A 57671-nucleotide genomic window follows, 5' to 3' on the forward strand; every position below is an offset into this window, starting at 1 on the left:
AGACAGGCGGATGAGCAGTATTTTCCGGATCATCGCGGCGGGCGTGTTCTGCGCAATGCTTGGCACCACGCCCGGCACAAGCAGCGCGCAGGCGCAGAGCGCCGGGCTCGGCGGGCAGGCGCGTCTGCTGGACGGTGGCGCCGAGGATCATGGCCGCAGCGGTGCCGAACTGACCCTCGATCTGAGCCAGGGCGTGCCGTGGCGGGCCTTCACCCTGACCGATCCGGCGCGGCTGGTGCTGGATTTCCGCGAGGTCGACTGGACCGACGCGGATGCGGCGGCGATGGACCGCGCCGAGGCGGTGACCGCGCTGCATATGGGGCCGTTCCGCTCGGGCTGGTCGCGGCTGGTGGCCGAGCTGTCGCAGCCGATGATCATCGACAAAGCGGGGATGAAGGTCTCGGAAGAGACCGGCGCCGCGACGCTGCGCCTGACGCTGACCAAGGCGAGCGCCGCCGAGATGGCCGCGCACTCCGGGGTGCCGCGCGATCCGCGCTGGGACCTGCCGCCAGCCAAGGCCAAGGCCGCGCCGCTGCGTGCGCCGGGCGCGCCGCTGCGCATCGTGCTCGATCCGGGGCACGGCGGCATTGATCCGGGCGCGCAGCGCGACGGCCACGCCGAGGCCAACCTCATGCTGACCTTCGCGCGCGATCTGCGCGACGTGCTGCGCCGCGCGGGCTATGAGGTGCTGATGACCCGCGATGCGGATGTCTTTGTTTCGCTCGAAGGGCGGGTGGCGCTGGCGCATGACGCACGCGCCGATCTCTTCATCTCGCTGCATGCCGACGCCATCGAGCAGGGCATCGCCCATGGCGCCACAGTCTACACGCTGGCCGAGGATGCCTCGGATGCCGCCTCCGCCGCGCTGGCCGAGCGCCACGACCGCGACGACATTCTCGCCGGGCTCGATCTTTCGGGCTCCGACGACCGGGTCGCCAATGTGCTGATGGATCTGGCGCGGCTCGACAATGCGCCGCGCGGCAAGGCGCTGGCACGGCAGCTGGTGTCGGGCATCCGCAACGCGGTGGGGCAGGTGCACAAACGCCCGCTGCGACAGGCGGGCTTCTCGGTGCTCAAGGCCGCCGATATCCCCTCGGTGCTGATCGAAGTGGGGTTCCTGTCGACCGCCGAAGACCTAAATCATCTGCAGGATCCGGCATGGCGCGCGGGCATGGCAGCAGGGATCCGCGACGGGATCGACGCATGGGCGATCGAAGACGAAGCCTTGGCGCGCCTGCGGCGGCAATAGGCTGGCGGTATTAGGACGGCATTAGGGTCGGGTGAACGGCGCGCTCCGGCATGAGACCGCCGTTCCAGGCTTCCCTCTGGCAGCCTTGTGTTTTGACCTGAGCCCGCGCGTTGTATAATGGGGCTGCAATCCAAAGGGGCATTGCTTGTGACCAGGTTCATTCTCTCGTTCTTCGGGGCCATCTTCAGCGTCATCACTCTGGGAGTGATGGCGGTCGCGCTGTCTATCGGCGCGGTCTTCTGGATCTATGGCCGCGACCTGCCAAGCCATGAAAGCCTTGCGCAATACACGCCGCCGACGATCTCGCGCATCTACTCGCAAGAAGGTCAGATCATTGACGAATTCGCGCAGGAGCGGCGGCTGTTCACCCCGGCCGACCAGATCCCCGATCTCGTCAAGCAGGCCTTCATCTCCGCCGAAGACAAGAATTTCTACGAGCACCACGGCTATGACGTGCGCGGCATCGCCGCCGCTGCCTTCGACGCGGTGCGCACCCGTGGCCGCGATGTGCGCGGCGCGTCGACCATCACCCAGCAGGTGATGAAGAACTTCCTGCTCTCCGGCGACCGCAAGATCGAGCGCAAGATCAAAGAGATCATCCTCGCCTCGCGCCTCGAAGAGACGCTGAGCAAGGACAAGATCCTCGAGCTCTATCTCAACGAGATTTTCCTCGGCCAGAACTCCTATGGCGTCACCGCCGCGGCGCAGACCTATTTCAATAAGAGCCTGTCCGAGCTTGCCCCGCATGAGGCGGCGATGCTGGCCTCGATGCCGAAAGCGCCGTCGGACTTCCACCCGGTGCGCAACAAGCAGCGTCTGCTCGACCGGCGCAACTACGTGCTGCGCGAGATGCGCGAGAACGGCTATATCGACACGGCCACCTATGAGACCGAGGTCAGCCAGCCGCTGAGTTCGGTGCAGAACGGCGATTTCGAGCCCTATCAGAAGTCGCTGCCGCCGCGCGATTATTTCACCGACGAGATCCGCCGCCAGCTGACCAGCGAGTTCGGCGAGGGCGAGTTCTTCTCGGGCGGCCTGTCGGTGCGCGCCACGCTCGACCCCGAGATGCAGGTGGAGGCGGCGCAGTCGCTGCGCATCGCGCTCGAGGATTACGACCGCAGCTTGGGCCGCTGGCGCGGCTCCGGCAAGACCATCCCCGAAGAGAGCCTCGGCTCGGAAGAGGATTGGCGCGCGGCGCTGGCGGCGGTGCCGATTGCACGCGACATCGACCTCGAAAGCCAGTGGCTGCCGGCGGTGGTTCTGGAGGTGGGCGACAGCCAGATGCGCCTTGGCATCGAGGACACGCCGGACACGGCGGAACGCCCCTCGGTGGTGCCGCGCGAAGACATCTCGTGGATCCGCGGCAGCTTTGCCGACAATTTCAAGCGCGGCGACGTGGTGCATGTGCGCGCCATGGTCACCGATCAGGATGGCACATTCATCCGCTGGACGCTGCGGCAGGTGCCGCGCGTGCAGGGTGCCTTCATGGCGATGGACGTGAACACCGGCCGGGTGATCGCCATGCAGGGTGGCTTCAGCTACCAGAACTCGGTGTTCAACCGCGCCACGCAGGCGCTGCGCCAGCCCGGCTCCAGCTTCAAGCCCTTCGTCTACGCCGCGGCGCTGGACTCGGGGTTCTCGCCTTCGACAGTGATCATCGACGCACCGATCGAGATCAACACGCCGCAGGGCGTCTGGCGGCCGAAGAACGCGTCGAACACCTACTATGGCCCGACGCCGCTGCGCACCGGCATCGAGCAGTCGCGGAACCTGATGACCATCCGTCTCGCACAAGAGATCGGCATGGACACCGTGGGGCGCTACGCCGAGAAGTTCGGGGTCTATGACCACATGGGCCGGGTGCTGGCCAATGCGCTCGGGGCGGATGAGACCACGCTCTACAAGATGATCTCGGCCTATGCGATGTTCGCCAACGGCGGCGAGCGGGTCGAGCCGACGCTGGTCGACCGGGTGCAGGACCGTTATGGCCGCACGGTCTACAACCATGAGTATCAAAAGGGCAACGAGCGCAGCTGCCTCGATTGCGCCGACCCGAACCTGCCGCCGGGCCGTGGCCCGGACATCCGCAACAACCGCGACCGGATCATGGATGCGGTCACCGCCTATCAGCTCACCTCTATGATGCAGGGTGTGGTGCAGCGCGGCACCGCCTCGCGCACGGTGAACCTGCCGGTGCCCACCGCGGGCAAGACCGGCACCACCAACGATGCCAAGGACGTGTGGATGCTCGGCTTTACCTCGAACATCGTGGCGGGCTGTTACATCGGCTATGACACGCCCCGCCCGCTGGGCCGGGGGGCCTCGGGCGGCGGCATGTGCGGGCCGGTGTTCAACCGCTTCATGCTCAAGGCGGTCGAGAAATACGGCGGCGGTCAGTTCAAAGTGCCGCCCGCCTGTAACTTCCTCAACATGGACCGTTTCACCGGCGCGCGTCTGGGGCCGGATGCCTCGGGGCCGAACGTGGTGGCCGAATGTTTCCGCTCGGGCGAAGAGCCGCTCTTTGGCATCCAGCTCGACGGCGGCTGGGCGATGTCGGGCAATTTCGACATGATCCAGCCCGACGGCTCGACCCGCCCGCGCGAGGTCACCACCTCCACCGGGCGCAAGGCGACGGTGGGTCCCAAGGCCTCCTTCGGCACGCTCAGCTCGGGTGGCCTCTACTGAGCGGCGCAACGGGTTAGCAGGATCGACAAGGCGGAGGGGAAACCCTCCGCCTTTTCTTTTGCGAAAGGTCTGTGGGCGGGGGAGCGGAGGGGCGCTGCCCCTCTTGGCCTACGGCCAATTCACCCAGAAGTTCTTGGGGCGTATTTTCAAAGAGAAGAAGAGGCTGGGCGCGGCTTTGGGGCGATAGGGTCTTCTTCTCTTTCCAAATACGCATCTCCGGCAGCGCCGCCCGCGTAGCGCCGGGAGAGGGCGGCGCGCGCAAGAAAAAGGGGCGGGAGGCCAATGCCTCCCGCCCCGATTGCGGACCCCGCTGGCGCGCCGCTCAGCGGCCGCGGATGCGCGGATCGAGCGCGTCGCGCAGGCCGTCGCCGAGGTAGTTCACCCCCAGCACGGTCAGCGAGATGGCGATGCCGGGCAGGATCACCCGCTCGGGGAAGTCTTCCATCCGCGCCACCGCATCGGCCAGCATCTTGCCCCAGGTCGGGAAGTCCGACGGAAAGCCCACGCCGAGGAACGACAGGGCGCTCTCGGTGATGATCGCCGTGGCGAGGCCCAGCGTCGCCGAGACCATGATCGGCGAGAGCACGTTCGGCAGCAGGTGGCGCTTGATGATCTGGAACGGCTTGGTGCCAATCGAGCGCGCCGCCAGCACGAACTCGCGCTCTTTCAGCGCCAGCACGTCGCCGCGCACGATGCGCGCCGTGGGCATCCACGAGGTGATGCCGACCACGGTGACGATGAGGATGAACATGCCGCCCTCGGGGCCGAAGTTGGCGCGCAGCGGCTGGCGGAACAGCGTCACGGCCACCAGCAGCAGCGGCAGGATCGGCAGCGACAGGAACAGATCCGTCAGGCGCATCAGCGGGCCGTCGAGCTTGCGGAAGTAGCCCGCCAGCACGCCGACGCCGGCGCCGATCACCAGCGACAGGATCATCGCCGCCCAGCCCACGGCCATCGAGGCGCGCCCGCCTGCGATCAGCTGCGAGAGGTTGTCACGGCCCAACTGGTCGCTGCCCAGCGGATGCGCCCAGCTGGTCTTGGCGGTGCTGTCCCAGAGCGCGGTGTAGACCGGGCGCATGTCCTTGGCGCGGATGTCCAGCGCCTGCGGATCGAGCGTCCACAGATAGGGGCCGATCAGCACACCCAAGGTGATGAAGATCAGGAAGAACCCCCCGATCATCGCGCCCTTGTGCTTGCGGAACTGGCTCCAGACGTCTTTCCACTTCGAACGCGGCGGCTTGTCCGGACCCTTGTCGCGCAGGGCCTCGATCGGGGCGGGGGATGCGGGGACGGGCTCAGTCATAGCGGATCCTCGGGTCGAGAAGGCCATAGAGGATGTCGGCGATCAGGTTGAACACCACGATCAGCACGGCAAAGATGAAGGTCAGCGTCATCACCATCGGCAGGTCGTTGGCGAAGAGCGCGGTGATCAGAAGCTGGCCGATGCCGTTCACCTTGAAAACGTTCTCGGTGATGATCGCGCCGCCGAAGATCGCCGGGACGCCAAGCGCGATCACGGTGATCACCGGGATCATCGAGTTGCGCAGCACGTGGATCATCACCACCACGGCCTCGGACAGGCCCTTGGCGCGGGCGGTGCGCACATAGTCCTGATTGAGGTTGTCGAGCATCGAGGCGCGCATGTAGCGCGACAGCTGCGCGGTGGTCTGCAGCGCCAGCACCATCACCGGCATGATCATCTGCATAAGCTGGAACTTGAAGCTTTCCCAGTCGTGCACAACGTGGGTGGTGTCGTAGATCGACGGGAACCAGCCAAGGTAGACCGAGAAGATCACGATCAGCAGCGGCCCGGTGAAGAACGGCGGGATCGAGAAGCCGACCATGGTGATGAACGTCCCGGCCTGATCAAAGACCGAATACTGCCGGTAGGCCGAGTAGATGCCGATGGGCAGGGCGATCAGCACGCCCACCACATAGCTCAGGCCGACGACCCAGAGCGTCTGCGGGATGCGCTGCAGCACGATGTCCATCACCGGCGAGCGGGTCTGCCAGGAGATCACCCGCAGCTCACCCTGATAGAGATGCGTGTCGGGCAGCCAGCCAAGCAGCCATGTGTCGCGGGTCAGCCAGTCGATGAAGATCTTGGGCTCGGTCCAGAACACCTGCACCAGCCATTTCCAGTATTGCACCAGCGCCGGCTCGCCGACGCCAAGCGCCTCGCGCATCTTCTGCTTCACCTCGGGCGGCACCGTCAGCGGCACCTGCGCCATGGGATCGCCCGGCGCAAGCTGCAGCAGCATGAAGATCACGAAGCTGATGAACAGCAGCGTCGGGACCGAAAGGACGAGGCGTCGGATCGCATAGGTCAGCATGTGCGGACCTCGCGGGCGAGGCGGCGGGCGCGTCCTTGCTGCGAATGCAGCGCGCGCGTCCGGCACCGGTCATGGATGCGGGCTGTGTGCGTCATGAATTCCGTGTCTTTGTTGTGGGGCCCGTGCGGCGGAACCGGCTGTCGCCGTGAGGCGGCAGCGGCCGCGTCGGTGAACCGGGGCAGGGTGCCGGGGTTCGGGTTCCGGAGAGGTGAGGTCACGGGCAGACCTTCCGAAAAAGGGCACGTCCCCGCGCCGGGCGGGGACGTGCGTGTCAGGGGATCAGCCTTCGGTGCGATACCAGTCGGCGGCGTTCCAGAGCTCGCTGTCCCAGGTGTTCAGGATGACACCGCCCAGCGTGTTGGAATGCGCCGACACGCGGCCACGGTCGACCAGCGGAACGATGGTCATCGTCTCTTTGGTGATGATGTCGTTCAGCTTCTTGGCCAGCTCGCCGCGCTTGTCCAACTCGCCGGTCTGCGCCAGCTCGTCGAGCAGAGCATCATACTCTTCGTTGCAGAAGCGGTTGATGTTCTCACCCTGCCACTGCGAGGACGGCTTCGGCTCGTTGCCGCAGCGGTACATCTGCAGGTAGGACTGCGGGTCGGTGCCGTCGAAGTTGTTCGCGTACATCTCGACGTCGGCATAGAACTTCTGGAAGGTGTCGGGCGAGCCCGGATCACCGCCGAAGAACACCGAAGCGTCGACGTTGCGCAGTTCGGTTTCGACACCGATCTGGCGCCACCAATCCTTGATCAGGGCCTGGAAGTCCTGACGCACGGCGTTGGTCGAGCTCTGGTAGAGAAGGCTCAGCTTCACGCCGTCTTTCTCACGCACGCCGTCACCATCGCTGTCGGTCCAGCCGGCTTCTTCGAGCAGCGCCTTGGCGCCTTCGAGGTCCTGGGTCAGACACTCGGTGTTGTCCGAGGCGTAAAGCTCGGGCGCGGGCACGAGGTTACAGGTGGCGCGGCCCGCCTGACCATAGCCGATCTCGGTCAGCAGCTCGCGGTCGATGGCCATCGACAGCGCCTTGCGGACGTTGAAGTCGGACAGGATCGGGTGCGGATGCGCCACGGTCGAACGCTCGCCCTCGGGCAGGTTCGGCGAGGGGTCGGTCATGTTCATCTCGAGACGTTCGACCAGGGTGCCGAAGGCCGAGACCGGGGTGCCAGCGCCGCCTTCAGCCATGGAGGCGAGGACGTCGGGGGCCAGCTGCAGGTTCCACGCGTAGTCGAACTCGCCGGTCTGCAGAACCGCGCGGGCCGCGGATTCCGCATCGCCGCCGCCCTTCAGCGTGACGGTGGCGAAAGCGGGCTTCGCGGGGTCACGGTAGTTGGGGTTTGCGGAGAGCGAGATCACGTCGTTCGGCTTGAACTCGTCGACCACGAAGGGGCCGGTGCCGATCGGGTTGAAGTTGGCCTCGGTGCAGGTCGAGGCTGCCGCGCCCACGCAGTTCTCGAACTGCGCCTTTTGCAGGATCGGGGACTGGCCGCCCATGAACGGACCGTAGGGGTTCGGCATGGCCTTGTCGAAGCTCACCACCACGGTCAGATCGTCAGGGGTGTCGATCGAGGTGATGTGGTCGAACTTCGCCAGCTGCGCGCAGCCGCCTTCGGGGTTCATGCAGTAGTCGGCGGTGAATTTCACGTCAGCCGAGGTCACCGGCGAGCCGTCGGACCACAGCAGGCCCTCTTTCAGCTTCCAGGTGATCGACTTCAGGTCTTCTGCCACGCCGCCGTTTTCGACGGTGGGAATCTCTTCAGCCAGGAACGGGACCAGCGCGCCGGTCTCGGTGTAGCGGCCCAGCGGCTCGAGCACGAGCGACGAGGCTTCGATGTCCTTCGTGCCGCTCGACAGGTAGGGCGTCATGATCGACGGCGCCTGCCAATAGATGATGTTCACATGCCCGTCGGAGCCGCGCTCCGCCATTGCGGCGGGGGCCAGAGCAAAGCTGGCGGCAGCCCCGAGCAGGAGGGTCTTGAGTTTCATAGGTCACTCCCTGTTATCGACCTAAGACCATGTTGGCCTTTCATCGACCGTTTGGTCTCTTCTTTGTATCAGCGGGAAAACCGTGAAACGCCGGACCTTTGGTCTCGGCGCTCGCACTCGTCTCATCCCGCTTGGGCCTCATCGAAACAGAACGCGCGCAAAATGCAAGCATTGCCTTGGGGTCAGGTGGGCCTTGGGTTTGACAGTTTGACAGAGGTGCCTTTAGCGTTTGCACCGACCCATACGGAGAGGCCCTGATGCTGGACACCCCCATTGCGCGGATCGAACGCCTGCGCGTTGAATTCGAGACTAAAGACGGCCCGGTGGCCGGTGTCGAAGACGTAAGCTTCGAGATCAATGCGGGCGAAACCGTTTGCGTCGTTGGGGAATCCGGCTCGGGTAAGTCGGTCAGTTCGCTGTCTCTGATGCGGCTGATCGAGTTCGGCGGCGGCGAGATTGCCAACGGGCGCCTAATTTTTGATCGCAAGGACGGCGGCGAGACCGATCTCGCCAAGGCCAGCCAAGACGTGATGCGCGACATTCGCGGCAATGAGATCGGCATGATCTTCCAAGAGCCGATGACCGCGCTGAACCCGGTGTTCACCGTGGGCCGTCAGCTGACCGAGGGGCTGCGCGTTCACCGCGGGCTGAGCAAGGATGAGGCCGAGGCGCGGGCGCTGGAACTGCTCAAGCAGGTGCGCATTCCCGAGCCCGAGCGGCGGCTGAAGCAATACCCGCACGAGCTGTCGGGCGGGATGCGGCAGCGCGTGGTGATCGCCATGGCGCTGGCCTGCAAGCCGCGTCTGCTGATCGCCGACGAGCCGACCACGGCGCTCGACGTGACCATTCAGGCTGAGATTCTTGCCCTGATGGACAGGCTCAAGCGCGAGACCGGCACGGCGGTGATGTTCATCACTCACGACATGGCGGTGGTGGCGCAGATGGCCGACCGCGTGGTTGTCATGTTCCGCGGCAACAAGGTGGAAGAGGGCACGGTCGAGGAGATCTTCGAGCGGCCCCAGCACCCCTATACGCAGGCGCTGTTGGCGGCGGTCCCTAAGCTGGGCGAGATGCGCGGCAAGGCGCTGCCCGAACCGATGAAGCTGCTGGGCCGCGAGCAGGGCGAGATCAAACCGATCCCCGGCACCGACACGCCGCTGCTGGAGGTCGAGGGGCTGACCACGCGCTTTCCGGTGAAGGGCGGTTTCTTCCGCCAGACGGTGGCGAATGTGCATGCGGTCGAGGACGTCAGCTTCACCGTGAACAAGGGCCAGACGCTGAGCCTCGTGGGGGAATCGGGCTGCGGCAAGTCAACCTGCGGACGTTCGATCCTGCGTCTGGTAGAGCCCGACAAGGGCCGTATCGTGCTCGACGGCGTTGATGTGATGGGGCTGGGGCCGAACATGCTGCGCGACGCGCGGCGTGAGATGCAGATGATCTTTCAGGATCCCTTCGCCTCGCTGAACCCTCAGATGAACCTTGCCGACCAAGTCGCTGAACCGATGCGCAATTACGGCTCTCACAAGGGCTCGGCGATGATGGACCGCGTGGCCATGCTGTTTGACCGTGTGGAACTGCCGCGCAGTTTCATGCGCCGCTTCCCGCACGAGCTTTCGGGTGGCCAACGACAGCGGATCGCCATTGCGCGTGCGCTCGCGCTCAACCCCAAGCTGATCGTGGCGGACGAGGCCGTGTCGGCGCTCGACGTGTCGGTGCAGGCGCAGGTGGTCAATCTGATGATGGAACTGCAGGCCGAGCTTGGACTGTCCTATCTTTTCATCAGTCACGACATGGCGGTGGTCGAACGGGTCAGCCACAAAGTCGGGGTGATGTACCTTGGCCGGATCGTCGAAATCGGCCCCCGCGCGGCGGTTTTCGAGAACCCGCAGCACCCCTATACCAAGGCGCTGATGTCGGCGGTTCCGATCGCCGATCCGCGCCGCCGGAAGTCGGAAAAAGACCTCAATTTCAAGCCCATTCCCTCGCCCATTCACCCGGTCGGATACGAGCCAGAGACAAACGTGTATCAGCAGGTCGGGCACGATCATTTCGTGCTCACCTCTGCCAGCGGCTACTAAGGGTTGTGGCGACCCATACGGCGCTTCTCTGCCTAAAAGGAGAAAATTAGGGCTTGGAGGTGGATCTGTCGGCGTGTGATGATTATGCACGATCGGAACGAAGCACAGACACGAATCTGTGCCGGGCCCGAGAGCAGAAGGCAGAGACCAAGCGTGCAGACAGACGTCGCCAGCGGCAACACCGAAGGTGTCGGAACGACACTGAAACCCTTCCAGTTCCGGGGGCGGTTCCTGACCGCACTGGCGTTGCGCCTGAGCACGGCGCCGGACGCCCGGTTCTACGAGATGCTGGCGGACCGGCTGGAGAAGACACCGAACTTCTTCACCGACGCGCCGGTGATCATCGACCTTGAACAATCGCAGGCTGAGGTGAGCGCCGAGGCGCTGACCGAGCTTGTCGCCGACCTGCGCCGCCGCGACCTCGCGGTCTTTGGCATTCAGGGCGGCGGCGAGACCCTCAAAGAGGCGGCCGCAGGGCTGGGGCTGATCACCGTGACCGGCGGGCGCGATGCGCCGCTGCGCGGGGCGCTGCCCAGTTCCGAGCAGAAACGCCCGCAGCGGGTCATCCCCGAGCGCGCGCGCCCCGAGCCGACCCCGGCACCGGAAGCGGCCCCCGAGCCGCAGCCCGCGCCGGAACCGGTGCGCATGGCGCCGGAGAATAAGATAGTCACCATGCCGGTGCGCTCTGGCCAGACGGTGATCGCCGACAAGGGCGACCTGACGGTCGTGGGTCCGGTGAGTTCCGGCGCCGAGCTTTTCGCCGCCGGAAACATCCACGTCTATGGCCGCATGCGCGGCCGCGCCTTCGCGGGCATCGACGGGGACGAGAATGCCCGCATCTTCTGCCAGTCTCTCGATGCCGAGCTGCTGGCGATCGCCGGTCTTTACCGGACATCCGACAGCCTTGGCGCCGACGTGCGTCACAAGATGGTGCAGATTTACCTCGAGGACGAGCGGCTGATCGTTTCGCCGTTCGCCTGACCTCGACATTTAGACAGGAGCCGCCAGTGAGCAAAGTAATCGTTGTGACCTCGGGCAAGGGTGGCGTGGGCAAGACCACGTCCTCGGCTGCCATCAGCGCCGGTCTCGCGTCGCGCGGGCACCGTACCGTCGTGATCGACTTCGACGTGGGTCTGCGCAACCTCGACATGATCATGGGCTGCGAACGCCGCGTGGTGTTCGACTTCATCAACGTGATCCAGGGCGACGCGAAGCTGAACCAGGCGCTGATCCGCGACCGTCGGCTCGACAATCTCTACGTGCTGCCGACCTCGCAGACCCGCGACAAGGACGCGCTGACCCAAGAGGGCGTCGAGAAGGTGCTGAACGAGCTTCGCGAAGAGTTCGACTACATCATCTGCGACAGCCCGGCGGGCATCGAGCGCGGCGCGCAACTGGCCATGTATTACGCCGACGAGGCGATTGTCGTGACCAACCCCGAGGTCTCCTCGGTGCGCGACAGTGACCGGATGCTGGGCCTGCTGAGCTCGAAGACCGCCCGCGCCGAGCGCGGTGAGGAAGACCAGATCAAGAGCCACCTGCTGCTCACCCGCTTCGACCCGAAACGCTCGGGCGAGGGCGAGATGATGTCGGTGGAGGACGTGCTGGAAATCCTCGCGATCCCGCTTCTGGGGGTGATCCCCGAAAGCCCCGCGGTGCTGCGCGCCTCGAACGTCGGTGTGCCGGTGATCCTCAACGAGAAGTCGCGCGCTGCCACCGCCTATGAAGAAGCCGTGGCGCGGCTCGACGGCGAGCAGATCGAAATGAAGATCGAAGGGGAGAAGGTTCCCAGCTTCATGTCGCGGCTCTTCGGGAGGAGCGCATGAAGGTTTTCGGCTTTACCTTCAACCGCAAGCCCAAGTCGTCGGCACAGGCCAAGGAGCGACTGCAGATCCTTCTCGCGCATGAGCGCGGGTCGGGTCCGAAGGCCGAATTCCTGCCGCTGCTGCAGCGCGACATTCTTGAGGCGATCAAGCGGTATGTCGAGGTAAGCGACGACGCGGTCGGGATCCGGATGGATTCCGTCGGCGATGTCTCGAGCCTCGAGATCAACATCGAACTGCCTGCGCAGGAAAAGAAAAAGGTCGCGGCAAAGGGCTGAGCCCTTTGCCGTTTGGCACGCTCGCGGCACCGGTCTTTAGGGACATGGCCCGCGCGGCTAAGGGGGCGCTGCCCCCGTCCGCCAAGGCGGACTCCCCCGGGATATTTTCATCTAGACGAAGCGGCGGGCGTTTCGGCCTTGCTCCGCTCCGCGCTTTTCTGTAGCCGGGCGCCTTTCCACCGCGGAGGGTGTCATGGACAGTGCAGCATTTGCGTCGGGCGACGTTCTGGCGATCGACTTCGGAACCTCCAACTCGGCAGCAGCGATCATCGAGCAGGGCGCGGTGCGCCGCCTGCAGATCGAGGCTGGCAGCGAGACCCTGCCCACCGCCGTGTTCTTTCCCGCAGAGGGCGGCATGCTGATCGGCGCGGCGGCCTCCGAGGCGCTGATCGCTGGCGACGAAGGGCGTTATATGCGGGCGCTCAAGAGCGTGCTGGGCACGGCGCTTTTCCACGAAAAACGGCTGATCGGCGGCAAGCGGCGCACGCTGGCCGAGATCGTCACCGCCTTCTTGAAGGAAGTGAAGACGCGCGCCGAGGCCGAGGCCGGGCGGCGCTTTGACCGGGCGCTCTCGGGCAGGCCGGTGCATTTCCATTCCGCAGATCCCGAGCGAGATGCGCGCGCCGAGGAAGACCTGCGCGGCTGCTACAAGGCGGCGGGCTTCGAGCAGGTGGAGATGATGTTCGAGCCCGAGGCGGCGGCGCTGGCCAGCGCGGTGGCCGAGGGCACGACCGGCACCGGGCTGATCGTCGACATCGGCGGCGGCACCTCGGATTTCACTGTCTTCTGCAGCGAGGGGACCGGCATCGCGATCACCGCCAGCCACGGCATCCGGCTGGGCGGCACGGATTTCGACCATGCGGTCTCGATGCGCCATGCCATGCCGCTGCTGGGGCTGGGCGGAGAGTTGCGGCGTGACTTCGGCGGCGGTCTGCTGCCGGTGCCCAATGCGCTTTACGTGGACCTCTCCACATGGGCCAAGATCGCCTTTCTCTACAACCGCGACACCGAGCGGGCGGTGGAGGATCTGCTGCGCCATGCGGAGGCGCCCGTGCAGATGCAGCGCCTGAAGACGGTGATCGAGGACGAGCTGGGCCATGAGCTGGCCTTTGCGGTGGAGCGCGGCAAGATCGACGCCAACAGCGGCGCGGGGGCAGAGATCGCCATGGGGATGATCGCGCCGGGTCTGGCGGCGCGGGTCACGCCCGGCACGCTCAATGCGGCGCTGTCGGACATGCGCGAGGCGCTGCGCATGGCGATCTATGAGACGCTGATGCTGGCGCAGATCTCGCCCGCGCAGGTGGACAGCGTGGTGCTGGTCGGCGGCTCGAGCCTGATGGCGCTGGTGGGCGATGAGGCGCGGGGCGTCTGCCCGGGCGCGGCGCAGCGCCGATCCGAGGCGTTCACGGCGGTGGTCGACGGGCTGGCATGGGCCGCGGCGGGCCGGGGCGTCGCCCGCGCCTGAGGCTGCGCTGAAATAGGGTCGATTGGGCTCGCACGAGGCTGAGAATGTGGCGCCGGGTCTTGTGGCTGGCGCGCAGGCGGGATTAGGTCGGCACCGAAGACAGACCAAGGACGCCCCATGACCACCCGCCTTTCGCCGCGCGAGCTGCTGGAAAAGCTCGTCTCCTTTCCCTCTGTAAGCACCGGCAGCAACCTCGACCTGATCGGCTGGACCGAAGACTATCTGGCCAGCCACGGCATCGACAGCCACCGCCACGCCAAACCCTCCGAGCCCGAGCTGAAGGCGGCGCTTTTCGCCCATGTGGGGCCGGAGACCGAGGGCGGCGTGGTGCTGTCGGGCCATACCGACGTGGTGCCGGTCGAGGGGCAGGCTTGGGACAGCGATCCTTGGGTGCTGACCGAGCGCGAGGGACGGCTCTACGGGCGCGGTGCCACCGACATGAAGGCCTTTGACGCGCTGGCGATCTGGGCGCTGGTCGAGGCCAAGCACCGGGGCGTGAGCCGGCCGCTGCAACTGGCGTTCAGCTATGACGAAGAGATCGGCTGCGAGGGGGCGATCGATCTGGTCGCGGCGATGCAGGGTGCCGTGCCCAAGGCCTCTGCGGTGATCGTCGGCGAGCCGACGATGCTGAAGCCGGTCACCGGCCACAAGGGCGGGCGCAGCTTCGAGATCCATGTGCATGGGGTCGAGGTGCACAGCTCGATCCTCGAGACCGGCGTGTCGGCGATCATGTGGGGCGCCAAGCTGATCGAGTGGTGCAACGAGGTAAACGCCGAATGCGCCGCCGCCGAGCCGGGCCCGGTGGCGCAGCTGTTCACCCCGCCGCACACCAATGTGCATGTGGGGCAAATCCGCGGCGGCACGGCGCAGAACATCACCGCCAAGGACTGCTGGTTCCCGCTCGGCTTCCGCGTGGTGCCGGGCGAGGATCCGGAGTATTGGACCGGCCGCCTGATGGACAAGGTCGCCGAGCTGACCGCGCAGATGCAGGCGGTGCGGCCCGAGGCGTGGATCGAGGTCAAGGACGCCTTCAACCTGCCGCCCTTCGCGCCGACCGAAGAGAACCGCGCCGAGGAACTGGTGCGGCAGATCACCGGCGACAACGCCAAGCGCCACGTCAGCTATGGCACCGAAGCGAGCCACTTCCAGAACGGCGGCTATGATGTGGTGGTCTGCGGGCCGGGCGACATCGGCATCGCGCATCAGCCCAATGAATCCATCGCCGTCTCGCAACTGCAGGCGGGGCAGGCCTTCATGGAGAAGCTTCTGGAGCGACTGGCATGAGCGTGGTGTTTCCCTTCCGCGACGATGGTCCGGTCGAGCATCAGGGCGCGCTGCCCGAGGCGGCTGATCTGGTGGTCATCGGCGGCGGCGTCATCGGCACCTGCACGGCGCTCTTTGCCAACCGCGCCGGGCTGAAGGTGGTGCTGTTGGAAAAGGGCCGCATTGCCGCCGAGCAAAGCTCGCGCAACTGGGGCTGGATCCGCGTGCAGGGCCGGGACATGGCCGAGATCCCCGTGGCGCTCGAGGCGCAGCGGCTTTGGCAGGAGCTCGACACGCTCTGCGAGGGGCGGTTGGGGACGCGCACCGTGGGGGTGGGGTATCTCGCCAAGAGCGCATCCGAGATGGACGCTTTCGCTGGCTGGCTCGAAGAGGCGAGGCCCTTGGGGGTCAGCTCCGAGTTGCTGGATGCCGAGGCCACCAAAGCGCAGCTTGGCGCGACCAACAGCCCGTGGGTCGGCATGCTGCACACGCCCACCGACATGAAGGGCGAGCCGTGGCAGGCGGTGCCGGAACTGGCGCGGCTGGCGGCCTCCGAAGGGGTGATCGTGCGCGAGCGTTGCGCCGTGCGCGGGCTCGAGCGCAGCGCAGGCCGGGTGAGCGGCGTGGTGACCGAGGCCGGAACGATCCGCTGCGAACGGGCGGTGCTGTCGGGCGGGGCGTGGTCGGGGCTGTTCCTCAAGCGCCATGGCGTGACCATCCCGCAGCTTTCGGTGCGCTCCACCGCCATGGCCACCGCGCCGCTGCCGCAACTGGTCAACAAGGCGGCGGTGGATGATGTGCTGGCCTTTCGCCCGCGCGCCGATGGGGGCTACACGCTGGCGCCTTCGGCCTTCTCCGAGCTCTTTCTCGGCCCCGATGCCGTGCGTCACGCGCGGCCCTATCTGACGCTGGCCCGGCAGGGCAGTTTCGACGTGCATTTCCGTGCCAAGGCGCCCGCAGGCTATCCCGACGCATGGGGCACGCCGCGGAGCTGGCGCGACGATGAAGAGACCCCATTCGAGCGGATGCGCATCCTCTCGCCCGAGCCCAACGCCGGCAAGGTCGCTTCCACCCGCGCGCAGTTCGCGCAGCATTTCCCCGAGATGGGCGAGGTGCCGCTGCAGGCAAGCTGGGCGGGGATGATCGACGTGATGCCGGATGTGGTGCCTGTGGTGGACCACGTGGCGCAGATCCCGGGGCTGATCGTGGCGACCGGCATGTGCGGGCATGGCTTCGGCATCGGGCCGGGCTTTGGCCGCGTGGTCGCGGATATGGCGCAGGGCAGGGACCCGGGGCACGATCTCACACGCTTCCGCCTGTCGCGCTTTTCCGATGGCAGCAAGCTGGTGCCCGGGCCGAATATCTGAGGTTGGGCGTCCGGGGAACGGGGCGCGTGCCTCGCGCGCTGAAAGGGCAGCGAGGGGCTGTCTTCCCTCGGGTCATACTCCGCCGGAGCTTGCCACTGTCATGGCAGGGTGGCAGGCTCCGCCGCAAATATGATCAAACAACAGGGACCCATCCCATGCCCGTCAAGAACCGCTTTGCAGAGCTGCAGTCCGAGATCACCGAATGGCGCCGCGATCTGCATGAGAACCCCGAGCTGCTGTTCGACACGCATCGCACCTCGGCGCTGGTGGCCGAAAAGCTGCAGGCCTTCGGCTGCGACGAGGTGGTCACCGGCATCGGGCGCACCGGCGTCGTGGGCGTGATCAAGGGCAAGGCGAGCGGTTCGGGCAAGGTCATCGGGTTGCGCGCCGATATGGATGCGCTGCCGATCCTCGAGGACACCGGGCTCGAATATGCCTCCAAGACCCCCGGCGCGATGCATGCCTGCGGTCATGACGGGCACACCGCCATGCTGCTGGGGGCGGCGAAATACCTCGCCGAGACGCGCAATTTCGACGGCACCGTGGTGGTGATCTTCCAGCCCGCCGAAGAGGGCGGCGGCGGCGGCAAGGAGATGTGCGACGACGGCATGATGGCGCGCTGGGGCATTCAGGAAGTCTATGGCATGCACAATTGGCCCGGCGTGCCGGTGGGCCAGTTCGCCATCCGTCCCGGCGCATTCTTCGCCGCCACTGACATCTTCGAGGTGACCGTGGAAGGCAAGGGCGGCCATGCCGCCAAGCCGCATGAGACCATCGACCCCACGGTCGCCTCGGCGCAGATCGTCACCGCGCTGCAGACGATTGCCAGCCGCAACGCCGACCCGGTGAGCCAGATCGTCGTCTCGGTGACCAGCTTCGAGACCTCTTCGACCGCCTTCAACGTGATCCCGCAGCGGGTAAAGCTGCGCGGCACCGTGCGCACGCTGGCACCGGAGAACCGGGATTTGGCCGAGACCCGGATCAACGACATCTGCACCGGCATGGCGGCGGCGCTCGGCTGCGTGGCAAAGGTGGACTACACGCGCAACTACCCGGTGATGGTCAACTCCGAGGAGCAGACCGAGTTCGCCGCCGATGTGGCCCGCGCCGTCTCCGGCGATTGTGCCGATGCGCCGCTGGTCATGGGCGGCGAGGATTTCGCCTTCATGCTCGAAGAGCGCCCCGGCGCCTATATCCTCGTCGGCAATGGCGACACGGCGGCGGTGCACCACCCGCAGTACAACTTCAACGACGAGGCCATCCCGGCGGGCTGCTCGTGGTGGGCCGAGATCGTCGAGCGTCGCATGCCGGCGGCTTGAGCTGACAGGGAAGGGAGGGGGCGCTGCCCCCTCGCCGCTTCGCGGCTCACCCCCGGCGTATTTTCAAAGAGAAGAAGCGGGGACGTGCGCGGGTGCCGGGGCGGGCGCTGGCGCGGACCTCTGGCGCGCGGGGTAACGGGGCGAGACGACAGGCATATTTTGATGCTGGCGGATCTCGGCTCTGGCAGATTTGCGATTGCGGAGGCTTCCGCTTTGTTCTAAGACCCGCCGCAGGCACCCGTAGCTCAGCTGGATAGAGCGCTGCCCTCCGAAGGCAGAGGCCATAGGTTCGAATCCTATCGGGTGCGCCACTCCTCTTTCAAAGCATTGTCTTTCTACCGGTTGCGTGGCTTGGCCTGCGCTTGGCCTTGCGCTTTGACGGGGTGTCCGCCTTGCGCCGACATGAAAAAGCCGCGCTGTTTCCAGCGCGGCTTTTCCAATTCTTGTGGCGCGGTCAAGCTCAGGCGGTGCCTCCCTCTGCCGCGTCTTCCATACGGACGCGGAAAGGCTGGGTCTCGCCCTGTTTCGACTCGCCAAGATAGATGGTCTGATGCGGGAAGGGGATCTCGATGCCGCGGGCGTCGAACACCTCTTTCAGCACGCCGTTATAGGCCCGGCCCACGCCCCATTGCGTGCCCGGTACGCATTTGATCCGCGCGCGCACGACCACGGCGCTGTCGCCGAAGGCGTTGATGCCGAACCACTCCAAATCGCCCATGATCGACTTGGCCTGCTCGGGATCACCGCGCAGCTGCTCGAACCCGTCGAGCATGGCCTGTTTCACCTCTTCGATGTTCTCGCGGTAGGCAACGCCCATGTCGCAGACGAAATAGCCGAACTCGCGCACGTAGTTGGTGACCATATCGACCGAGGAGAAGGGGATGACGTGGAACGCCCCGGTAACGTCGCGCAGGCTGACCGACCGGATGGTCAGGCGCTCGACCACGCCGGTTGTGCCGCCTACGGTGACCACATCGCCGACGTTCATCGCGTTCTCGAACTGGATGAAAATGCCGGTGATGATGTCCTGCACCATCTTCTGCGCGCCAAAACCGATGGCAAGGCCAAGCACCCCGGCGGAGGCCAGCAGCGGCGCGATGTCGAGCCCGACCTCCGACAGCACGAACATCAGGGTGATGACGATCAGCGCGATGGTCGCGGCGTTGCGCAGCAGGGTCAGCAGCGTGCGCTCGCGCGCCGTGGCGACCGAGCCGAACTCGGGGTTGAGCCGGTAGTCGACCCAGGACGTCAGCGCGACCCAGACCGCGAAGGACACCAGCAGCACCGCGGCGACCGAGAACAGCGTCGAGGTCAGCTGCAGGCCGATCTGGCTGGCCAGCCAGCCGCGCAGGTCGATGAGGCTGATCGCGTTGAGCGCGAAGACCACCACCAGCACGAAGATCGCCAGCCGCAGCACGAAGAGCGTCTTCGGCACGAAGGTGTTCAGGCGTTTCTCCAGCAGCGGCAGTCGCGCGGTGACGGTCTCGGGCAGTTGCACGCCGCGCACCATCACGCGGGTCAGCACGCCCGAAAGCACCATGCCGAGCAGCGCGACAAGCAGCACTTGGCCGGAGTTCAGCAGCGAGCGGAAGGCCGCGTCGCCGGGCTGTACCAGTACCAGCACCAGCATGGTCAGCAAGTAGAGCAGGGCGGGCCAATGCCAGTGCTGCACAAGAAACGCGAAGGCGCCGCGCTTCTTTTTCGGCTCCGGCGTGCTGTCGGCCATGGGAAACTCTTCGGGCGCGGCAGAGGTCGGGGCCTCGGCGGCCTCGGCGGCCTCGGCCTCTTCGGCGAGACGCATCTCCTGCGCGTGCTCGGCCTCGGATTGCCCGCCACGTTCCAGCCAATCGGCCACGGCACGGCGGTTGCGCAGCACCAGCCAGATCGCCAGCCCGACGACGATCAGCGCGATCAGCGCCGAAGTGGCGCGTCCTGCGGAGACCGAGACATTGGCGTTGATGATCGGCACGATCAGCAGCTGGCCATAGCCCACCAGCCCGACCATCAAGTTGAGGCGGCTGGCGAGATATTTCGCCGCCACGTCAGACACCGGCAGCGGGCGCAGGTTGCGGGCCGAGGGCGAGAGCGCCAGGCGGACCACGACTTTCGACAGTTCGACCAGCAGGAAGGCGTTGAGATAGAGCGTCTGGCGGATGCCGATCTGTCCGAAGTTGCCAAGCAGCAGCGTGGCGATCAGATAGCCGACGGCCCATGCGATGATCACGATCGCCGCGTCGATCAGCGCCGAGGCGACGAACAGCATCGCGGTGCGCAGCGCGCCGGACTCGCGCGCCGAGGCGCCCATGCGCGCGTAAAGCGCCTTGCCCATGCGGCGCAGCACCAGAAACACCGCGACCGTGGCGACGATGATCAGCGCAAGCTCTTTCAGCGCCTCGAGCAGCACGCCCGCCTCGCTGCCGTCGAGCCCTTCGAAGACGCGCGGCGCGCGGGTGAGCTGCGTCCAGCCCGCCTCGGCCTGCGCGGCGACACCTTCGGCGGCCTCTTGGGTGATCAGCGCGATGCGGCGGCTGAACGACAGGCTTTCGGCGGGGGCGGCCTCGTCGCCGGCCAAGGTTTCGACGATCTGGTCGCCGGCGCTCTGGTCGCTTTCGGTCTGCGCCGCGCGCAACTCGGCGATCAGCGCGTCGCGGCTCTGATCGTCTTCGATCACTTCGAGCAGAAGGTCGAGCTTGCTGGGCTGTGCGGAGGCGTCAGAGGAGGCTGTATCGGAAGCGTCTGCGCCGGAACTCTGGGCCTGGTCCTGAGCCTGGGCCACTGTCGGGGAGAAGGCGCTGAACGCCAAGGCGGCTAGGATCAGCAAGGCTGCGATCCCGGATCTTAGTACTGTCATGTCACCACGTTCGGTTACCAAAATTCACTGCGGCGTCCCTGCGTCAATCGGGCGGGAATGAACACCGCCGCTGGGTCACGCCGTCGTGAGCGCTGGGAGGAGGAGGGCTGCCTGTGCTCGGTGCCAGCTAGCCCGGCGCGGCGCGATGGCCAGCGGGGGCATCGTGCAAATACGCCGTTGAAAAAAATGTCATCTCCGGGGAACCGGACGGCTGCCGCTGGCGTTAGGGACAGTGGCCGCCAATAAAGATACAAGCAGGGACAGGGCAGACAGGGTGAAAGACCTTCTCGACGATCCGGATGTGCTCCGGGACAGCAACCTCAGGGATGCGCTTCGTAGTGCGACCTCTGCCCCGCACGCCCGTCTCGATGGACAGCTTGCCGGGCTCGACCTGACCGACCCTCAGGCGCGCCGTGACTTCTGCGATGTGCAGAGGCGCGGCTTTTCGCGTCTGGGCGAAGCGTGCCACTGGCACGCCGCCGAGGCCAGCGATGCGCTGATCGCGACCCTGCGAGCGCTCGACGTGGATCTTGGCCGACCGCTGGAGCGATCCGGACCGGGCAGGGACCTGCCTTTGCATTCCGACGCGGTGGCCTATCTGCTGCTCGGCTCGCAGCTCGGCGCGGCGATGCTCCGCCGCTCGATGCCGGAGCCGCCCGAGCGCGGTTATTTCGCGCTGCCGCCCGCGCGCGGCGCATGGCGCGCCTTCTGCCAGCGGCTTTCGGCCCAGCCCGCCCGCTGCCCCGAAGCGCAGCGCGTGCTGCGCGACGCCATCCGCGCCTTTTCCATTTTTGAATACGAGGCGCGCGCCGTGCTGACCGCGCCCACCGCCGGAGCAACATGAACGATTCCTTCATCTCGACCGACACGCCCGTCGATCTGACCAATTGCGATCGCGAGCCCATTCACCTTCTGGGCAATGTGCAATCGTTCGCCGCGCTGATCGCCATCTCTGCCGACTGGATCGTGCAGCATGTTTCGGACAATACCGGCGCTTTGCTTGGCCTTGAGGCAGAGAGCCTGCCCGGCGTCAGCCTTACCGAAAAGCTTCCGCGCGACACGGTGACCAAGCTGCGCGAAAAGCTTGGCGGCACCAGCCACGACAACGCGGTGGCGCGCATTTTTTCTATGGATGTTTTCGAAGACGGGCGGCTGTTCGACGTCAGCGCGCATCAATCCGGGCCGAGCTTTATCTTCGAGTTCGAGCCCAAGGTGCGCGAGTCAAAAGAGGACGAACTGGCCCTTGTCACGCCGATGCTGCGCCGGGTTTCGGCGCAGAAGGATCTGGTCAGCGCCTCCGAGGAAGCGGCGCAGCAGTTGCGCGCCTTGACCGGCTTTGACCGGGTGATGGTCTATCAGTTCGGCCCCGAGGGCGACGGAACGGTGATCGCCGAGGCCAAGGACGGCGCGGATGCCGAAACCTATATGGGGCTGCACTTCCCCGCTTCCGACATCCCGCGTCAGGCGCGGGCGCTTTATAAGCGCAGCCTGCTGCGGCTGATCGCCGACGTGGATGACGAGGTCTCGCCCATTGTCCCGCAGCAAAGCCCCGAGGGGCGTCCGCTTGATCTGTCGCTGTCGATGTCGCGGGCGGTGTCGCCGATCCACCTAGAGTATCTGCGCAACATGAAGGTGCGCGCCTCGATGTCGGTGTCGATCATCATTCGCGGCGAGCTTTGGGGGCTGTTTGCCTGCCATCACCGCGCGCCGCTACATGTGGACTACGAGCGCCGCACGGCGGTGGAGCTTCTGGCGCAGTTCTTTGCCTATGAGCTGGAGCGGCAGGAAGCCAAGGCGACCAGCGACACGGTGGGGCGGGCGCAACGCCTGCATGACCGTCTGATGATGCAGGTCAGTTCGGGCGATGGGCTTGTGCACAGCTTCCCGAACATCGCGCGCGAGATCGGCAAGGTGATCCCGTTCGACGGCATCGCGCTTTATTCCGACGGCGATTATTCGACGCAGGGGGCAGCCCCGTCGAAGGAGCAGTTCCAGACCATCGCGCGGTTCCTCAACACCGCTGCGGCCAGCCGGGTCTATGCGACCGACTGCCTGTCGGCGCGGCTGCCCTCGATGGACAGCCTGTTGCCCGATTGCGCCGGGATCCTCGCCATCCCGGTGTCGCGCACGCCGCGCGATTACATCGTGCTGTTCCGCTCCGAGGTGATGCGGCAGGTCAAATGGGCGGGCAATCCCAACAAGCCGGTCGAGGTCGGCCCGATGGGCGCGCGGCTGACCCCGCGCAAGAGCTTTGAGATGTGGCAGCAGGATGTGGCGGGCCGGTCCGAGACTTGGTCGCAGACCGCGCTGAAGGCCGCCGAGGCGATCCGCGTGACGCTGCTTGAAGTGGTGCTGAAGCTGTCGGATGAGGTCAACGCCGAGCGCAAGCGCGCGCAGGACCAACAGGAACTGCTGATCGCCGAGCTCAATCACCGGGTGCGCAACGTGCTGGGGCTGATCCGCTCGCTTGTCGGTCAGTCGCGGCGCTCGGCGAAATCCATCGAAGAGTTCACGGCGGCGGTCGACGGGCGCATCCACGCGCTGGCGCAGGCGCATGATCAGCTGACCTCGACCGAATGGCACCCGGTGGCGCTGCGCGAGTTGCTGAAGGTCGAACTGGGCGCCTATATCGCGGGCGAAGAACACCGTGTGACGATCACCGGAAAGCCGGTGCTGCTGGCACCCGAGGCGTTCTCGACCATGGCGCTGGTGTTGCATGAGCTTGTCACCAACTCGGTCAAATACGGTGCCCTGTCGGTGCCGGCGGGCCGTGTGGATGTTGCGCTCGAGCGGCTGCCCGACGGGCTGCAGCGCATCGCGTGGACCGAGACCGGCGGCCCTGCCGTGCGGGCGCCCGAGCGGCGCGGTTTTGGCACCACGATCATCGAGAAATCCATTCCCTTCGAGCTCAAGGGCAAGGCCGAGGTGCATTTCGAGGTCACCGGCCTGCGCGCCGAGTTTCTGCTGCCAGAGCGCTATATCACCGAGGCACCGGAACCGGCGGAAGCCGAGCCTGCTCCGGCTCCGGAGAGCGCGGCCATGGGCGCGGATGGGATCTCGGGTGTCGCGCTGGTGGTCGAAGACAATATGATCATCGCCATGGACGCCGCTGACATTCTGTCGGACCTCGGGGCCGAGACGGTGCACACCGCCTCTTCGGTGGCCGAGGCCATGCGCATCATCGACGCGCATCCGGTGCAGGTGGCGGTGCTGGATGTGAACCTCGGGTCGGAAACCAGCCTGCCGGTGGCCGAGATGCTGGCGGCGCGCGGCGTGCCCTTCGTGCTGGCCAGCGGCTATGCCGGGCAGTCGGACTGGCTGTCGCGCTTCCCCAAGGCACCGATGACCAGCAAGCCCTTCACCATCGAGACGCTGACCAAGGCGGTGGCGCGGCTGGCCAAGTAGGCTTGGCCACGGGGCGCGGAACCGTCCGGTTTCATAGAGAGTGAGCTAAAGCTGCGAGGGCAGGGACCGGTCAGGCCAGAAAGGTCAGGCCAGAAAGGTTCGGCCAGAAAGGTCAGGCCGCCTTGCCCTCGTTATCGGTGTCGGTGCTGATCTGTGCGCGCAGGCTGTCCACGGCGGCGGCGGCTTTTTCCCCGGCGTCCGTCAGCGCATCGGCCAGCGTCTCTGCCCGCTCGGGATCGACGCCGCGGCGCAGGATGTTGGCGGCGCTGGTGGTCACGGCGGTGAGATTGCTCAGCGTGTGGAAAAGCTCGCTCAGCGAGGTGAGCATGCCCCGGTCTTCGAAGGTCTGCTCGCTGCGGGTGCCGCCGGGCGCTTGACCTGCCATCAGCGACGACAGCGCGAGAACCCGGCTGACCTTGCCGTCTTGCCAGTCGAGCGGCACGATCTCGACCTCCCAGAGGCTTTCGCCGGTCTGCGGCCCGTTGAACACACCGATGAAGCTGGCGGGCTTGCCGTCGAAGGCGCTGCGCACGGTGGCCTCGGCCTTCTCGCGCTCGGTGCCATCCCAGAAGGTCGTCCAGACCTGACCGCAGATCGTGTCCGGGTCGATGTTCAGCAATTCGAGACCACGTTTGTTGATCGCCAAGACCTTGCCGTCACGGTCGAGAATCTTGGCGCAGACAGTGCTGCGCTGCGCGAGATAGCCCATCGCTGTGGACAGGGCGGAAGCTTCGAGGCTGCTGTCGGCAAGAATCATTTTCAGAGGTCCGAGAGGAGGGGCGGGTCATCCGTTAACCGACAGTAAACATATCGTCTGGCGGGCCGCTGGCGCAATAGTTGTGATGCGGCGGCTGAGCATTTTTTCAGCAGACGAGATGGCGCGCGGGGGCTGCCGACCGGCGTTGGTCTGGAATGAGGATGTCAGTGAAAGTCTCTGCTGGGAAAGAGTTTTTTCGCCTGATCCCGCGGGTGCCTCGCACTGCCGCCGACCGGCCTTCGGGTCTCATCGGCGCGCCCGTCGTTGGTTTCTATGGTGGCTCCAATAGGGATCGGCCCGCCCAGTTCCGACAGCAGAGGCGACAGGTCCTCGACGTGTTCGGCGATCAGATGCGTGACCACGCCCTCGCGCTCGAGCCGGCCGGTGACGCGCAGCAGGCGGCCCGCGATCACCGCCTTGCGGAAGGTCTCGTAGATCTTCGTCCAGACCACCACATTTGCGGTGCCGGTCTCATCCTCCAGCGTCAGAAAGATCACCCCCGAGGCGGTGCCGGGGCGCTGGCGGGTGATCACCAGCCCGGTGGCGGTGATGCGCTGGCGGTGCGGCACGCTGCCGAAGCGCTCATGCGGCAGGCTTTCCGGAAGGCGCGGGCGCAAAAGCTCCATCGGGTGGGCGCGCAAGCTCAGGCGCAGCGAGAGGTAATCCTCGATCACCTCCTGTCCCAGCGTCATGGCGGGCAGCACCACGTCGGGTTCGGCGGCACCTTCGCCATCCTCGCCAAAGAGTGGCAGGGGTTTGGGCGCGCGCAGCGCCTTGGCGGCCCAGAGCGCATCGCGCCGGGTGAGGCCAATGGCGGCAAAGCCGTCGCCCTCGGCCAGCCGCTCCAGCGCCGCAGGCTTCACTCCGGCGCGGCGCCAGAGGCTTTCCACATCGGGATAGCCGTTGCCGCGTGCCGCGACGATCCACGCCGCATCCTCCTCGCGCAGCCCCTTGATCTGCCGAAACCCCAGCCGCAGCGCGAGGCTGCCATCGGGGCGCGGCTCGAGCGTGTTGTCCCAGTCGGAATGGTTCACCGAAACCGGCCGCACCTCGACGCCATGCTCGCGGGCGTCGCGCACCAGCTGGGCAGGGGCGTAGAACCCCATGGGCTGGGCGTTGAGCAGCGCGCAGGTGAAGATCGCCTGATGGTGCTTCTTCAGCCATGCCGAGATATAGACCAGCCGCGCGAAGCTGGCGGCATGGCTTTCGGGAAAGCCGTAGCTGCCGAAGCCCTCGATCTGGGCAAAGCAGCGCTCGGCGAAATCCCCGGCATAGCCGCGCGCCAGCATCCCGGAAACGAAGCGGTCGCGGAAGGCGCCGATGGTGCCCATGCGCTTGAAGGTGGCGAGGCTGCGGCGCAGCCGGTCGGCCTCGGCGGGGGTGAAGCCGGCGGCGACCACGGCGATCTGCATCGCCTGCTCCTGAAACAGCGGCACGCCGTAGGTGCGGCCCAGCACCTCCATCATCGCCGGGCCAAGGTCTTCGACCGGCTCCTTGCCCTGACGGCGGTTGATGAAAGGATGCACCATGCCGCCCTGAATGGGGCCGGGGCGCACGATGGCGACCTCGCACACGAGGTCATAGAACCGTCGCGGCAGCATCCGCGGCAGGAAGTTCAGCTGCGCCCGGCTTTCCACCTGAAACACCCCGATGGCATCGGCGCGGCAGAGCATGTCATAGACCTTTGGGTCTTCGGCGGGGACATTGGCCAGCGTCAGATGCTGGCCCCGGTGCTGCACCAGCAGGCCAAAGGCCTTGCGGATGCAGGTCAGCATCCCCAGTGCAAGGATATCGACCTTCAACAGCCCCAGCGCGTCGATGTCGTCCTTGTCCCATTCGATCACCGTGCGGTCGTCCATCGCCGCGTTCTCGATCGGGCAGAGCTCGTCAAGCCGCCCGTGGGTGATGACGAAGCCGCCGACGTGCTGCGACAGATGCCGCGGAAAGCCGATGATCTCTTCGATCAGCTTGGCGGTCATCAGCACCCGGTCGTCGCTCGGGTCGATCCCGGCGTCGCGCATGCGGTCCTCGTCGGGGGCGGAGGATGACCAGCCCCAGATTTGCCCGGCAAGCCGCGCGATCACGTCCTGGCTCAGCCCCATCACCTTGCCCACCTCGCGGATCGCCGCGCGCGAGCGGAAGTGGATCACCGTGGCGGTGAGCCCGGCGCGCTCGCGCCCGTAGCGGTCATAGATCCACTGGATCACCTCCTCGCGCCGCTCGTGCTCGAAATCCACGTCGATGTCGGGCGGCTCGCCGCGTTCCTTCGAGATGAAGCGCTCGAAGATCAGCGTGATGCTCTCGGGCGGCACCTCGGTGACGCCAAGCAGGTAGCACACCACAGAGTTCGCCGCTGAGCCGCGCCCCTGACACAGGATGCCGCGCGAACGGGCAAAGGCGACGATGTCATGCACGGTGAGGAAATAGGGCGCATAGCCCATCTCGCCGATCAGCCGCAGTTCCTTTTCCACCCGGTGCACGATCTTCGGCGGCGGCCCTGCGGGGTAGCGCCAGTGCAGCCCCTCGCGCGAGAGCCGCTCCAGCCGGTCCTGCGCGGGCTCGCCGTTCTGCGCCTCGTCCGGGTACTGATAGCGCAGCTCGTCGAGGCGGAAGGCGCAGCGATCGGCGATCTCGGCGGTGCGGCGCAGGGCGGCGGGGTAGCGGTGGAAGAGCCGGGCCATCTCGGCGCCGGACTTCAGCCGCCGTTCGCCATTGGTCAGCCGCCGGGTGCCGATGTTGTCGATGGTGCAGCCTTCGCGCAGGCAGGTCAGCACATCGGCCAGCGGACGCCGGGCCGAGCGGTGCATCAGCACATCCCCCACCGCCACCAGCGGCAGGCCGGTCTGCTGCGACAGCCGGGCGAGGTGGTCGAGCCGTATCTGGTCGCGCCCGTCATAGACCGGGGCCGCGCCGATATAGGCCCGGCCCGGGCAGCGCCGCAGCATCTCGCGCAGCTCAGGGTCAAGCTGCCGACTGTCGGGCTCCAGCGGATCGGGCGGCAGGGCGATGAGGATCATCCCCTCGGATGCGGCGTGCAGATCGGCGCGGGTGAGATGGCACTCGCCCTTTTCGGCGCGGCGCTTGCCTAAGGACAGCAGCCGCGTTAGCCGCGCCCATGCGGCGACGTCGCAGGGCAGGGCGAGCCAGTGCAGCGCGCTGTCGGTCAGCACCAGCCGCGCGCCCGCGATGAGCCGGGGCAAGGGGCGCTCGGGGGGCAGCATCGGGGCCGGGCCGGGGGCGGTCTGCGCCACGCGCTGGCGGCTCGACGGGTCGGTCAGCGACTGCGAGCGGATCGCAGGGGCCTCGCGCGCTTCGGCCTGCGCCGCCGCCAGCGCCTCGCCGCGCAGCCGCTCCAGTTCCTTCAGCGCCGAGAAGGCGCGCACCACCCCGGCCACCGAGTTGCGGTCGGTGATGGCGATCGCCTCGAGCCCCAGCTCGGCGGCGCGGGTCACCAGCTCCTCGGGGTGCGAGGCACCGGTGAGGAAGGTGAAATTGCTGGTTACGCACAGCTCGGCATAGGGGGTCATGGCGCGTCCCTCATGCGAATTCCCCCTGCACGAACCAGTCCTGCGCGCCGCCCGCGTCCCAGCCCGCCACCTGCGGCGTGTGGAAGAGCCACAGCCGAGGCCCCTCGCGCGTCTCGATGCGCCAGTAGTCGCGGATGCCGGACCGCCATGCGGGATCGTCGAACCACCACTCGGGGGCGATCCGCTCGGGCCCGGTGGCGCGCAGGGTGGAAAAGCGCATGTTACGCCAGCGGAACTGCGCGGGCGGATGGCCGGGCTGCGCGCCGCGCGCGCCGGTGACCATCTCGGGCGGGAACAGCAGCAGCGGGCGCGGCGGGCCGCGCCGGGGCGGCGGCGCTTCGGCCTCGGAATAGGCGGCGGGGGCGAGCAGGAAGCTGCGCTCGGGGATGTCGCTCTGCGCGGGCAGCAGGCGCTGCACCTGCTCGAAGCCCAGCCGGTTGCCGAGCCGCGAGATGAGATCGGCCAGCGCATCCTCGCTGCGCGGCTTCGGGCCGCCCAGAGTTTTGCCAGAGCCAATTTTTCCAGACCCAAGCTGTTCGGGCGGCAGTTGCTCGGTGACTTCGGCGCAGAGCCGCATGGCGTCGATGCCGAAACCGGCCTCCACCTCGCCCACGCCCCTTTCGAACAGCGCCGCGATGCGGGCCGGATCGCGCATCGGGCGGGCGAGGCCGACGCGGACCTGCGCGGTCTCGCGGTCGACCCGGTGCAGCTCCAGCAGCAGGCGGCGGGCGCCGTGCTGATGCGTGCCGAGCTTGTCGCAGAGCCGGTCCAGCAGGCGGGTCAGACCGGCCATCACGTCCTCCTGCAGGCCGATGGGATCGGGCAGGGTCATGCGGACGCCGAAATGCGGCGGCTCGGGCGCGGCGTCCACCGGCTCGGAGCGGGTGCCGAGCGCCTGATCGAGCCGCATCACCAGCGCCGGGCCAAAGCGTTTGGCCAGCGGCGCGCGGGGCAGCGGGATGAGATCGGCGATACGCCCCAGCCCGACGCGGGCCAGCGTCTCGGCGGTGTCATGGTCGATGCGCAGCGCCGAGACCGGCAGTTTGCCCAGCCCCTCGGACAGCGCGCCCTCGGGGAGGATGCCGCCGCCGTGACGGGCGAGGGCGAAGGCCCCGCCGCGGCTGCCGGCGATGGCGCTTTGCGCCGCCAGCCCGATGCGCGCCAGCCGGCCATGCAGATCGGCGCGCAGCGCTGCCTCGCCGCCGAAGAGATGCGGCACGCCGGTGACATCGGCGATGAGCCCGTCACTGCCGTCCCGCGCCACCAGCGGCGCATAGCGCCCGGCCCAGCGAAGCAGACCCGAGAGCGCCGCCGCCTCGCGCGCCAGATCGGCGGGGCGGGTGGCCAGATCGGGGCAGAGCGCCCGCGCATCGGCCAGCGCCATGCCGCGCGCCAGCCCCTGCGCCTGCGCGCGCGGCGAGACGCAATGCAGATGATCGGCATTGCCCGACCGCAAGGTCAGGGCAAAGGGCCCCTCAACGGGCCGTCTGCGCAGGCTGATGTCGCTGGCCAGCCGCGGAAACCAGATGGAAAGCAGCCGTTTCGCCATGCCAGTCTACGGTCCAGAGTCTTAATGTTCCCTTTTTGTTCTTTATAAGTTCCCAGCCGTGCAGAGTCGAGTCCGCTGCGGGCGCGGGCAATTGTTCGCAGGCCCAGCGTGTCTCGGCGGCATTGCTGCCCTGACCGCTCTGGATCAGCATCAGCCCGGTGGTCTGCCCGGCCTCGGCGGCCAGTTGCAGGCGGCGCCCGGCCTTCAGCGACAGCACCTCCCCGGGCTCGGCCACCACCAGCCCCACGGCGGTGCAGCGCAGCGCCTCTTCGGCGGCCCAGAGCAGATCGGCCTCGCTGTGGGTGCGCACCAGATGCAGCCGCGCGCCAATGCCCTCGGGCAGGCCGCGCAGCAGCGGCAGTTGCGGCGCGTGCTGCGGGGTGATCCAGATCAGCGGCCCGGCGTGGCGGCTGGCCTGAAACAGCGCAAAGCCGCGCCGCGCACGCCCTTCGGCCTCATGCACCCGGGCGGGGCAAAGGGCGAGGGGATCGGCCTCGGCAAGAGGCGCGCTGGCGGGCAAGGGGCGCATGATTGGACCTGTGGCAGCAGAGTCGGTGTGCGGGATGTTCAGGAACATTGCCAGAACATTCGCGCCATGGGAAGCGTGCCGTAGTGCGTATTTAACAAAGAGAAGAAGGACCGGGCGCGTGTCATATCCTTCTTCTCTTTGAAAATACGCCGGGGGTGAGGCGCGCAGCGACGAGGGGGCAGCGCCCCCTCCTGACACGCCAAGGCAAATTGGACCGCATGGCAGCGGCGCGCCTTGGGCTTCCTCTTGGCAAAAATATCCCCGCCGGAGGCAGGATCGCGCCGCGATCCTCCAGCGCCGTCCCGGTTCAGCCCCGGCTGTCGGGCAGCGAGATATTGGCCACCTGCTCGGCGATCGGGTCGGTGCTCAGCGGGTGGGTCTCGGAGGCGTAATCATCATCGCCGCGCATCGGCTCCCAGCGGCCGCGGCGGTAGATCTCCAGCGCCGAGAACTGCGCCTTATAGCCCATCTTCGGCGAGCCGGGCACCCAGTAGCCCAAGTAGACATAGGGCAGCCCGGCCTCGCGCGCGATGTCGATGTGATCGAGGATCATCCAGGTGCCGAGCCCGGCCTTGGGCAGTTCGGGATCGTAGAAGGAATAGACCATCGACAGCCCGTCATCGAGCACGTCGGTCAGGCACACGGCGGCCAGATCGCCTCGATCGCCGTCGGTGTATTCCACCACCCGGCTGCGGATCGGGGTCTCTTCGATCATCGCGGCGAACTCGAAGATGTCCATGTCGGCCATGCCGCCATCGGCATGGCGCGCGTCGAGATAGCGGCGGAACAGCTCGAACTGGTCCTCGGTGGCCCAAGGGCTCGAGGCGCGGCGTTGCAGAAAGGCATTGCGCTTCAGCGAGCGGCGCTGGCTTTTCGACGGGGCAAAGCGCCGCACGTCGATCCGCGCCGAGAGACAGGCCGAGCATTCCGAGCAGGACGGGCGATAGAGCACATTCTGCGAGCGGCGGAAGCCCTGCTTCGAAAGACTGTCGTTGAGTTTCTCCGCGCTGTCGCCCTGCAGCGCAGTGAAGAGCTTGCGCTCCATCCGGCCCGGCAGATAGGGGCAGGGTTGCGGCGCCGTGACGTAAAATTGCGGCGCGAGGGGCAGCGAATGGCGCATTTCGAAACCGTCCGGGCTGGTTGAAAGGAAAACGTAACAACGAATTTCCCAGCCGCCAACCCCGCGTAACCCGACATATGCGCGTTTCACGATCTTGCTATCCGTAAAGCGCGGAAGATCGCCGGGCCCATCGCCAAATGCGGGGCCGCCGGGGCCTCGCGCTTCGCCGCATCCGGCACCCGTGCAAGACGGCGGACCAAGAGCAGGGCGAGGTCAGCTGGCGGGGATACGCAGCACCTGTCCGGGATAGATCTCGTCGGGGTCCGACAGCATCGGCTTGTTGGCCTCGAAGATCTCGGTATAGCGCGCGCCGTCGCCCAGCGTCTTTTCGGCGATCTTCCAAAGGCTGTCGCCGCTCTCGACCGTGTGGAAGTTCGGCGCTGGGCCCTCGGCCTCGTCCTCTACCTCGGCCACGCCCTCGATATTGCCCACGGCGAGGATCATCTTCTCGCGGGTTTCCTGATCCTTCGGCTGGCCGGTGATCGTCACCTTCGCCGACCCCGGCTCGACCTTGATCGAGGTGCCGCTGGTGTCGAGGCCAAGATCGTCGAGTTCCTTGGCCAGCGCCGCCTCGGCGGGTGGGGTCTCGGGGGCGGCCTCGGCCTCGAGTTTCTTACCCTTGCCTTTGAGAAAGCTGAAAAGTCCCATGGTCGGCATCTCCCGAAGAATGGCTTGCATTGAATGCGCGCAGTTTGGCGCAGCTTGAGCGGTCGGGCTACCGGAAGATGTCAGCTTTGGCGTGTGGTGCGCCGTCGCTTGGGGCGCGGGGCGGGGCGCGGAATGCTAGGCGTTGTCTATAAATGGAAAAACCTCAGGGTAGGTGAGCTGGGCGGTCCCATGCCTTCGGCTCATTTCCGCGCAGCGAGGGCCGTTCAATGCAAACCGCCCTCGCACGGGTGGCGAGAGCGGTCACTGGCTCAGGAGGCTTGGGCGGTGTGCCCGGCGGTAGCGGGCGCGGCGCGGTTCAGCGCCCCATCAAAATGCGCGGCGATTGAGCGCCCCGTCACATCGCGCGGCGGTTCAGCGCCACGGTACCAAGCGCGAGGTCGGTGAGGCCCTGACCGCGTTCGGTGGCCAGCATGCAGACGATCGAGACGATCTGCAGCGGCGCGATCGAGACCGAGACCGTATAGCCCAGCGTGTGCAGCAACGCCTGCGGCAGGCCGAAGCGCTGGCCCTGCCAGTCGCGGAATTCGATGGCCATCAGGCGCATGCCCCAGGTGGCCGAGCCATTGGCCAGCGTCGCGACGCGGTAGCCGAAGCTGATCACCATCCAGATGGCGAAGAAGATGAACACGCCCAGAAAGGCGGTGAACAGCAGCGCGATGAAGACCAGCACGGCAACGATCATCGTATCTATGACCCAGGCCATGCCGCGCTTGAGCGCCACGCTTTCGTAAAAGGCGCGCTGGTGCACGGGGTCGGGAAGCTGCGAATAGGTCGCGTCGGAATACATCTGTCTCTCTCGCTCGGGGTTGCTGTCGCGGGCGCGGCTCAAAGGTGGGGATGGCGCCGGGCCATGTCCAGTCTGCCGTGTCCAGTCTATCGTTCTTGGCCCATGGCCCCCGGATCGGGGCCATGGCGCAGGGGTTGGGGAAGGGCGGCCCGCTATCAGGCCTCTTCGGTTTCGCCCTTTTCGCGCTCTTCGCGGGCGATGCGCGAGCGTTCGTCCATGAACTGGTCGAACTCGGCCTTGTCGCGGGCTTCGCGCAGACGCTGCAGGAAGTCCTCAAAGCTCTTCTGCTCGTCCTCGAGGCGGCGCAGCGTGTCGGTCTTATAGGCGTCGAAGGCGGCGTTGCCGCTGGGACGCATGGCGTTGAACCCGTGCTGGAAGGCGGTGTGACGCTCCGAGCGGCGGTGGCGGCAGGACTTTCCGAACATGCGTTTGCTCCAGATCATATAGGCAAGAAGGGCGAGGCCAATGGGCCAGAAAATCATGAAACCGAGGATCATGGCGACGATCCACGCGGGTTTGCCCCGCTGGTCGAGCCAGAACTCGGCACGTCTGAGCCAGCCGGGGTTGGCGGGCTGAGTGTAGTGCTGCGAGGCGGCGGTCATGGGTCGTTTCCTTTCGGTTCGGGTGATGTGAATGCTTTTCACATTACATCAGATCGGTATTGCCCCCGCCGCCTTCAAGGGGTGATGTGAAAGGTTTTTACATTTTTCGTGCGGGATGGTTCTGGCCGTAGGATGGTCCCGCTCAGGCCAAGGCGCGCGGCAGGCGGATCAGCTCAGCCGCGCCGCCCACTCGGCAACCGCAGAGGCCGCGCTTTGCAGATTGTCCTCGTGATCCAGACCCGAGGCCCGCTTGCGCGGTTTGAGATCGTGATCGCCGTCCTCCAGCCAGTGCAGCGCGATCCGCTGGGGCAGCCCGTAGCCCGCCACCTCTTCGCGGGTGCCGAAGGGGTCGCGCGTGCCCTGACAGATCAGCGTCGGCACCTGAAGCGCGGCCAGATGCTCGGTGCGCAGTTTTTCGGGCTTGCCGGTGGGGTGGAACGGATAGCCGAGGCAGAGCAGCCCGGCGATGTGCCCTTCGGCAAAGAGATCCTCCGCAATCAGGCTGGCGACCCGCCCACCCATGGATTTGCCGCCGATGATCAACGGGCTGTCACAGGCCAGCGCCTGCACCGCCGCGCGGTATTCTTCCTGCAGCAGCTCGACCTTCGGCGGCGGGCGCTTCGATCCGCCCTCGCGCCGCTGCGCCATATAGGCGAACTCGAACCGCGCCACGCGCAGGCCCTGCGCGGCAAGCAGCGCCGCGATCCGCTCCATGAAGGGGCTGTCCATCGCCGCCCCGGCGCCATGGGCCAGCAGCACCGTCACCCGCGCCGCCTCGTCGCCGGTCATCACGAAATCCATGGCGCCGCTCACTCGGTGAATTGCGCGGGCACGGCGCCGGTCAGTCCGGGCAGCACATGCGCGTCGATGGCAAAGAGGTGACGCGGCGTGCCTGCGGCGGCCCAGACCTGCGGGAACTCCAGCAGGCGCGGGTCGATCCACGCCCGGATCGGATTGAGGTGCCCCACCGGCGAGACGCCCCCGATGGCAAAGCCGGTCTGGCCCCGGATCAGCGCCGCATCGGCCTTGCCCAGCGGCTCGCCCGCCACCTCCGAGGCTTTCTGCGCACAGACACGGTTGCCGCCCGCGGTGAGGAACAGCACCGCATCGCCGCTGTCCTCGGCGCGGAAGATGATCGACTTGGCGATCTGGTCGAGCGCGCAGCCCACGGCCTCGGCGGCCTCCTGCGCGGTGCGGGCCTTCTCCACCTCGACGATCTCCACCGGCAGCCCGGCGTCATCCAGCGCCGCGCGCACCCGTTTGAGGCTCTTGCTCATATCCGTCTCCTGTCTCTTCCGGCCAAGGGATAACGCCCGATGCGGCGGCGCGGCAAGCCGCTGATCGCCACTTGGCATTGCACAATGGCGCCACTCGTGGCCATCTGCCGCCATGAGTTTCGAAGCCGCCATCACCCGCCTGCCGCATCCTTTCGAGCCCGATCTCGGCGACGAGGCGCTGGCCGCCGCGCCTTGGGCCAAGGGCCAGATCGCCGAGTTGATCCGGGGCACCGGCGGCTCCAGCCCCTATCTCGGCGGGCTGATCCGCAAGGAAGCGGGCTGGCTGGAGGGCGCGCTCGACAACCCGCAGGACACGCTCGCGGCGCTCTGGTCGGATCTGCGCGGCCTCGACGGCGATCCCGGTGTGCCGCTGCGGCAGGCCAAGCGCCGCGTCGCGCTGCTGTCGGGGCTGGCCGATCTCGGCGGGGTCTGGCCGCTGGAGCAGGTCACCGGCACGCTCACCGATTTTGCCGATCTGGCGGTGCAGATCGCCCTGCGCGAGGCGATCGGGCGCGAGGTGAAACGCGGCAAGCTGCCCGGCGCCACCGAGGCCGACATCGCCACTGCGGGCGGCATGGTGGTCTTTGCCATGGGCAAGATGGGGGCGGGAGAGCTCAACTACAGCTCTGACATCGACCTCATCTGCCTCTTCGACGAAAGCCGCTACGGGCGCGACGATTACCACGAGGCGCGCGCCTCCTTCATCCGCGCCACCAAACGCATGAGCGCCACGCTCAACGATCTCACCGGCGAGGGCTATGTCTTCCGCACCGATTTGCGGCTGCGCCCCGATCCCGCCGTCACCCCGGTGTGCATGGCGATGGAGGCCGCCGAGCGCTACTACGAGAGCCTTGGCCGCGCGTGGGAGCGCGCCGCATGGATCAAGGCGCGGCCCTGCGCGGGCGATCCGGAGGCGGGCGGGCGCTTCATCGACGCGCTGCGCCCCTTCGTGTGGCGCAAGCACCTCGATTTCGCCGCCATCAAAGACGCCCATGACATGCGCTTGCGCTACCGCGAGACCAAGGGGCTGACCGGGCCGATCACCCTGCCGGGGCACAATATGAAGCTGGGCCGTGGCGGCATTCGCGAGATCGAGTTCTTCACCCAGACCCGGCAGATCATCGCCGGGGGCCGCGATCCTGACCTGCGCGTGCGCGGCACGGTGCCGGGGCTGCGGGTGCTGGCCGAGAAGGGCTGGGTGCCGCCGCAGGTGGCCGAAACCCTCACCGGCCACTACCGCGCGCACCGCGAGATCGAGCACCGCATCCAGATGGTGCAGGACGCCCAGACCCACGCGCTGCCCGGCAATGAAGAGGGCTTTGCCCGGCTCGCCGCGCTTGCGGGCCGGGACCTTGCGGAGCTGAAGGCCGATCTCAAGGCCCGGCTCGAGGATGTGCACGAGTTGACCGAAGGCTTCTTCGCCCCCGAAAGCCGCAGCGAGCCGCAGGTGCCCTCGGCGCTGGAGCAAAGCCCGCTGGTGGCGCGCTGGCCCAGCTACCCGGCGCTGCGCTCGAGCCGGGCGGTGGAGATCTGGGGACGGCTGCGCCCAGAGATCCTCAGCCGCCTTGGCCGCGCTGCCAAACCCGAAGAGGCGCTCACCGCCTTCGACGGCTTTCTTGCGGGACTTCCGGCGGGGGTGCAGCTGTTCTCGCTGTTCGAGGCCAACCCGCAGCTGGTCGATCTGCTGGTCGATATCGTCTCGGTCTCGCCCGATCTGGCGCGGCACCTGTCGCGCAACGCGCAGGTCTTCGATGCGGTGATCGGTGGGGATTTCTTCGCGCCATGGCCGGGAGCCTCGGCCATGGCTGCCGATCTCGCCGCGCGGCTGGGGGCCGAAGACGACTACGAGCGCCGCCTCGATCTGGCGCGGCGCTGGCAGCGCGAGGGGCATTTCCGCATCGGCGTGCACCTGCTGCGCGGCCTGTCGGAGCCGCAGGAGGCGGGGCAGCATTACGCGGAACTGGCCGAGGCGGTGCTCGCCGCGCTCTTTCCCGTGGTGCAGGAGGAGTTCGCCCGCAAGCACGGGCCTGCGCCGGGGCGGGGCGCTGTGGTGGTGGGCATGGGCAGCCTCGGCGCGGGGCGGCTGCACGCGCGCTCGGATCTCGATCTCATCGTGATCTACGACGCGGATGGGGTGGAGGCCTCCGACGGGCCGCGCCCGCTGCCCGCGCGCACCTATTATGCGCGGCTGACTCAGGCGCTGATCACCGCCATGTCGGCCCCGATGGCCGAGGGCAAGCTCTACGAGATCGACATGCGTCTGCGCCCCTCGGGCAATCAGGGCCCGGTGGCGACCTCGCTCACCGCCTTCACCGAATACCAGCGCGAGAACGCATGGGTCTGGGAGCATCTGGCGTTGACCCGCGCGCGGGTGGTGGCCGGGCCGGGCGATCTGGCGAGCGAGGTCGAGGCACGGCGGCGCGAACTGCTGGCCGGCCCGCAAGAGCAGGCGCATGTGCTCGGAGAGCTGTCGAAGATGCGCGCGCGCATCGCTGCCGCCAAGGGCGGGGGCGATCCTTGGGATCCGAAGCTGGGGCAGGGCCGGATGCAGGATATCGAGCTGGTGGGCCAGGCCGGGGCGCTGATCTCGGGCAAGGCGCCCCGGCGCACCGCGCGCGGTCTTGCCGCAGCGGCGCAAGAGGGCTGGCTCACCCGCGAGGAGGCCGATCACCTCGCCGCCACCTACCGGCTGTGCTGGAGCCTGCAGATAGGCGCGCGGCTGATCACCGAAGGCGCGCTCGACCCCGAGGAACTGGGCGTGGGCGGCTGCACCTTCCTTACCGGGCTGGCCGGGGTCGAGGGACCGGAGGCGCTGCGCGAGAAACTGGCGCAGATGTCGGGCCGCGCGGCGCAGATCATCACCGCCGCGCTGCCGGAGCCCGAGGCATGAAGGGCGACGCGCTCGATCCGAAGGCGCTGATCGCCGAGGCCTACCGCATCGAGGGCATCACCTCTGAGGAATGCCGCTCGATCTTCCTCGACTGGGCGCTGTCGCTGCCGGAAGGCGCGGATGTGCAGGCGGCGCTGTCGGGGCTGATCGCGCGCCATGACGTGCCCGGCCACCCGATGACTGCGGTGCTGAAGCAGGGGCTTGGCGAGGAAAGAGTCCCCCGGCGGCGCGGTGGCCGCGCGGCACGGCGGCTCTGAGGCGACAGGTCAGACAGGTCTGAAGAGCGCCTGCGGCGCGCGTATTTTCAAAGAGAAGAAGGCAGGACCGTCACGCCCTGCCTTCTTCTTCTTCTTCTTCTCTTTCCAAATACGCCGGGGGTGAGCCGCGTAGCGGCGAGGGGGCAGCGCCCCCTCTGGCTCCCTCTGGCTCCCTCTGGCCCCCTCAGGCTCCCTCTGGCGCGATCAGCGCGGCAGCGCCGCGGCTTCCTTGGCGAGCGCCACGATGCCGTCCCAGTCGCCCGCCTGCATGAGATCCTTAGGCGCGACCCACGACCCGCCGCAGCAGAGCACGTTCTTCAGCGACAGGTAATCGCCGACGTTCTTCATGCTGACGCCGCCGGTGGGGCAGAATTTGACCTGCGGGATCGGCGCGCCGATGGCCTTGAGTGCCGGGGCGCCGCCATTGGCTTCGGCGGGGAAGAATTTCTGCACGGTGTAGCCGCGCTCGAGCAGCGCCATGGCCTCGGAGGCGGTGGCGGCGCCGGGCAGCAGCGGCAGATCGGCCGCCTCGCAGGCGTCGAGGATCTTATCCGTCGCGCCCGGCGAGACGCCGAATTTCGCCCCGGCCTCGACCGCGGCTTTCACGTCCTCGGGGGTCAGCAGCGTGCCCGCGCCAACCACGCCGCCTTCGACCTTGGCCATCTCGCGGATCGCGTCGAGCGCCACCGGGGTGCGCAGCGTGACCTCGAGCACCGGCAGGCCGCCGGCCACCAGCGCCTCGGCCAGCGGGCGGGCATGGGCGACGTCGTCGATCACCAGCACCGGAATCACCGGGGCGAGCTTGCAGAGGGCTTCGTTGGAGCGGCTGGCGTCCTGGGGAGTCATGGGCGGGGCCTTTGTCTGGATGTCGGAAGGACCGGATCGGTCAGCTATTGAGTATTTTCAGAAAGATGAAAGGGCAAGGCCCGCGCATGTCCCGGGCAGGGTCAGACGACCACTGCCGCGCCGTTGGAGGCGAGGCCGACGTTCTGGCGGAAGGCCTCGAAAAGCTCGCGCCCGACGCCGTGGCCGTTGCCCGAGAGGTCCGCGGTGGCATTCTCGCGGTCCTCGAAGCCCTCGGTGAGACATTGCAGCGTGCCGCTGCCCGCATCGAGCCGCACGATGTCGCCGTCGCGCAGCTTGGCGAGCGGGCCGCCGTCGGCCGCCTCGGGGCAGACGTGGATCGCCGAGGGCACCTTGCCCGACGCGCCGGACATGCGCCCGTCGGTGACCAGCGCCACCTTGAGACCGCGGTCCTGCAGCACCGCCAGCGTCGGCGTCAGGCTGTGCAACTCGGGCATGCCGTTCGATTTCGGCCCTTGGAAGCGCACCACGACGATGGTGTCGGAGGTGAACTCGCCCGCCTTGAAGGCGTCTTTCACCTGCGCCTGATCGTGGAAGATGCGCACCGGGGCCTCGACGACGTGATGCTCGGGTTTCACCGCCGAGATCTTCATGATGCCATGGCCGAGGTTGCCGATCATCTGCTTGAGCCCGCCGCTCTTTTGGAACGGATCCGAGGCGGGGCGGAGGATCTTGTCGTTCTGGCTGGCGCGCGGGGCGTCCTCATAGACGATGGCGCCATCCTTGAGCTTGGGCTCTTGGGTGTAGAGGCTCATGCCGTCGCCGGCGACGGTCTTGACGTCCTCATGCATGAGGCCCGCGTCCAGAAGCTCGCCGATCATGTATTGCAGCCCGCCCGCGGCGTGGAAGTGGTTCACGTCCGCCAGCCCATTGGGGTAGACCTTGGCCATCAGCGGCACCGCCTGCGAGATCGCGTCGAAGTCCGACAGCTCCAGCGCCACGCCCGCGGCGCGCGCCATGGCCGGAAGGTGCAGCACGAGGTTGGTCGACCCGCCCGTGGCCATCAGCCCGACGATGCCGTTCACGAAGGCCTTGGCGTCGAGCACATCGCAGACCGGGCGATACTCATTGCCGAGCGCGGTGATCGCCAGCGCCCGTTTCGCCCCGGCCTCGGTCAGCGCATCGCGCAGCGGCGTGTTCGGGTTGATGAAGGAACTGCCGGGCAGGTGCAGACCCATGAACTCCATCAGCATCTGATTGGAGTTGGCGGTGCCATAGAACGTGCAGGTGCCGGGGCCGTGGTAGCTCTTCATCTCGGCTTCCATCAGCTTGTCGCGGCCAACCTCGCCGGTGGCGTACTGCTGGCGGACCTTGGCTTTCTCGTCGTTCGGCAGGCCGGAGGTCATCGGCCCGGCGGGCAGGAACAGGCCGGGGATATAGCCGAAGGTGGCGGCGGCGATGACGAGGCCGGGCACGATCTTGTCGCAGACGCCGAGGTAGACGGCGGCGTCATAGGTGTTGTGCGAAAGCGAAACGCCCGCGGCCAGCGCGATCACGTCGCGCGAGAAGAGCGAGAGCTCCATGCCCACTTGGCCTTGGGTGACGCCGTCGCACATGGCCGGAACCCCGCCCGCCACCTGCGCCGTGCTGCCGACCGAACGCGCGGCTGCGCGCAGCAGTTCGGGGTAACGCTCGTAAGGCTGGTGGGCCGAGAGCATGTCGTTATAGGCGGTGACGATGCCAAGGTTCGGGGCGCGGCCCGTTGCCAGCGCCTGCTGGTCCTGCCCGGTGGCGGCATAGGCGTGGGCCTGATTGCCACAGGTGAGATGCGCGCGGCGCGGGCCTTCCTCGGCGGCGCGGCGCATACGGTCGAGATAGGTGCCGCGGAGTTTCTCCGAGCGGTCCTCGATGTCCTTGGTGACTTTGGCGATGGTGGCGTTGAGCGACATGAGAGGGAGCTCCTTTCGCTTTCCGGCTGGCCCCGCGTGGGCTGCCCGGTCTGGCGTCCTTGCCGTAGCATGTAGCCCGGTTAGCGCTATCAGTAAAGGTCGAAGAACCGCAGCGGGCCGCGGGCCGGGGCCTCCGCGCGAAATTGGGGCAGGGAGGCCGGGCAAGGGCTGATGCCTGTGGCGGTCGGGGAAAGACCGCGCGCCCGTGCGGGCCAGACCGCGAAGACGCTTCCCAAGTGCCGCGCGCGGCGCTAAAGGGGCGCCATGAGCACCCCTGATATTCCCACCGTCCGCCTCCTTCCCAAAACCAAGCCGCAGGCGCTGCGCCGTGGCTACCCTTGGGTCTATTCCAACGAGATGGTCCTCGACCGCCGCACCAAGAAGCTGCCGGCGGGCACCGTCGCCCTGCTTGAGGACAACGAGCGCAAGCCGCTTGGCCTTGTCGGGCTGACGCCGGATTCGAAGATCACCTGCCGGATGCTCGACCGCGATCCCGAGGCGGTGATCGACAAGGCATGGCTGGCGGCCAAGCTGACCCGCGCGCTGGAGCTGCGCATGCGGCTCTTCCCGGCGCCCTACTACCGGCTGGTGCATGCCGAGGCCGACGGGTTGCCTGGGGTGATCATCGACCGCTTCGGCGACACCGCGGTGATCCAGCCCAACGCCGCTTGGGCCGAGCTGCTGCTACCGCAGCTGGCCGAGGCGCTGGCCGAGGTCACGGGGGTCACGAATATCCTCAAGAACGCCGGGGGCCGCGGTCGCCAGCTTGAGGGCCTCGACGATCAGGATGCGGTGCTGCTGGGCCAAGCGCCCGAGGCGCCGCTGCCGGTGGAGATGAATGGCGCCACCTATATGGCCGACCTCACCGGCGGGCAAAAGACCGGGCTGTTCTACGACCAGCGCCCGAACCACGGCTTTGCGGCGCGGCTGGCGAGCGGTCAGAAGATGCTCGACGTCTTCTCTCACGTTGGCGGTTTCGCTTTGGCGGCGCTCGCGGGTGGCGCATCGAGCGCGCTGTCGGTGGACGGCTCGGCCTCTGCGCTGGCGCTGGCCGAGGAAGGCGCCAAGCGGATGGGCGCGGCGGAGCGCTTTGCCACCCGTCAGGGCGACGCCTTCGACACGCTCGAGGCGCTGGGGCAGGAAGACGCGCGCTTTGGCCTCGTGGTTTGCGACCCGCCCGCCTTCGCCCCGGCCAAGCCCGCGCTGGAAGCGGGGCTGCGCGCCTATGAGAAGGTTGCGCGGCTGTCGGCGCCGCTCGTGGAAGAGGGCGGCTATCTGGTGCTCTGCTCGTGCAGCCATGCGGCGGATCTGTCGAGCTTCACCGGCGCCTGTCTGCGTGGCATTGGCCGGGCCGGGCGGCGCGCGCAGCTGCTGCACACCGGCTTTGCCGGGCCGGACCATCCGCTGCTGCCGCAGCTGGCGGAATCGGGCTATCTGAAGGCGCTGGTGTTCCGGCTGTGAGCCAGCCGGTGAAAGTCCTGCTCGACACCTGCGTCATCTACCCGACGGTGATGCGCGAGGTGCTGCTGGGCGTCGCCGCACAGGGGCTCTTTCAACCGCTATGGTCGGCGCGCATCCTCGAGGAATGGGCGCTGGCCTCGCGCAAGCTGGGGCCGATGGGCGAGGTGCAGGCACGCGGCGAGATCGCGCAGGTCCGGGCGGCTTGGCCTAACTCCGAGGTGCGCTATCAGCCCGCCATGGAAGACCGGCTGTGGCTGCCCGATCCGGCGGATCTTCACGTGCTGGCGGCGGCCATCTCTGGCAGTGCGGACATCATCGTCACCGAGAACGCCAAGGATTTCCCGCGCGGCATCCTCGCCGAGGAGGGGCTCAGCCGGGTCGATGCCGACGGTTTTCTGCGCGGCATGTTCGAGGCCAATCCGGGCAAGGTGCGGGACGCCTGCGAGGGCGTTCTGGCCGAAGCGCGACGGCTCTCGGGCGAAGACTGGACCATGCGCAGCCTGCTCAAGAAGGCGCGTCTGCCACGGCTCGGCAAGGCGCTGGAGGCGGCGGGCTGAGCCGCCACACTCCGCAGGGGTCAGTTTTCCGGTTTCATCTCCGGCACGCTCGGCGTGTCTTCCTCGCGCTTTGCCATCGTTGCCCAGATGCGGTCGCGCGCCGGTTTCGGCAGCGGGTCGCGCTGGTTCTGCAGATGGATATGCACCTTCGAGATGAAATAGGCCGAGACGGGCGCGGTCATGAACAGGAACGCGATGATCAGCAGCTCGTGATATGAAGGCGCATCCGAGGCGAAAGCAAAGAGCACCGAGGCGAGCAGGATCGAGCCGACGCCAAGCGTCGAGGCCTTGGTGGGGGCATGCAGCCGCGCCATGGGCGCGCGCAGCTTCAGCAGGCCCACCGAGCCCACCAGCGTGAACAGCCCGCCGATGACCAGTGCCGCGGCGATGGCGATGTCGATGTAGCCATGGGTCATTCGATGATGTCTCCCCTCAGCACGAAGCGCGCGACCGCCACCGTGGACACAAAGCCCACCATGGCGATGATCAGCGCCGCCTCGAAGTAAATCTGCGTGGCCCCGGCGATGCCGACGAGGATGATCAGCGCCACCGCGTTGATCGACAGCGTGTCGAGCGCAAGGATGCGGTCGCCGATGTGCGGCCCTTTGATCAGGCGGATCATCGTCAGCAGCAGCGACAGGCTGACCGCGACGAAGGCGAAGATGAGCGCATAGGTGACGATCATTCGAAAATCTCCTTCAGGCGGCGTTCGTAGCGCTGCTTGATCTTGCGGGCGACCTTCTCGGGGTTATCGGCGTGCAGCGCATGGACCAGCAGCGCATGGCCCTCGTTCGACAGATCGACCGACACGGTGCCCGGTGTCAGGGTGATCGTGCCCGCCAGGGCGGTGATCGCCTCGGGGGTGCGCACGTCGAGCGGGATGCTGATCCATTTCGAATGGATGTCGTCATTGCGCTTGAAGAGCACGATCAGCGCCACGGTGATATTGGCGGTGATGATGTCCCACGCCACGATGAGGCCATAGGGGATGAGCTTCCACGGCCGTGTTACCTGCGGTCGGTCCGGCCAATAGGCCGCGGTGGCGAAGGGCAGCAGCACGCCAAGGATCACGCCGAAGACGAGGCTGTTGATCGACGGATCATTCGACAGAAACTGCCAGACGATCACCAGCGCCACCGACAGCAGCGGATGCGGGAAGAGCCTGCGGATGTAGCGGGTGGCCATCAGTGTCCTCCTTCCGTGCTTTGTGCATTGGCGTCCTCGCCGTGCAGCGCCTCGCCGTCATGCGGCGGGTCTTCGTGGGCTTCATCGGCGGGCAGGTGCTTGGCCTCATCCTCGCCGGTCTCCACGTGGTCGTCGCCGTGCTCATCCCCGTGCTCATCCCCGTGCGCCTTGATCTCCTTGCCCGGCGTCTCGAGCACGGTGGAGATGTAGGGCTGCGGCGCGAAAAGCTGCTGCGCGGTGGCGTCGAGTTGCCGCGTCACCGGGCCGGAGAAGACGGTCAGCGCGATCAGCAGCGCCACCAGAAGGCCGATCGCGATCATCGGCAGCCGGGGATGGTCGTCAGCGGGTTCGTGGGTCGTGCGCGCGGCATGTTCATCGTCGGGGTCGTCAACAGAGCCGCAGTTTTCGACCGCCACCTGATGCGACTTCCAAAAGATCGTCGAGCCCGCGCGCGAAAAGCCCACCACGGCGATCAGCGACGAGCCCAGCACCGCTGCCCAGACCCACCATGTCAGCGTGCCTTGCTGCGCGGCTTCGAGGATCAGCAGCTTGCCCAGAAAGCCCGACAGCGGCGGCAGGCCCGCCATGGCGATCGAGGCGATGAAGAACAGCCCGGCCACCAGCGCGCCGCCCGCCATGGGCAGGGTCTCTTCGATGGTGCCCGCGACGCTGCCGCGACGCTCGCGCACCACGTCGACGATCAGGAACAGCGCCGCCGTCGCCAGCGTCGAGTGCAGCGCGTAGTAAAGCGCGGCGGAAATCCCCTCGGGGGTGAACTGCGCCACCGAGGCCAGCAGCATGCCCATCGAGCCGACCACCGAGAAGGCCACCAGACGGCCGATCTCGCGGGTGCCCAGAACGCCGATCATGCCGATGACCAGCGTGATCAGCGCCAGCGGCAGCAGCCATTCCTCATGCGCGCCCTGCACCAGCGGCAGCGAGGGCGGGAAGACCAGCGTGTAAAAGCGGATGATGCTGTAGGCGCCGACCTTGGTCATGATCGCAAAAAGCGCGGCGACCGGGGCGGGGGAATTGGCATAGCTCGACGGCAGCCAGAAGTGCAGCGGCAGCAGCGCCGCCTTCACCGCGAAGACCAGCAGCAGCAGCACCGCCGCGACGCGCAGCCCGGCGGAATTCTCGGGGTCCATCTGCTGCACGCGCAGCGCCAGATCGGCAAGGTTCAGCGTGCCCGCCTGCGAATAAAGCGTGCCGAGCGCGAAGAGAAACAGTGTCGAGCCCAAGAGGTTGTAGAGCATGTACTGCACGCCCGAGCGGGTGCGCGTGGCCCCGCCCGAGTGGATCATCAGGCCGTAAGAGGCGATCAGCAGCACTTCGAAGAAGACGAAGAGGTTGAAGGCGTCGCCGGTCAGGAACGCGCCCATGATCCCCATGATCTGGAACTGAAAGAGCGCGTGGAAATGCTGCCCGCGTTTGTCCCAGCCCGAGCCGATGGCATAGATCAGCACCGGCAGCGCCAGCACCGCGGTCAGCAGCACCATAGTCGTCGACAGCCGGTCGGCGACCAGCACGATGCCGAAGGGGGCCTGCCAGTGACCCAGCTGGTAAAGCGTGATGGTGCCGTCCGAGGCCTGCATGTAGAGGCCGATGGAAATCGCCAGCAGCGCCACCAGCGAGCCCAGCGAGAACACCCGCTGCAGGCTGTCGTGGAAACGGGCGGCGAGGACGATGGTGGCAGCCATCATGGCCGGCAGCACCACGGGGGCGATGATCCAGTGCATCATGCGCGGGACTCCTTCTCGTCGGCCGGGCCTTCAGCAGGCTCATCTCCGGCGCGGCGTTCGCTGGCCAGAGCCTGCGCCTCGTCCACATGGTCGTCATCGGCGTTCAGGTAAGAGGCGAGGGCGATCATCACCACCACGGCGGTCATCCCGAAAGAGATCACGATGGCGGTCAGCACCAGCGCCTGCGGCAGCGGGTCGGTATAGCTTGTGGCATCGTCGCGCAGAATGGGGGGCTGGTTGATCACCAGCCGACCCGAGGCGAAGAGGAACATATTGACGGCATAGGTCAGCAGCGAGGTGCCAAGGATCACCGGGAAGGTGCGCTTGCGCATGACCAGATAGATCCCCGCGGCGGTGAGCACGCCGATGGCGGTTGCGATGAGGAACTCCATGGATCAGGCCTCTCCGGTTTCGGTGTCGCGCGAGGGGTCGATGTCCATCGCGTGCTCGCTGGTCTCGGTATCGGCGCGGCGGGCGAGGCGCGAGAAGCTCTCGAGCGACAGCATCACGGCACCCACGACCGACAGGAACACACCCAGATCGAAGGCCATGGCGGAGGCCAGCTCGAATTTCTCGAGCCCCGGCAGCTTCACGTAGCCGAAGGTCGAGGTCAGGAAGGGGCGGCTGAACAGCCATGCGCCAATCCCGGTCAGCCCGGCGATCAGCACGCCCGCGCCGATCACCCCGTGATAGGGGTAGCGCTGGCGGTCGTTGGCCCAGGAAAAGCCCGAGGCCATGTATTGCATCACCACCGCGATCGACACCACGAGGCCCGACACGAAGCCGCCGCCGGGCTCGTTATGGCCGCGCAGGAAGATGTAGATGCCCACCATCAGCAGCACCGGCAGCAGCAGGCGCGTGACCACCACCATGATCAGCGGGTGCGCGTCACCGGCCTGTTTCTGGTCGGGCACGCGGTTGAGCAGGCGGGCGCGGACGGGGCCGGACAGCAGCGCCTCGGTCACCGCATAGATCACCAGAGCGGCGATCCCCAGCACGATGATCTCGCCGAAGGTATCAAACCCCCGGAAGTCCACGAGGATCACGTTCACCACATTGGTGCCACCCCCGCCAGCGTAGGAGTTCTCGAGCATGTAGTCCGAGATCGTGCCGAGCGAGAAATCGCGGCGCAGGATGGCATAGGTCAGCCCTGCGGTACCAAGACCGGCGAGCACCGCCAGCGCGCCGTCGCGGAGGCGGCGGGCCGAGGTGGATTCGATGGGGGTGGTGTTGGGCAGGAAGTTCAGCGCCAGCAGCAGCAGGATGATCGTCACCACTTCGACCGAGATCTGCGTCAGCGCAAGGTCCGGCGCGGAAAGGTAGTTGAAGGCGATCGACACCATCGTGCCGATCACGCCCATCAGGATCAGCGCGACCAGACGGTTGCGGTGGAACAGCACAATGAGCGTGGTGGCGGTGAGGATGAGGATCCAGCCCGCCAGCGGCAGCGGCTGGATGGGCAGGATCTCGCGGGTGACCGGGCCGACGGATCCGGTGAACCACGCATGCGCGGCAGCGGCCAGCACGGTGACGGTGAAGATCGTCGCATAGCGCGAGAAACTGCCGTTGTGCATGCCCTGCGTCAGCCGCTCGGAGCCGCGCGCGCAGGCATCGACCAGCGCTTCGAAGATGCGCTTGGCCTCGGGGCGGGGCGCCGCGTCCCAACCCTTCAGCAGCGGCGTGAAGAGCGCCAGCAGGATCAGGCCGCCGACAGTGGCGATTACCGACATGATCAGCGCCGGGGTGATCCCGTGCCACAGCGCCAGATGCGCGCCGGGGACTTCGCCCTCGGCGCCGATGACGGCGGCGGCAACGCGTTTCACTACGGGTTCGGCAAGGAAGGGCAGGCAGCCCACGGTGACGACGATCAGGCCAAGGAAGGCTGGCGGCCCCCACATGCCGAAATTCGGGTCATGCGGCTTGTGCGGATAGTCGTCGCGGGTCTTGCCAAGGAAGGCATGGGCGATGAAGCGAAAGCTGTAGGCGGCCGAGAAGATCGCCCCCAGCGTCGCCAGCGCCGGCACCAGCCAATGCGAGCCGAAAAGGACGGTGTGCGAGGCTTCTTCGAGGAACATTTCCTTCGACAAAAAGCCGTTGAACAGCGGAATGCCAGCCATGGCCAGCGCGCCGACGATGGCGATGGTCGCGGTCACGGGCATCAGGTGGCGCAGCCCGCCAAGACGGCGGATGTCGCGGGTGTGCGCCTCGTGATCGACGATCCCCGCCGTCATGAAGAGCGAGCATTTGAACGCCGCGTGGTTGAGGATGTGAAACACCGCCGCCATCGCGCCATAAGACGTGCCGGTGCCCAAAAGCATGGTGATCAGGCCAAGGTGCGAGACCGTCGAGAAGGCCAGCAGCGCCTTCAGGTCGTGCTTGAAGAGGCCGATGACGGCGCCCAGCACCATGGTCACCAGACCCGCCGTGGTGACGATCCAGAACCATTCGTCGCTGCCCGCCAGCGCGGGCCAGAGCCGCGCCATCAGGAAGATGCCCGCCTTCACCATCGTCGCCGAATGCAGATAGGACGACACCGGCGTCGGCGCGGCCATCGCGTGCGGCAGCCAGAAGTGGAAGGGGAATTGCGCCGACTTGGTGAAGCAGCCCAGCAGGATCAGCAGCAGCGCCGGAACGTAATAGGGCGAGGCTTGGATCACCTCGCGCCGCGCGAGGATCTCGGTGATCTCATAGGTGCCCGCCGCCGAGCCCAGAAGAAGCATGCCGCCGATCAGCGCCAGCCCGCCCATGCCGGTCACGGTCAGCGCCATACGCGCGCCCTGACGGCCCTCGGGCAGATGTTTCCAAAAGCCGATCAGCAGGAAGGACGACAGCGAGGTCAGTTCCCAGAAGATCAGCAGCAGCAGGATGTTGTTCGACAGGACGATGCCCACCATCGCGCCCTGAAAGAGCAGAAGATAGGTGTAGAACTCGCCCATATTGTCATCGCGCGTCAGGTAATAGCGTGCGTAAATGATCACCAGCGCACCGATCCCGAGGATCAGCGCGGCGAACATCATGCCCAGCCCGTCGAGGAAGAGCGTCACGTTCAGGCCGATGGAGGGCATCCATGCGACCGAGGCGGTGACGGTCTCTCCGGCCCAGACGGCGGGTAGGTGGGTGATCAGGCCAAGCAGCGCTGCGAGGGTGACGAACAGGGTCGCCATTCCGCAGGCGCGCCGGCCCGCCTGAATCATCAAACCCGGAAGCAAGGCTCCGAGGAAGGGCAGGAGCGCGATGATAAATAGTGACATGAAACTCCCTGATCGTCGTTGGCGGCGTCGAGAGAAGGCAGCCGATTTCACACGGTATCACAACCCGAAAACGGCTACGCTGACGTGAATTTTAGTAAAGTTAGCCGAAATCTAACGGTAATGTCAGGATTAAAAATTCCACCGAACTATTGCGATTGTTACCCCCGGTTACTATGGCCATGAGGCCCGTGAGGACATGTGATGTTTCTGTGATACATCTTTTGGTTGCGCGGTCGGTGTGCGTATTTGACGCAGGGTTGCGGCGGCCGACTCCGGTGGTGCTTTGCATGGAATTCTGCCTTGCGGTGCGGCGGTTTGCGGGATCTCTGCCCCGTTAGCGCGTGGCAGGGCTGGCCGGGTGGCCCCTTCGCCTTGTGTGCCGCTCTGGGGGCTGCTACTTCGGCTTGTAAGCTCAATCCCCGATGCATTTCATCAGGAACAACGCGAGGCAGGCAGCAGTGGCGCAACCCCGTCTGGAGGTCCGAAATCTCGTCCGGCGTTTCGAGGGGCGCGCGGTTGTCGATGATGTCTCGCTCAGCATCGAGCCGGGGGATGTGACCTGCCTGCTCGGGCCCTCGGGCTGCGGCAAGTCGACGACGCTGCGGATGATCGCCGGGGTCGACATGCAGGACAGCGGCTCGATCCACGTCGACGGCACGCTTGTGTGCGACACGGTGTTTCGCATCCCGCCAGAACGCCGCGCAATCGGGCTGATGTTTCAGGATTTCGCGCTCTTCCCGCATCTGTCGGTGGGCGAGAATGTCGCCTTCGGCCTCAAGGGCTCCGCAAGCGCCAAGAAGGCGCGGGCGCTGGAACTTCTGGACCGGGTCGGCCTTGGGCATTTCATCGACGAATACCCGCACCAGCTTTCGGGCGGCGAGCAGCAGCGCGTGGCGCTGGCGCGCGCGCTGGCGCCCAGGCCACGCATCATGCTGATGGACGAGCCTTTCTCGGGCCTCGACAACCGCCTGCGCGACGGCATCCGCGACGAGACGCTGGCGCTGCTGAAGGAAGAGGGTACCTCGGTTCTGTTGGTCACCCATGAGCCCGAAGAGGCCATGCGCATGGCCGATGAGATCGCCCTGATGCGCGGCGGCAAGATCGTTCAGCGCGGTGCGCCCTACAACATCTACAACGCTCCGGCGGATAAGGCAGCGGTGGCGTTCTTCAGCGATATCAATACGCTGAGCGGCAAAGTTCAGGGCGCGCTTGCACAGACGCCCTTTGGCCCGTTCCTTGCGCCCGGCGTGCCCGATGGCGAGCAGGTGGATATCGTCTTCCGCCCGCAGCACGTGGGGATCGACTTTGACCGGGGCGGGCGCGGCCCGAACCCGACGCAGATGGCGGGCACCCCGGCGCGCGGCGTGGTCGAGCGCGCGCGCTTCATGGGCTCGGAAAGCCTTGTGGAGTTCCGCATGGATTTCGATGGCGGCATGATCAAGGCCACGGTGCCGAATGTCTTCCTGCCGAAACCCGGCACGCCGCTGTGGCTGACCGTGCGGCGCGACCGCTGCTTCGTCTTCCCCGCGACGGCCTGAGGCCAGATCAAAGCTGTTCAGGCCAGCGCGGCCAGCGACAGCAGCGATAGCGCGCTGGTCCAGATCGTTACCGCCGCGATGCGGTCGGTGCGCGTGCCATGCAGCAGCGCCAGCGCAAAGGCCATGGCGCCCGAGGGTCCGGCGGCAAGCAGGGTGAACTGCGCCTGCCATTGCCCGGCGACGCCCATCAGCCACAGCGCCAGCGTCACCAGCAGCGGAAAGCCAAAGAGTTTCAGCGCCGCAAAGCTCACCACCACCGGCGAGGGCTTCAGGCTCTGTCCCGACAGCAGCAGGCCGAGCGCGAAGAGCACCAGCGGCGCGGTGCCAGCCCCGGCAAAATCGCAGGCGGTGCGGATCGGCTCTGGCAGGGGCAGGCCAGAGAGGTTCACGGCGATGCCCAGCACAATAGAGATCAGCGTGGGGTTGACCGACAGCCGCTTCAGTGCGGGCAGCGGTCCGGCCGAGGGGCGGGCGATCAGGTCGGAGCTGATGATGAAGAAGGCAAAGGCGATCGCCGTGTCCCATGCGACCACGGCAGTCACCGGCAGCGCGCCGCTTTCGCCGTAGATCAGCAGCGAGATCGGACGGATATAAAGCAGCGAGTTGACGAAGATCACCGTCATCGCCAGCAGCCAAGCCTCCAGCGCCGCGCAGCGGAAAAGCCGCCGCGCCAGCGCGTAGCAGGCGGCGAAGGCTGCGGCCTCGCAGGCACCATAGGTGAGCAGGGCGCGCAGGTCGAAATCGGCGAAGGGCACGGTGGCGATCAGCGGAAAGATCAGCCCCGGTTGCAGCACCATCAGCGCGATGCGGTTCGCCGAGGCCGCGTCTTGCCGGGTGAAAATCTGCCGCCTGCCAAGGGCAAAGCCGAGCGCCAGCAGCGCAAAGACCGGCAGGATATCATGGGTGAGGACGGTGAGCATGGGGTTCCGGTCTTGGTATACCAAGGTTGGATCAGGCCCCGCGCGCCGGGTCAAGGTGCACTCAGGTCTGCAATCAGTTCTGCGGCGCGCCCGGGAAATGCTTTGCCCGCAGGGCGGGCAGGTCCATGCGGCAGCGGCGCAGCAGCCCATGGCGGTCCAGACGCTCGGTCAATTCGGGCGTGGCGGTGCAGACCTCCTCATAGAAGGCGCGCAAAGCCTCCTCGCCGCCTGCCTCTTCGATCATCGCGAAAAGCTGGTGCAGGCTCACCGCATCTGTCCCGCGCACCTGCGGTTTCAGCTCGGCCCGGTAGGAGCCGCGCGCCAGCCGAAAGCGGTAGGCCTCCAGAAAATGCGCCCAGTCGGCGGCGTGGAAATGCCCCAGCTCGGTCTCGGGCAGGGGGCGCTCTCCGGGGTTCATCTGATCGCCGAGCAGGACGTTATGGATGCGGATCTCCAGCCCCTCGGTGCCCGAGCGGAAGAACAGCTTTCCCGCCACATGGCTGAGGAACCCACCCGAAAGATGCCGCCCCCAAGTGGGAAAGCACGCCTCGGCGGCGCTCTGGCGCGCCTTCTGTTCAAGATGGAAGGCTTTGAACAGCGTCTCGGCGCTCTCAACTCCGGGCGCGGGAGACAGCGCCTCGACCGGGCGGACGCGGGCGCAGAGGCAATCTGGGGGCAGGGCGGCAAGCTGATCGGCCAGCGGGCGCGCGGGCAGCAGAAACTCATCCACGTCCACATGCGCCAGCCAGTCGGTCTCGGGCTTGCGGTTACTCGCGTGCCGGGCGTTGCGGCACTGGCGGACCTGATGCACGTCAGGGCGTTTGCCGCGCTTTTGCCACCACGCGTCGTCGGTGGTGAAGACGCGCAGCTTGGGGTGGGACGAGAGCACCGCCTCGGCCTGCGGGTCCGGCGCGTCGAGGTAGATGTAAAGCCGGTGCGCGCCCTGCTCGAGATGCCACGCGGCAAATTCGAGGATGCGCGGCAGCGCGGCATTGGTGGTGGTGACCGTGCCCCAGCGGATCACGGCAGCTCTCCGAACACGCGGGCGACTGCCGCATCGGGATCGAAGCTTTGCTCGATCAGCATCCCTTGCTGCGAAAGGCGCGCCCGCAGATCCGGCGTGTCGGCGCAGACCTCGTCAAACAGCGCCCGCAGACCGGCCTCGCCCTCTTCATCGAGCAGATATTGGATCAGCTCGGCCTGACCCATCTCGGGCCGCTCCGAACTGCGGCGGTAAGAGCCGAGGCTGCGGCGGAAGTCGAGATGGGCGCGGAAGCCCTGCCACGAGGGCGCGTGCAGATGACCCAGCCAGACATCGCTCAGCCGGTGACGGTTGCTGGCTTCCTCGCCGCGGTATTTCAGCGTGTGAATACCAAGCCGCGTGTCGTCGATCCCGGTGCGGGTAAAGACCTTGCCGGAACTGTGCGAAAGAAAGCCGCCGTAGAGATGCGCGCCGAAGGTGGGGTAGACGTCCTGCAGCACCGATTTCGGACGCCCGGCGTGCTTGTGGGTGGTCTTGAAGCGCTGCGGCAGACCGGCCTCGGGGGCCAGCGCCTCGGCAGGGGCGACGCGGGCAAAGGCGGCGCTCATCGGGACCTCGGCCAGAAGCTCGGGGATCGGGCGCTGCGGTAGCAGGAACTCATCCACATCCACATGCGCCAGCCAGTGCAAGCCATGCCCTGCGCGCAGGCTTTGCGTGGCGTTATAGGCTTGGCGCAACTGATGCGCCTCGGGGCGGGGGCGGCCGGTCTGCGCCCAATAGGCGGCGTCGCACTGCACGATCCGCACCGCCGGATGGCGGGTGAGAAAGGCGGCGGCCGCTTCATCGGGCGCGTCGAGATGGATGTGCAGCAGATGCGCCCCAAGCTCGATGTGATGTGCGGCAAAGCGGGCGATGTCGCGCAGCGGCGCGCGGATGGTCGAGGTCAGGCCCCAGCGCAGCGACTCGGGAGTCAGGTCGCGATGGCTTGGAGGCACGGGCGCGACATTGGCCGCGGCATTGCTTTTGGCGGGGGTGGCCTGCCGGCGCGTCTGCCGCTGCCGCATGGTGCGCAGGCGGCGAAACACCGTACGCTCGTCGCAGATCAGAAGCTCCAGCAGATGGTGCGCAAGCGGGCGGATCACCGGATCACCCTCGGCCTCCATCCACAGCCGCCCGATCAGGTTCACATCCAGCCCGCCGCTGGGCAGCGAATAGCTGTCCATCTCCAGCGGCAGCGGGCTGCGCGCCTTACCGTCGAGCGCGAAGGGCCGGTCGGCGGCGAGCCCGGAATAGAGCCGCTCGGATTCATAGAGCTTCATGGTGCCGAAGAGCGCCGTAAGCGCCAGCCCCACCGAGCGCTGCACGAGGCTGAGCCCGTGATCGCCGAAGGTGGTGACCGAAGAGACCAGCCAGCGCGGATCGAGCTGCGCCAGCAATGCCGCGCCTTCTTCGGCCCAGAGCCGCTGGAACAGCGCCGGGGCGTGCTCGGGGAAGCTGCGCTTGCGAAGATGCGCGATGAGCAGCGCATTCAGAAACACCAACTCGGACCGGCCTGTCAGTTCCTTGCGCAACGCGTGGCGCTTGCGGTGGTAGGACGAGCGGAAGGGCGGGGCTTCTTCGGGGTCGCCATCGGGATCGCCGATGATCCGATCCGCAAGCCCCGCAAGCGGCGTATCATAGGGAGGCAGCGCCTCGCCGGGGGCATAGTCGATGGCATCGCGTCGGCCCTCCATCTGCGTGAGAATGGCCGCGATTCCGCCGGGATAGCTGGGGGTCTTGTCTGCGCTCATGGGCCGGAGACTGCCGCCAAGCGTGGATGCGCGCAATTGCCCGAGCAGCGGCGCGGCGCGCATGGCCCGCCCGCGTCGCCTTTCGGCCACGCTGGCGGCGGGGCCTCGGGCGGCCCGCCGGCTCACTCCCCCGCCGGCTCACTCCATGGCAAGGATCATGTTGCGCACCACCGGGTAGATCTCATTCTCCCACCGGCGCCCGTTGAAGACGCCATAATGGCCGACGTTGGCCTGCAGGTGGTGGCGCTTCAGATGCGGGCGCAGCGACGAACAGAGGTCATGCGCCGCCGAGGTCTGGCCGAGCCCGCAGATATCGTCGCGCCCGCCTTCGACGGTGAGCAGCGCGGTGTGGCGAATGGCAGCGGGGTTCACCTTGCGCCCGCGATAGGTGAACTCGCCCGTCGCCAGTTCGGCCTTTTTGAAGATGCGCTCGATGGTCTCGATGTAGAACTCCTCGGTCAGATCGAGCACGGCGAAATACTCGTCGTAGAACTCCTTCACCTTGCGCGCCTCTTCGGTCTCTCCGGCGGCGAGGTGATCGTAGAGCCGTTTGTGCTGCGCGCGGTGCCGCTCCATGTTCATCGACATGAAGGCGGTGAGTTGCACAAAGCCCGGATAGACCCGCCGACCGGCCCCAGCATAGCGCAGTGGCACTGTGGCAATGACGTTGCGCTCGAACCAGTCGAGCGGCTTTTCATCGGCCAGCGCGTTCACCGTCGTGGGGCTCTCGCGCACATCTACCGGGCCCGCCATCAGCGTCATCGACAGCGGTGTCGCGGGGTTGCGATCCTCCGACATCACCGCAACCGCGGCGAGCGCCTGAACGCAGGGCTGGCAGACGCCAAGGATATGCGCGCCCGGCCCGATCTCTTCGAGAAAGCGGATCACATAGGCGACGTAATCCTCCACCCCGAAAGCGCCCGCCGATTTCGGCACGTCGCGGGCGTTCTTCCAGTCGGTGATATAGACGTCATGGTCACGCAGCAGCACTTTCACCGTGCCCGCCAGCAGCGTGGCGAAATGCCCCGACAGCGGCGCGGTCACCAGCACCTTGGGGCGCGGCGTGTCGATCTCCTTGCGAAAATGCAGCAACTGGCCAAACGGCAGGTCGAGCGCCACTTCCTCGCGCACCGGCACGTCGCGGTTGCCATCGCGTACCGTGGTGATGCCGAAGGCCGGGCGCTCATGGCTGAGCCGGAACCGGCTGACCATCTCCAGCGCGGCGGCATTGTGCCGCGACAGCTGCGCAAAGGGCCCGGAAAGGCGGGGCATGAACGTCAGCCCATGCAGCGCCGCCATGCGAAAAGGGGCGATAAAATCATCAAGTCCTTGGTAGCCTGCGTAGAGCACGTCGATTTCCCCTCGCTGCCTCGCGAAAACGCTAGCCAGGTCTGCGCGCGCGATGCGACAAGAAACTGTGGTCTTGGCGCGAGTGACAGCGGGAGGAAGACGCATGGGGCAGGCAACGCTCACCATTTCATCGAAAAACTATTCCTCGTGGTCTTTGCGGGGCTGGCTGCTCTGCCGCATGGCCGGGCTGGAGTTCACCGAGGAGATGGTCGACACCACCGACGCCACCGCCCGGCAGGAGCTTTTGCTGCTCTCGCCCACGGTGCTGGTGCCGCGGCTGGTGCATGGCAAGGTGCAGGTCTGGGACACGCTGGCCATCGCTCAGTATCTCAACGAGATCCTGCCCGAGGCCGGGCTCTATCCCGATGACATCGTGGCGCGCTCGCATTGCCGGTCGATCTCTGGCGAGATGCATTCGGGCTTTTACAACCTGCGCTCGGCGCTGCCGATGAACCTCAAGGCGCGGCATCAGAGCTTCAAGATTTTTTCGGGCGCGCGGCCCGACGTCGAGCGGATCAAGGTGATCTGGCACGAGTGTCTCGACACCTACGGCGGGCCGTTCCTCTTTGGCGCGCGCCCCTCGGTCGCCGATGCCATGTACGCGCCGGTCTGCACCCGTTTCCGCACCTATTCGGTGGCGCTCGATCCGACGCTCGAGGCCTATGTCGAGACCATCCTGAACTGGGCGCCCATGCTGGAATGGACCGAGGGCGCGCTGGCCGAGCCCGACGAGATCGTCGAGCTTGAAGTGGAGTTCTAACGCGCCAGCTCGCGGGTGCCGCGGGCGATCCCTTCCAGCGTCATCGGCACCATGCGCTCCTCGAAAATCTCGCGGATCATCGCGATCGACTGGGTGTAGCGCCAGTGCTTCTCGGGCACCGGGTTGATCCACAGGTGATCGGGCCATTGCGCCCGGGCGCGGCGCAGCCAGACCTCGCCCGCCTCCTTGTTCCAATGCTCATTGGCGCCGCCCGGCACGGCGATCTCATAGGGGCTCATCGAGGCATCCCCGACGAAGATGCATTTATAGTCGGGCCCATAGGTGTTGAGCACCTCCCACGTCGGCAGCTGCGCGTCCCAGCGGCGGCGGTTGTCGCGCCAGACCCCTTCGTACAGGCAGTTGTGAAAATAGTAGTGCTCGAGGTGCTTGAACTCGGCCCGCGCCGCCGAGAACAGCTCTTCGACCACCTTCACATGCGGATCCATCGAGCCGCCCGCGTCGAGGAACAGCAGCACCTTCACCGCATTACGCCGCTCTGGGCGGGTCTTCACGTCGAGATAGCCATGCTCGGCGGTGGCGCGGATCGTGCCGTCGAGGTCCAGCTCATCCGCCGCCCCGTCGCGCGCCCAGGCCCGCAGCCGCTTCAGCGCGACCTTGATGTTGCGCGTGCCCAGTTCGACCTGATCGTCGAGGTTGCGGAACTCGCGCTTGTCCCAGACCTTCACCGCGCGCTGGTGGCGGCTTTGGTCCTGACCGATGCGCACGCCCTCTGGGTTGTAGCCATTGGCGCCAAAGGGCGAGGTGCCCGCGGTGCCGATCCATTTGCTGCCGCCCTCGTGGCGCTTTTGCTGCTCGCGCAGGCGCTGCTTGAGCGTCTCCATCAGTTTCTCGAAGCCGCCCATCGCCTCGATCTCGGCCTTCTCTTCGGGCGACAGATGCTTTTCGGCCATCTTCTGCAGCCAGTCCGCGGGCAGCGCCACCGCCTCCAGAACCTGCTCGAAAGAGATCGCCTCGACGCCCTTGAAGGCCTCGGCAAAGGCGCGGTCGAACCGGTCGAGATGGCGCTCGTCCTTCACCAGCGCGCAGCGCGCGAGGTAATAGAACCCCTCCACGTCATAGCGTGCCAGCCCGGCCTTCAGCGCCTCGAGAAAGCTCAGGAACTCGCGCAGCGAGACCGGCACCTGCGCCTGTCTCAGGGTTTCGAAAAATCGCAGGAACATCCGCCACCTCCGGCCGCAATGATGCCGCGCCGAGCCAGCGCCCTCAACCCGGGTCTTCTTCTCTTTGAAAATACGCCGGGGGTGAATTCGCGCAGCGAAAAGGGGGCAGCGCCCCCTATGGGCGCAAAATCAGCT

At 66.9% G+C, this 57671-nt stretch carries 46 protein-coding genes and 1 tRNA gene (1 of these 47 cut by a window edge); 19 read left to right on the forward strand and 28 right to left on the reverse strand.

Annotated features, from left to right (window positions below; all coding sequences use genetic code 11):
- Positions 1-10 precede the first annotated feature (10 nt).
- Positions 11-1249 carry an N-acetylmuramoyl-L-alanine amidase gene (locus G0A00_RS14690; RefSeq protein ID WP_164182503.1) on the forward strand — a complete coding sequence of 413 codons (1239 nt, stop codon included), beginning with the start codon at positions 11-13 and terminating at the stop codon, positions 1247-1249.
- Between the two features lie 147 nt (positions 1250-1396).
- Entirely contained in the window at positions 1397-3934 is a 2538-nt protein-coding gene (locus G0A00_RS14695; protein WP_164182502.1) for a PBP1A family penicillin-binding protein, read from the forward strand.
- A 322-nt stretch (positions 3935-4256) separates the two neighbouring features.
- On the opposite strand, the gene G0A00_RS14700 is transcribed toward G0A00_RS14695, so the two are convergent.
- From G0A00_RS14700 to G0A00_RS14710, 3 genes are all read right to left on the reverse strand, one after another.
- Positions 4257-5237 (reverse strand): ABC transporter permease, encoded by a 981-nt coding sequence (locus tag G0A00_RS14700; RefSeq protein ID WP_066105510.1) that lies wholly within the window; start codon positions 5235-5237, stop codon positions 4257-4259.
- The gene (locus G0A00_RS14705) at positions 5230-6267 is read right to left on the reverse strand and encodes an ABC transporter permease (protein ID WP_164182499.1); all 1038 of its coding nucleotides are present in this window, start codon (positions 6265-6267) and stop codon (positions 5230-5232) included. Before G0A00_RS14705 ends, G0A00_RS14700 begins: the two co-directional genes overlap by 8 nt.
- 279 nt (positions 6268-6546) lie before the next feature.
- A complete protein-coding gene (locus G0A00_RS14710; RefSeq protein ID WP_164182498.1) occupies positions 6547-8253 on the reverse strand; it encodes a peptide ABC transporter substrate-binding protein in 1707 nt (568 codons plus the stop codon).
- Positions 8254-8510: 257 nt separating this feature from the next.
- On the opposite strand from G0A00_RS14710, the gene G0A00_RS14715 reads away from it, so the two are divergent.
- The 9 genes from G0A00_RS14715 (at position 8511) to G0A00_RS14755 (ending at position 18157) form a co-directional block, all read left to right on the forward strand.
- Positions 8511-10331 (forward strand): ABC transporter ATP-binding protein, encoded by a 1821-nt coding sequence (locus G0A00_RS14715; protein ID WP_164182496.1) that lies wholly within the window; start codon positions 8511-8513, stop codon positions 10329-10331.
- Positions 10332-10484: 153 nt separating this feature from the next.
- Complete coding sequence (minC, locus tag G0A00_RS14720) at positions 10485-11312, forward strand: septum site-determining protein MinC (protein ID WP_066105521.1); 828 nt, start codon at positions 10485-10487, stop codon at positions 11310-11312.
- Positions 11313-11338: 26 nt separating this feature from the next.
- Positions 11339-12157, forward strand: a complete 819-nt coding sequence (gene minD / locus G0A00_RS14725) for a septum site-determining protein MinD (RefSeq protein WP_164182494.1) — start codon at positions 11339-11341, stop codon at positions 12155-12157.
- Positions 12154-12432, forward strand: coding sequence for a cell division topological specificity factor MinE (gene minE, locus G0A00_RS14730; protein WP_066105526.1), 279 nt, complete (start codon positions 12154-12156; stop codon positions 12430-12432). Before minD ends, minE begins: the two co-directional genes overlap by 4 nt.
- 193 nt (positions 12433-12625) lie before the next feature.
- The gene (locus G0A00_RS14735; RefSeq protein WP_164182492.1) at positions 12626-13897 is read left to right on the forward strand and encodes an Hsp70 family protein; all 1272 of its coding nucleotides are present in this window, start codon (positions 12626-12628) and stop codon (positions 13895-13897) included.
- A 117-nt stretch (positions 13898-14014) separates the two neighbouring features.
- Complete coding sequence (argE, locus tag G0A00_RS14740) at positions 14015-15181, forward strand: acetylornithine deacetylase (RefSeq protein ID WP_164182490.1); 1167 nt, start codon at positions 14015-14017, stop codon at positions 15179-15181.
- Positions 15178-16527 carry an FAD-binding oxidoreductase gene (locus G0A00_RS14745; RefSeq protein WP_164182489.1) on the forward strand — a complete coding sequence of 450 codons (1350 nt, stop codon included), beginning with the start codon at positions 15178-15180 and terminating at the stop codon, positions 16525-16527. Before argE ends, G0A00_RS14745 begins: the two co-directional genes overlap by 4 nt.
- Positions 16528-16682: 155 nt before the next feature.
- Positions 16683-17846: a M20 aminoacylase family protein gene (locus tag G0A00_RS14750; RefSeq protein ID WP_164182488.1), complete on the forward strand. Its 1164-nt coding sequence runs from the start codon at positions 16683-16685 to the stop codon at positions 17844-17846.
- Positions 17847-18080: 234 nt separating this feature from the next.
- Positions 18081-18157: transfer RNA gene (locus G0A00_RS14755), tRNA-Arg, on the forward strand.
- A gap of 149 nt (positions 18158-18306) precedes the next feature.
- Here G0A00_RS14755 and G0A00_RS14760 read toward each other — a convergent pair.
- A complete protein-coding gene (locus G0A00_RS14760; RefSeq protein ID WP_164182487.1) occupies positions 18307-20697 on the reverse strand; it encodes a mechanosensitive ion channel domain-containing protein in 2391 nt (796 codons plus the stop codon).
- Positions 20698-20971: 274 nt separating this feature from the next.
- Here G0A00_RS14760 and G0A00_RS14765 point away from each other — a divergent pair, with 274 nt between their 5' ends.
- Entirely contained in the window at positions 20972-21541 is a 570-nt protein-coding gene (locus tag G0A00_RS14765) for a biliverdin-producing heme oxygenase (protein ID WP_164182486.1), read from the forward strand.
- Positions 21538-24102 (forward strand): HWE histidine kinase domain-containing protein, encoded by a 2565-nt coding sequence (locus G0A00_RS14770; protein ID WP_164182485.1) that lies wholly within the window; start codon positions 21538-21540, stop codon positions 24100-24102. Before G0A00_RS14765 ends, G0A00_RS14770 begins: the two co-directional genes overlap by 4 nt.
- Before the next feature lie 112 nt (positions 24103-24214).
- Here G0A00_RS14770 and G0A00_RS14775 read toward each other — a convergent pair whose 3' ends face one another.
- The 10 genes from G0A00_RS14775 to G0A00_RS14820 form a co-directional block, all read right to left on the reverse strand.
- Entirely contained in the window at positions 24215-24859 is a 645-nt protein-coding gene (locus tag G0A00_RS14775) for a PAS domain-containing protein (RefSeq protein ID WP_164182484.1), read from the reverse strand.
- A 164-nt stretch (positions 24860-25023) separates the two neighbouring features.
- Positions 25024-28386, reverse strand: coding sequence for an error-prone DNA polymerase (locus tag G0A00_RS14780; RefSeq protein WP_164182483.1), 3363 nt, complete (start codon positions 28384-28386; stop codon positions 25024-25026).
- A gap of 10 nt (positions 28387-28396) precedes the next feature.
- On the reverse strand, positions 28397-29935 hold the full coding sequence (locus tag G0A00_RS14785) for a DNA polymerase Y family protein (protein WP_164182482.1): 1539 nt from the start codon (positions 29933-29935) through the stop codon (positions 28397-28399).
- On the reverse strand, positions 29862-30464 hold the full coding sequence (locus G0A00_RS14790; RefSeq protein ID WP_066107045.1) for an ImuA family protein: 603 nt from the start codon (positions 30462-30464) through the stop codon (positions 29862-29864). Before G0A00_RS14790 ends, G0A00_RS14785 begins: the two co-directional genes overlap by 74 nt.
- Positions 30465-30771: 307 nt before the next feature.
- Positions 30772-31584 carry an arginyltransferase gene (locus tag G0A00_RS14795; RefSeq protein WP_066105560.1) on the reverse strand — a complete coding sequence of 271 codons (813 nt, stop codon included), beginning with the start codon at positions 31582-31584 and terminating at the stop codon, positions 30772-30774.
- A gap of 213 nt (positions 31585-31797) precedes the next feature.
- Positions 31798-32232, reverse strand: a complete 435-nt coding sequence (gene lysM, locus G0A00_RS14800; RefSeq protein WP_164182481.1) for a peptidoglycan-binding protein LysM — start codon at positions 32230-32232, stop codon at positions 31798-31800.
- Between the two features lie 355 nt (positions 32233-32587).
- The gene (locus G0A00_RS14805) at positions 32588-33040 is read right to left on the reverse strand and encodes an RDD family protein (RefSeq protein WP_066105567.1); all 453 of its coding nucleotides are present in this window, start codon (positions 33038-33040) and stop codon (positions 32588-32590) included.
- Positions 33041-33195: 155 nt separating this feature from the next.
- Positions 33196-33642 (reverse strand): DUF2852 domain-containing protein, encoded by a 447-nt coding sequence (locus G0A00_RS14810; RefSeq protein WP_164182479.1) that lies wholly within the window; start codon positions 33640-33642, stop codon positions 33196-33198.
- 168 nt (positions 33643-33810) lie between these two features.
- On the reverse strand, positions 33811-34443 hold the full coding sequence (locus G0A00_RS14815; protein ID WP_164182477.1) for an alpha/beta family hydrolase: 633 nt from the start codon (positions 34441-34443) through the stop codon (positions 33811-33813).
- Between the two features lie 8 nt (positions 34444-34451).
- Positions 34452-34919, reverse strand: coding sequence for a YbaK/EbsC family protein (locus G0A00_RS14820; protein WP_164182475.1), 468 nt, complete (start codon positions 34917-34919; stop codon positions 34452-34454).
- Positions 34920-35031: 112 nt separating this feature from the next.
- Between G0A00_RS14820 and G0A00_RS14825 the strand changes: the two genes are divergently transcribed.
- The gene (locus G0A00_RS14825) at positions 35032-37809 is read left to right on the forward strand and encodes a glutamine-synthetase adenylyltransferase (RefSeq protein WP_164182473.1); all 2778 of its coding nucleotides are present in this window, start codon (positions 35032-35034) and stop codon (positions 37807-37809) included.
- Entirely contained in the window at positions 37806-38066 is a 261-nt protein-coding gene (locus tag G0A00_RS14830; protein ID WP_164182471.1) for a hypothetical protein, read from the forward strand. Before G0A00_RS14825 ends, G0A00_RS14830 begins: the two co-directional genes overlap by 4 nt.
- Positions 38067-38270: 204 nt before the next feature.
- On the opposite strand, the gene G0A00_RS14835 is transcribed toward G0A00_RS14830, so the two are convergent.
- Both G0A00_RS14835 and edd read right to left on the reverse strand, forming a co-directional pair.
- Complete coding sequence (locus G0A00_RS14835) at positions 38271-38912, reverse strand: bifunctional 4-hydroxy-2-oxoglutarate aldolase/2-dehydro-3-deoxy-phosphogluconate aldolase (protein WP_066105583.1); 642 nt, start codon at positions 38910-38912, stop codon at positions 38271-38273.
- Positions 38913-39013: 101 nt separating this feature from the next.
- Complete coding sequence (edd, locus tag G0A00_RS14840) at positions 39014-40819, reverse strand: phosphogluconate dehydratase (protein WP_164182469.1); 1806 nt, start codon at positions 40817-40819, stop codon at positions 39014-39016.
- Between the two features lie 264 nt (positions 40820-41083).
- On the opposite strand from edd, the gene G0A00_RS14845 reads away from it, so the two are divergent.
- The gene (locus tag G0A00_RS14845; protein WP_164182467.1) at positions 41084-42280 is read left to right on the forward strand and encodes an RSP_2647 family RNA methyltransferase; all 1197 of its coding nucleotides are present in this window, start codon (positions 41084-41086) and stop codon (positions 42278-42280) included.
- Between the two features lie 8 nt (positions 42281-42288).
- Entirely contained in the window at positions 42289-42837 is a 549-nt protein-coding gene (locus G0A00_RS14850; RefSeq protein WP_164182574.1) for an RSP_2648 family PIN domain-containing protein, read from the forward strand.
- Between the two features lie 20 nt (positions 42838-42857).
- Here G0A00_RS14850 and G0A00_RS14855 read toward each other — a convergent pair whose 3' ends face one another.
- Genes G0A00_RS14855 through G0A00_RS14880 form a run of 6 tightly spaced genes read right to left on the reverse strand, consistent with a single transcriptional unit; the run spans position 42858 to position 49015 of the window.
- Positions 42858-43253: a Na+/H+ antiporter subunit G gene (locus G0A00_RS14855; RefSeq protein WP_164182465.1), complete on the reverse strand. Its 396-nt coding sequence runs from the start codon at positions 43251-43253 to the stop codon at positions 42858-42860.
- On the reverse strand, positions 43250-43522 hold the full coding sequence (locus tag G0A00_RS14860) for a K+/H+ antiporter subunit F (protein WP_203595389.1): 273 nt from the start codon (positions 43520-43522) through the stop codon (positions 43250-43252). Before G0A00_RS14860 ends, G0A00_RS14855 begins: the two co-directional genes overlap by 4 nt.
- Positions 43519-44022: a Na+/H+ antiporter subunit E gene (locus G0A00_RS14865; protein WP_164182463.1), complete on the reverse strand. Its 504-nt coding sequence runs from the start codon at positions 44020-44022 to the stop codon at positions 43519-43521. Before G0A00_RS14865 ends, G0A00_RS14860 begins: the two co-directional genes overlap by 4 nt.
- On the reverse strand, positions 44022-45764 hold the full coding sequence (locus G0A00_RS14870; RefSeq protein ID WP_164182461.1) for a monovalent cation/H+ antiporter subunit D: 1743 nt from the start codon (positions 45762-45764) through the stop codon (positions 44022-44024). Before G0A00_RS14870 ends, G0A00_RS14865 begins: the two co-directional genes overlap by 1 nt.
- Positions 45761-46156, reverse strand: coding sequence for a Na+/H+ antiporter subunit C (locus G0A00_RS14875; RefSeq protein ID WP_066105600.1), 396 nt, complete (start codon positions 46154-46156; stop codon positions 45761-45763). Before G0A00_RS14875 ends, G0A00_RS14870 begins: the two co-directional genes overlap by 4 nt.
- A 3-nt stretch (positions 46157-46159) precedes the next feature.
- A complete protein-coding gene (locus G0A00_RS14880; protein ID WP_164182458.1) occupies positions 46160-49015 on the reverse strand; it encodes a monovalent cation/H+ antiporter subunit A in 2856 nt (951 codons plus the stop codon).
- 458 nt (positions 49016-49473) lie between these two features.
- Between G0A00_RS14880 and G0A00_RS14885 the strand changes: the two genes are divergently transcribed.
- The gene (locus G0A00_RS14885; protein WP_224899493.1) at positions 49474-50553 is read left to right on the forward strand and encodes an ABC transporter ATP-binding protein; all 1080 of its coding nucleotides are present in this window, start codon (positions 49474-49476) and stop codon (positions 50551-50553) included.
- A gap of 17 nt (positions 50554-50570) precedes the next feature.
- On the opposite strand, the gene G0A00_RS14890 is transcribed toward G0A00_RS14885, so the two are convergent.
- The 4 genes from G0A00_RS14890 to G0A00_RS14905 all read right to left on the reverse strand — a co-directional run bounded on the left by G0A00_RS14890 (position 50571) and on the right by G0A00_RS14905 (position 55517).
- A complete protein-coding gene (locus tag G0A00_RS14890) occupies positions 50571-51473 on the reverse strand; it encodes an AEC family transporter (RefSeq protein WP_164182455.1) in 903 nt (300 codons plus the stop codon).
- Positions 51474-51546: 73 nt separating this feature from the next.
- The gene (locus tag G0A00_RS14895) at positions 51547-52497 is read right to left on the reverse strand and encodes a glycosyltransferase family 2 protein (RefSeq protein ID WP_164182453.1); all 951 of its coding nucleotides are present in this window, start codon (positions 52495-52497) and stop codon (positions 51547-51549) included.
- Complete coding sequence (locus G0A00_RS14900; protein WP_164182451.1) at positions 52494-54245, reverse strand: glycosyltransferase family 2 protein; 1752 nt, start codon at positions 54243-54245, stop codon at positions 52494-52496. The genes G0A00_RS14895 and G0A00_RS14900 overlap by 4 nt, the downstream gene beginning before the upstream one ends.
- A gap of 138 nt (positions 54246-54383) precedes the next feature.
- The gene (locus tag G0A00_RS14905; RefSeq protein ID WP_235956747.1) at positions 54384-55517 is read right to left on the reverse strand and encodes a polyhydroxyalkanoate depolymerase; all 1134 of its coding nucleotides are present in this window, start codon (positions 55515-55517) and stop codon (positions 54384-54386) included.
- A 181-nt stretch (positions 55518-55698) separates the two neighbouring features.
- On the opposite strand from G0A00_RS14905, the gene G0A00_RS14910 reads away from it, so the two are divergent.
- Positions 55699-56355, forward strand: coding sequence for a glutathione S-transferase family protein (locus tag G0A00_RS14910; RefSeq protein ID WP_164182449.1), 657 nt, complete (start codon positions 55699-55701; stop codon positions 56353-56355).
- On the opposite strand, the gene G0A00_RS14915 is transcribed toward G0A00_RS14910, so the two are convergent.
- The gene (locus G0A00_RS14915) at positions 56352-57536 is read right to left on the reverse strand and encodes a VWA domain-containing protein (protein ID WP_164182447.1); all 1185 of its coding nucleotides are present in this window, start codon (positions 57534-57536) and stop codon (positions 56352-56354) included. The two genes, G0A00_RS14910 and G0A00_RS14915, sit on opposite strands and share 4 nt — an antisense overlap.
- 134 nt (positions 57537-57670) lie before the next feature.
- Position 57671: a 1-nt sliver of an apolipoprotein acyltransferase gene (locus tag G0A00_RS14920; RefSeq protein ID WP_164182445.1), read on the reverse strand. 167 nt of this gene lie beyond the right edge of the window; just 1 of its 168 coding nucleotides falls inside the window; its start codon lies off the right edge, out of view; the stop codon is cut by the window's right edge — 1 of its three bases falls inside, at position 57671.

Source organism: Salipiger sp. PrR002 (assembly GCF_010500775.1).
GTDB lineage: Bacteria > Pseudomonadota > Alphaproteobacteria > Rhodobacterales > Rhodobacteraceae > Salipiger.

Excerpts from the sequence above, each read along its gene's own strand:
- G0A00_RS14690 (WP_164182503.1), top strand. The coding sequence starts at position 11 with ATGAGCAGTATTTTCCGGATCATCGCGGCGGGCGTGTTCTGCGCAATG.
- G0A00_RS14805 (WP_066105567.1), bottom strand. The coding sequence starts at position 33,040 with ATGTATTCCGACGCGACCTATTCGCAGCTTCCCGACCCCGTGCACCAG.
- G0A00_RS14790 (WP_066107045.1), bottom strand. The coding sequence starts at position 30,464 with ATGCGCCCCTTGCCCGCCAGCGCGCCTCTTGCCGAGGCCGATCCCCTC.
- G0A00_RS14710 (WP_164182498.1), bottom strand. The coding sequence starts at position 8,253 with ATGAAACTCAAGACCCTCCTGCTCGGGGCTGCCGCCAGCTTTGCTCTG.
- G0A00_RS14810 (WP_164182479.1), bottom strand. The coding sequence starts at position 33,642 with ATGACCGCCGCCTCGCAGCACTACACTCAGCCCGCCAACCCCGGCTGG.
- G0A00_RS14825 (WP_164182473.1), top strand. The coding sequence starts at position 35,032 with ATGAGTTTCGAAGCCGCCATCACCCGCCTGCCGCATCCTTTCGAGCCC.
- G0A00_RS14870 (WP_164182461.1), bottom strand. The coding sequence starts at position 45,764 with ATGATGCACTGGATCATCGCCCCCGTGGTGCTGCCGGCCATGATGGCT.
- G0A00_RS14830 (WP_164182471.1), top strand. The coding sequence starts at position 37,806 with ATGAAGGGCGACGCGCTCGATCCGAAGGCGCTGATCGCCGAGGCCTAC.
- G0A00_RS14705 (WP_164182499.1), bottom strand. The coding sequence starts at position 6,267 with ATGCTGACCTATGCGATCCGACGCCTCGTCCTTTCGGTCCCGACGCTG.
- minE (WP_066105526.1), top strand. The coding sequence starts at position 12,154 with ATGAAGGTTTTCGGCTTTACCTTCAACCGCAAGCCCAAGTCGTCGGCA.
- G0A00_RS14835 (WP_066105583.1), bottom strand. The coding sequence starts at position 38,912 with ATGACTCCCCAGGACGCCAGCCGCTCCAACGAAGCCCTCTGCAAGCTC.
- G0A00_RS14880 (WP_164182458.1), bottom strand. The coding sequence starts at position 49,015 with ATGTCACTATTTATCATCGCGCTCCTGCCCTTCCTCGGAGCCTTGCTT.
- G0A00_RS14750 (WP_164182488.1), top strand. The coding sequence starts at position 16,683 with ATGCCCGTCAAGAACCGCTTTGCAGAGCTGCAGTCCGAGATCACCGAA.
- G0A00_RS14865 (WP_164182463.1), bottom strand. The coding sequence starts at position 44,022 with ATGGCCACCCGCTACATCCGCAGGCTCTTCCCGCATCCGCTGCTGTCG.
- G0A00_RS14770 (WP_164182485.1), top strand. The coding sequence starts at position 21,538 with ATGAACGATTCCTTCATCTCGACCGACACGCCCGTCGATCTGACCAAT.
- G0A00_RS14910 (WP_164182449.1), top strand. The coding sequence starts at position 55,699 with ATGGGGCAGGCAACGCTCACCATTTCATCGAAAAACTATTCCTCGTGG.
- G0A00_RS14780 (WP_164182483.1), bottom strand. The coding sequence starts at position 28,386 with ATGACCCCCTATGCCGAGCTGTGCGTAACCAGCAATTTCACCTTCCTC.
- G0A00_RS14795 (WP_066105560.1), bottom strand. The coding sequence starts at position 31,584 with ATGCGCCATTCGCTGCCCCTCGCGCCGCAATTTTACGTCACGGCGCCG.
- G0A00_RS14890 (WP_164182455.1), bottom strand. The coding sequence starts at position 51,473 with ATGCTCACCGTCCTCACCCATGATATCCTGCCGGTCTTTGCGCTGCTG.
- G0A00_RS14860 (WP_203595389.1), bottom strand. The coding sequence starts at position 43,522 with ATGATCGTCACCTATGCGCTCATCTTCGCCTTCGTCGCGGTCAGCCTG.
- argE (WP_164182490.1), top strand. The coding sequence starts at position 14,015 with ATGACCACCCGCCTTTCGCCGCGCGAGCTGCTGGAAAAGCTCGTCTCC.
- edd (WP_164182469.1), bottom strand. The coding sequence starts at position 40,819 with ATGTCGCTCAACGCCACCATCGCCAAAGTCACCAAGGACATCGAGGAC.
- G0A00_RS14900 (WP_164182451.1), bottom strand. The coding sequence starts at position 54,245 with ATGAGCGCAGACAAGACCCCCAGCTATCCCGGCGGAATCGCGGCCATT.
- lysM (WP_164182481.1), bottom strand. The coding sequence starts at position 32,232 with ATGGGACTTTTCAGCTTTCTCAAAGGCAAGGGTAAGAAACTCGAGGCC.
- G0A00_RS14855 (WP_164182465.1), bottom strand. The coding sequence starts at position 43,253 with ATGACCCATGGCTACATCGACATCGCCATCGCCGCGGCACTGGTCATC.
- G0A00_RS14715 (WP_164182496.1), top strand. The coding sequence starts at position 8,511 with ATGCTGGACACCCCCATTGCGCGGATCGAACGCCTGCGCGTTGAATTC.
- G0A00_RS14820 (WP_164182475.1), bottom strand. The coding sequence starts at position 34,919 with ATGAGCAAGAGCCTCAAACGGGTGCGCGCGGCGCTGGATGACGCCGGG.
- G0A00_RS14700 (WP_066105510.1), bottom strand. The coding sequence starts at position 5,237 with ATGACTGAGCCCGTCCCCGCATCCCCCGCCCCGATCGAGGCCCTGCGC.
- G0A00_RS14735 (WP_164182492.1), top strand. The coding sequence starts at position 12,626 with ATGGACAGTGCAGCATTTGCGTCGGGCGACGTTCTGGCGATCGACTTC.
- G0A00_RS14875 (WP_066105600.1), bottom strand. The coding sequence starts at position 46,156 with ATGGAGTTCCTCATCGCAACCGCCATCGGCGTGCTCACCGCCGCGGGG.
- G0A00_RS14905 (WP_235956747.1), bottom strand. The coding sequence starts at position 55,517 with ATGCCCCGCCTTTCCGGGCCCTTTGCGCAGCTGTCGCGGCACAATGCC.
- G0A00_RS14785 (WP_164182482.1), bottom strand. The coding sequence starts at position 29,935 with ATGGCGAAACGGCTGCTTTCCATCTGGTTTCCGCGGCTGGCCAGCGAC.
- G0A00_RS14760 (WP_164182487.1), bottom strand. The coding sequence starts at position 20,697 with ATGACAGTACTAAGATCCGGGATCGCAGCCTTGCTGATCCTAGCCGCC.
- G0A00_RS14745 (WP_164182489.1), top strand. The coding sequence starts at position 15,178 with ATGAGCGTGGTGTTTCCCTTCCGCGACGATGGTCCGGTCGAGCATCAG.
- G0A00_RS14815 (WP_164182477.1), bottom strand. The coding sequence starts at position 34,443 with ATGGATTTCGTGATGACCGGCGACGAGGCGGCGCGGGTGACGGTGCTG.
- G0A00_RS14775 (WP_164182484.1), bottom strand. The coding sequence starts at position 24,859 with ATGATTCTTGCCGACAGCAGCCTCGAAGCTTCCGCCCTGTCCACAGCG.
- G0A00_RS14845 (WP_164182467.1), top strand. The coding sequence starts at position 41,084 with ATGAGCACCCCTGATATTCCCACCGTCCGCCTCCTTCCCAAAACCAAG.
- G0A00_RS14915 (WP_164182447.1), bottom strand. The coding sequence starts at position 57,536 with ATGTTCCTGCGATTTTTCGAAACCCTGAGACAGGCGCAGGTGCCGGTC.